Raw genomic sequence first — 57352 nt, forward strand, 5'->3', positions numbered from 1 at the left:
GTATATAAAAACACCTAATAACTTCGAGTCTGCCTCCCGGCCGTTTTTTAAATCGTCAATCAATCGAAATCAATCAACGGGTCGCACTATGCGATTACCTGTCTGTCTCATTACGAAAAAGAACAAATTTTGGTGCCCAAATGCTTCAAATTATTGAGCAAAAAATTGGGTTGAAATCAATTCGAAAATTGGCTTCAACCCATCTCCAAAACGGAAACAAAATATACGGCTTTACTCCCACCATTGTCAATCTTTTTTCGAACATTTTTTCCTCTTTTTTCCAGGAGCCTCAACTTTGTGTGGCGCCAGTCTTTTCATCAAGAAGACTAAATTCAGAAGGATCCTCATCATATTCCCTAAATAATTTAACCCCGATGTAAAATAGTGGAGTATCAAAAAGAGCGAAGAAAAATTTAAAGAGGTAAGAGTTGAGAATGAGGATAATTAAAGCTCCAATACTGTTTACATTATCCCCTAAATTACCCGCTATATATAGGATTGATAAAATAGCTGTGGAATCTACAAGTTGACTTACCGTGGTGGAGGCATTATTGCGAAGCCAGAGATGTTTTCCCTTTGTGAGCCGCTTCCAGAAATGGAATAGTCGTACATCTACTGTTTGGGCGGTTAGGTATGCGATTATACTAGCGATGGTATTGCCGACCATAAATTCATAGACTCCTTCAAAAAGATTTATTCCCCCACTAACTCCGTCCGTATTTGGAAGCCAGTGATTGACACTCATCAAAAAGAGCATAAACACATTCATAGCAAATCCCACCCATACGACCATTTGAGCCTTTTTCCTGCCAAACAGCTCCGAAATCAAGTCGGTTGCCAGAAATGTAAACGGGTAGGCAATAACTCCAACTGGAACGCTCATCGTGTAGATATTTTCGTCACGAACCAAGCTGGGAGTAATGGACTGCAGCCACCCAGGGAGTTCAACAGAAAAAATGGTGACAAATTTCGTCGTTCCTATAACATTTCCCAAGACCAGGGATGTCAAAAATATTCCTGAAAGTGACAGAAACAGGACATCTCTTTTAAAAGGAGTTCGTTCTGTAAAAAGCTTCATTAAAAATGCAGATTTAAATTACGCTATCAACTCAGGTTTTGAATACTGAAAGTGGGTTTAACAAATAGCGAAAAACAATTTCCAAGAGCAACAGTTCAGAAAATCTGACTGTACTTTTGTTGAGAGGGATAGCTGGTAAGTTGTGTTATCTATGACCACTCTTTGTACGTTTGATACAGGGTGTCGGCGATCAAAATCTGCACCTGTTCCCAGTCCCCAATATCGTTGCTTTGCGGGAACTTCTGGTTGACTTCTATCTCCAACCCCACATACTCGGTGACTTTGTACTTCGTTCGGAGATAAGTAGTAAAACCATCCATCACACCAGGATACGGAGTATTAAAAAGAATATTCAGATCGGTTTTCTTTTTGAGCAAAGATTTCCAAGCTTCACAAAATCTTTTTTCTTCAGGTCGCTCAGGGTCAAACAAAAGACCGATATCGGCTTCCCTGATCGCCCCGTTCAATTCGGGGGTAAACGTATGTACGCTCAGATGCAGAACTCTCTCACCTTCGGCGATGAGATCCCCAATTTTCTGTTCTACCCTGGTGCGATGGGGCTGATAATAAGTGTTCAGAACAGACTCTTTTGTTTCCTCATCAAGAGACCGGGTATATTCTGAAAAAAGTTCATTACTGTTCGGCGAGCGATTTAAATCGACCAGCAACCTTGTAATATGATGAACAAACGGGGTAACATTCAGCCTTTGCGCACACTTTTTAGCCAATCCAAAAGCGCCAATATCATACCCACGATGCGTGTTTAATATTCCGGGATTATTATCAAATAGTTTCCTGTATGGTGCGGGCACGCTGTTGCCGGCATGTTCACAGGTGATAATAATTTGGTTAGCCATGGCTATTGAACACCGTCCCTTCACTTAGTGTATTGGAAAGAGTTCGATAGACAGAAGATATTGTTGTTCTGTTCCAGTCCTGCTGCGACGTCAAAATTCGGCATGAAAGAGAGCCCAGTTCCAGTACCTGCTCGAGGGTTGTCAATTGCTCTTCAGATTTTACTTCTTCAGCACTGTAAAGAGTCTCAAAAATATGGGTCCAGAAATCCCCTACCTGAACTTTGCTATCGCTATTTATTCCAAAAGAACGGCAGTATTCCGGGGGTAATAAAGCTTTTTCTCCATGTTTTATAACCTGAAGTAAAATTTCGTACAAAGACTGTTCATCCCAATCCTTCAGTGCTTCGATTGGGCAAAACTGTTCCTGCACCAAGGCCCGTAGTGAATCCGCAATGAATCGGACCAAAGCAATATCTACCAACGGCGATTCCTGAATATCCAGCACCCGAATTTCAATGCTACCGCGGTCGAACCTAGCAATGGCTCCCCGGGAATTAAGCCATTCTTCCTGCAATAGGACTTCTGGATCATACGGGGCTATATCCTGGTACATTTTCTGGAATATGACATCATTGTATTCCGCTTGACTAAAGACGGCTTCGGGTACAATATACCCCATTACGGATGGTACTTTTTGCGAGTTTGTTCGATATACCTCCATGCGGTAATCCATAAATCCCGTAGGTGCTCCATCTGCGATAGGTGAGCTTGCTGCGATACCTGGCAAAACAGGCAGTAATATTCGTATGGCAGCATGTAATTTTCCGAACTCTTCATCCCCGGAAAACGGTAAATTGATGTGAGTACTTTGCAGGTTTGCCCAGCCATGTCCCCTACAGTCAAAAATTCGGTTATACGCTTCATAAATCGGGTTGTATTCATGAGGCCAGAGCTTCATCTCTTTGTAGGGGTCCATCAGTGGGTGCATTGCCGTGGGAAGCAGCATAGCATTGTGCGCTTCCAGCAATTGATTAATGTGATTGACCTCCTCCTGAAACGCACGGTGTAATCCTTCTAGTGAGCGGGCCGGGCCATTCGTTTTCAGCTCGATCACGTGGAGCACCAGCTCATTGGACCAGGATATGACTCCGCGTTCTATCTGATTTGTATACTCTCCGGCTACCTGGTGAAGCAGTTGGTCGGCAATTGGGCGCACGGCCAAGGTCTCGCGATCTACAATCATGTATTCAAGTTCCACACCAACCGCCTCAAAAAGATGTAACTTATCTTTACTCATGCTTGTTGTCCCTCATTTGGATTATTGCCAACCGTTTGTCAGATCATTTATCAGATTTTGCGGTGGAAACTTGCGTGCTCACTCCTTTTTTCTTTTCAATCCTTCCAAGGATTTCTCTCATGATACAGGTGTAAAGTTCATCTTTGAGTATTTCATCTTCAATACCCGCATCGATGCTCGGATTGTCATTGACTTCTATTACATACACCTTCCCATTGACCTGTTTTAAATCAACACCATAAAAACCATCACCGATCAGGTTAGCTGCTTTGAGTGCAGTCGTGACTACGGGATCGGGCGCATCTTCCAACTTTAACGTCTCAGCCCTGCCGGCATAGGTGCGGCCTGACTTTGCCTGCTCATAAATCTGCCAGTGTTTTCGAGCCATAAAATATTTGCACACATAGAGTGGCTTCCCGTTTAGTATCCCCACTCTCCAGTCGAATTCGGTGGGGATGAACTCCTGAGCAATTAGCAAGTCGGATGTTGAAAACAGCTTCCTCAGCGCTTCTTGCAGTTCTTCGGCAGTATCAGCTTTCACGACGCCCTGTGAAAATGAGCTGTCTGGCTGTTTTAGGATGCAGGGCATCCCGATCTCCTGTTGAATCCGCTCCGCATTTTCTTCGCTCACAATCATTGTCTTTGGCGCCGCGATTTTATTTCTCTCCAGCAGCTCGGCAAGGTATACTTTGTTGGTACACCGTAAAATGGATTCTGGATCGTCGATAACAACCAAGCCCTCAGCAGCTGCCTTCCGGGAAAACCGGTAGGTGTGATGGTTTACATTGGTCGTCTCACGAATAAACAGACCATCAAATTCTGCAAGGCGCCCGTAATCTTTCCAGGTTATCCGTTCCACATAAAAGCCAACTGATTCCGCCGCCTTGGTAAACTTTTGCAGGGCACGTTCATCGGAGGGAGGAAATTGTTCTTCCGGGTTGGCCAGAATTGCCAGGTCAAAACGGCTGCTGTTTCCTTTCTTCGCAAAGTAGCTGTGGCGTCTGTTGAAATACTCCCGGGCTTTTTCCACTACAAACGGACGATGATCCTCCGGGATGTCACTAGCTGCAATAGGACCTATAGACTGCAAATTCCATTTCTCTGATTTGACAAAATGTGCTCGCAGCAGCGGCGCCTGGAATTGCATAAAAAGCTGCTGGCTCAATTTGTCGTAGCGCTTCGCCAGGTTTCTCCCGAAATAGATACTCAATGTAAATCGGCTACTCTGTATCGGTTTGAGATTTTTCTGAATCATAGCATCCAGCTCATCCGAAACATACCGTACCATGGAGGATGATTTCAGGTCCTGTATAGTCAGGACATTGGGCATCGGTTTGTGGCCCCGGGCCATCGCCAGCAGGGAAACATAGTACCCAATGCTTTGATAGCGATAAGAACGGCACAGGTTGAAGAGTCGCACATTTTTCAAATTGCTGTATCGACTATCCGAAAGGTATAATTTAGCCGATACGATCTCGCCCTCGGGAATCTGCAATGGCCAGTTCCTGGGGTTATTCACTACAAACAAGTACTTCATAGCCCTGTTTTTTCCGGTCTTCTGATGATGATTAAATTGGCATCATAGGTAACAATACTGAGTAAAATAGCATTTATGACACGGTTTATCTCAATTTCGTATTGATGCCCTTTAGCCAAGGGGTTTTCCAGCAACGGATCTGCCACCATTACGGTCTTTGTTTCCCTGTCGTACCCATGCAACACAACAAAATGTCCTACAGGTTCCCCCCGCAGATCATCGTACTCATTATCGGTACCCAATTCGCGTTTGCTCCGATAAAGAAACGTAGCACTTAATCCAGTTAAAATCGGAATACCCTTGTTTAAAAAACTGCGAATCAACGATGGTTGTAATACCTCAAATTCCAACTCTCCCCCCGCATCCAGAAAAGCGATATAAGCCTCAGTAACCTGTTTTAGTTTAGGATCCCCTTTCAGCGCTGCTTGATTTACCAGCTTTTGTTTAATGAAAGCAGCTTCTTCCCCATACCAGGTTGGATCGAAAAGGTTAAGATTATAGGAATAGATCGTAGCCCGGTAGCCACGCTTGAGTGCATGCATTGCCAGCCATGCGCCCAACGTCCCACCATCCAGCAACGTCGGTACCTCATCAATTACCTGTTCCAAAGAGATATTATCATCATAAAAATTATAAATCGTCTTCAAACAAGTTGGACCGCAGGTAGTATTGTCGGGTTGTGCCGAAATTGAAACTGGAATGTCTGTTTTCATTTTTATCCTAAATGCCTCAAAAATCAACGTATATATCTGAATATATTACGGAGAAATTGGTTCTTCGCCATTAGTTATTTTGATTATTTTGCGGAAATAGGGTTGAAATCTTGCAGAGTTAAAGTTTTTGCGCTACATATTGTCACCGGGAAAAATTAAACCAATGTACATAAGGAAGAACGTAATTCTACCTTTTTAAAACATTAAAATTATTCTTTGAATATGCAGTATTTAAACGTATCCGCACATAAACCAGCTACTCACATTTTATCTATCATATTTGTATTTCTTTTTTTAGCCGTTACGGGATCATATGCGCAATCCGAGGGATTCAACGCCACATTCGAACATCAGGCGATAGTGGTAAGCGACCTCGATGAGTCCGCACAATTTTACAAGGAGGTGCTAGGGTTACAAGAGGTGGAAAACAAGACCGAAAAGCCCACCCGACGCTGGTTTTCACTCGGGGAAAACCTGGAGCTCCATCTGCTGCTGGAAGATGAGATGGTAAGCGTGAACAAGTACCTGCATATGGCTGTGGCGATCTCAAAGTTTGATGCTTTCATTGGAAATTTGCGCGATCGAAATATCACCTTCTATGATTGGGAGGGCAATCCAAACGAAATAAAACTCCGGCCTGATGGGGTTCGCCAGGTATATTTGCAAGATCCTGACGGCTACTGGATTGAGATCAACAGCAATGCCCGTTAGTATTAACAAATAATTTTAATCCCGGAACATTAGATTATAGTGTCATTACTGCTCCTGGCGCCGCACCGCAACAATATGCAGACCTGGAAAGAGGCCCTGTTGGAGGAAGATCCGAACCTCGATGTCGAAATCTGGTCGGATGTTGAAGACAAAGAGCGAGTTCAGTTCATTGTGAGCTGGAATCAACCTAAGCGAACGCTGAACCAATTCCCCAACCTCAAGGTAGTCTCTTCACTGGGAACCGGGGTCGATCACATCCTGCGTGATGAGCATCTTCCTGAGAATGTGAGTGTTTGCCGTGTAGTTTCCTCATCCCTGGTCCGGCAGATGCAGGAATACGTGCTGATGGCAGTTCTGGATTACCAGCGGAACCTGCACACTTATTTCCGGCAGCGAAGCGAACGCGAATGGAGGGAACATCCCAATAAAACCATTGATGAAATACCGGTGGGCGTTATGGGGCTCGGTAAACTGGGAGCACCGGTAGCCCAAATGCTGGCCAAAAATGGGTACCAGGTGGCTGGCTGGTCGTATTCAAAAAAGGAATTAGATGGAATCGAAACATTTGTTTACGATGAACTTGAGCAATTCCTAAAGACAACACGCATTTTGGTCTGCCTGCTGCCGTTGACTTCGGAGACGCACGGCATCCTGGATCTGGATCTGTTCAAGAAGCTGGAACATCCTGCTTACCTAATCAATGTGGCACGTGGTGAACATCTTGTTGATGAAGACCTGATCTATGCGTTGGAAACCGGCTGGATCGAGGGAGCCTGCCTGGATGTATTTTCCGAAGAACCGCTACCGGACCGGCACCCGTTTTGGAACCGCAAACAAATTATGATAACACCTCATGCCGCTAGTTTTACTCCTCCTCATGAAGTGGCTGAACAGGTGGTTGAAAATTACAAACGCGCGCTTTCGGGAATGGAACTGTTAAACGAGGTGGATCTTGAGAAGGGATACTGATCGGTTATCCTCCTACACACTAGGCTTCGGAGAGCGGGCAGTTATCCGCTTGCCCTAGGAGCTTTAGCGTAGTAGGGTTATCAGTTATCAGTTATCAGTTATCAGTTATCAGTTATCAGTTATCAGAGGCTGCTTATTTCTGAGGTCCGCTTCAAGGATTACTTTTGCGTAATGCGAAATACATGATGCGTAACTTTTTAATGCTTTCATCAATAATCCTATCCTTACGTATCACGCATTACGAATAACGTATCGGTCGGGAGTGCAACTCCCTCCCAACCCGGGAAAAATTCCCAATTGCTACCCACTGCTCACTGTTTACTGTCAACTGTGAACTGTTACAGGATATATCCAGCCGAATGGGTCTTCCTTTTTGCCGGTCTGGATACCATAAATCTCATCGTATAATCGCTGGCCAAGCGCCCCGCGCTCCTCTTCATGGATGGTAACGGTCTCACCGTTATAGGAGATTGTATTGACAGGAGCAACCACCGCAGCTGTGCCTGTGCCAAATGCTTCCCTGAGCTTTCCCTGCTTGCCAGCTTCCATCACTTCATCAATTGAGACTGCGCGTTCTTCTACTTCTACATCCCAATGCCTGGCCAGTTGAATCACGGAATCCCGCGTAACGCCTGGCAAAATCGTTCCACTTAGCTTGGGCGTAACCAGCAGGTCATCAATCAGAAAGAAGATATTCATCGTCCCAACCTCCTCTACATACTTATGCTCAATGGCGTCCAGCCAGAGAACCTGGTCAAATCCCTTATCTTTTGCCTGCTGAACAGGATATAAACTGGCGGCATAATTACCGGCCGTCTTGGTGGCACCGGTACCTCCTCTGGCAGCACGCACATGGTGTTGATCAGCTAATAGTTTTACCGGCTTCGAGTAATACGATCCCACCGGTGAAGTGATGATATAAAATCGGAATACATCGGCTGAACTAGCTGCAATGACTGGTTCGAACGCAGAGGCAAACGGACGAATGTACAGGGCGTTGCCCTCTTTTTGGGGAACCCAGCGGTGATCAAGCTTTATAAGCTGTTCAATAGCCTGCAGGAAGAGATCGGGGGGGACCGGGGGGATACAAATACGGCGGCAAGATTGGGTCATCCGCTCAATATTTTTTTCGGGCCGAAAAAGGTTTACTGTATCGTCTCCCACGTAATACGCCTTGGTTCCTTCAAAAACGGATTGCCCATAGTGAAACACTTTCAGGGCAGGTTCGACCTCTATTGTACCGTAAGGCTTAATGGTTGGGCTGTGCCAACTGCCATCCCGATACTCCATCTCAAACATATGATCGGCAAAAATGCGGCCAAAGCCGGGATTGTCAAGGTCGGCCTCAGCCAGTCGACTTTCGGATACCTGCTCAATCTCAATGTTAGCTTTTTCACTTATCATATCTGGCCTTTTTATTTTTTGAAATATTTCTCACGCAACCGCCGCTTTTATCTAAAGTAAGAAAAATGGAAATCCTACAGCAATAATATTGAAAACGGTCTCCACCTTTTTTTTCTTCTAACCGCTGTATCTTTGAATAATCACATAAATAAAATTGATAATAATATAACGGAGTTTCACATCCTGACCGGAATAAAGAGGATGATACGCTCCTAAAATTCTTGGAACGATATCTTGCAAAAGAAACTGGACAAACTTTTTACACTTCTCAAACAAACACCGAGGGGACCTTACTTTAATCCCTGGTACCATCAGGATGAAGCACATGACCTCAATTCTTCATCTCCCAATGTGCGCCGGAAACAGCTGCGAACCTATCTCTCAGATCGACTGGAATCAGCCAGGTATCTCTGCGTGGCAGAAGCACTGGGCTATCAAGGGGGACATTTTACCGGCATAGCCATGACCTCCGAACGCATTCTGCTCGGTCACCAGCAAAAACCGCACGGCATTCCGGCCGATGATGTATTCCGGGAACTCGAACCGCGCCGAACAAGCAAACCAGAGGTTATTCAAAAGGGATTCTCAGAGCCGACCGCCACGATCATGTGGAAGGCGTTATATAAACTGGGGCTGAATCCTTTTGAAGTGGTACTGTGGAATGGGCTGGCCTGGCACCCGTATAATCCGGAAGATGGGTTGCTAAGCAACCGAACCCCAACGGATACCGAATTGGAGGCCGGTATTCCTGCTCTCAAGACCTTTTTCGAGCTATATCCTGATGCAAAAGTGATTGCCGTTGGCCGCAAGTCGGAACATTGCCTGGATCTGCTGGATGTTGACTACATCCCGGTTCGCCACCCGGCTAACGGCGGCGCTCCCAAATTCCGTCGCCAAATGAAAGATTTGATTGAACACGGATGACACAGAGTATGCAGATTGGCTCAGAATTATAAAAAATTTGGTTCCGCTGCCTGGCAACGGAACCAAATGATTATTTAAATGTGATTATACTGAATCGTCAATTTTGAGTTGACCAATTCAACATTCATCATTCAAAATTAGAATTACTAACCCGTGCTCTGCATGGCGGCAGCAATTCCGTTAATGCTAAGGAACAGCGCTTCCCGAAGCTCCTCTTCTTCCGCTCCCCCGTTGGCATTCCACCGTTTAAGCAGATCGACCTGCATCAGGTTGAGAGGATACGTGAAAGGATTACGGAATCGGATCGATTTCTTAATCACCATACTATTATCCAGAATATCATTCAGGCCAGTAATAGAGGTGATCACCTCTTCGGCTTTTTTGAAATCATCGGAAATAATGCCGTAAAATTTTCCATCGGCATCGGTGGTATACGCGTCGGCTGTGGCAAGGTGTGTTCGAGCCATCTCTCGCTGGGCGTTGTCGAGGATGGTTTTGAAGAAGATCCACTCTTTGTACCATTTCCGGAAGAGTTTCAGATTCTCTTCATCCTTGTCGATCATCTCTTTCAGAGCAATGCCAATGCCATACCAACCTGGCACGTTGAAACGCACCTGCGTCCAGGCAAACACCCATGGTATAGCCCGCAGATTATCGAAATCAGCGGCATCCGGTCCTTTTCGGGAAACCGGTCGTGACGCTATCGGGAGGCGACTAATGTGCTCAATTGGTGTGATTTCGGTGTACCATGGCCAAAATTCCGGGTCATCAATAAGATCACGATACGCCTTCATGGAGCGCTGCGCCACCTGTTCCATCACCTCTTCCAGCTTGTCACGATTCTCCTGCGTCGGATCATTTTCTGAGACCGTAATGCGGAGCATCGCATTGACGATCTGCTCCAAGTGTCGGCGTGTGATGGAAGCGAGCGAATAGCGGAACGAGATTACCTCTCCCTGCTCAGTAAAACGGATACGCCCGTTGTTGCTAATCGGCGGGAGCGCCAGGATTGCCTGGTTTGAACGACCACCACCACGACCAACGGTACCACCGCGACCGTGGAATAACCGGAAATCAACATCATATTCGCGACATACTTTGCCAAGATCCTGCTGAGCTTTTTCGAGCGCCCAGTTGGCCATCCAGTAACCGCCATCTTTGTTACTATCGGAATATCCCAGCATAATTTCCTGGAAATCGTTCCGGGCTGCTACCTGCTTGGCGTAGAGCTCATTTTCGTAAATAGTACTCATGATATCGCCGCACTCTTCAAGGTCTTCGATTGTCTCAAAGAGCGGAACCAGGTCCAGTTGACTTGTGACCTCATCCTGCTCATTACTCCAGAGTCCTCGCTCTTTGGCAAGTATAAGCACCTCCATCATGTCGCTTATGCCATGGGTCATACTGATGATATAGCAGCCGAAACTGTTTTCATCCAGTTCCTGCATGTCGCCGATAAGCTGGAATACATCCAACAGTTCCTGTGTGTTGTCGGAAACACTGGCTTTTACCGGGCAGAGGGGTCGCGGGTTGGAAAGTTCCTGGGTTAAGATCTTTACTTTCTCCTCTTCCGAAAGGCCTTGATAATCGTCCGTAACTTTTGCCAGCGAGAGCAGTTCTGATACCGCATCTTCATGCAATTTACTATGCTGTCGGATATCAAGACTGGCCAGGTGGAAACCGAAAGTTCGGGCCCGTATCAACAGGTCATTGAGCTTTCCGTAGCTGCTGACCCCCTTGAGACCACCCTCGGCCAGGCTTTCCTTAATAAGCTGCAGATCGCTAATAAAGTCAGAGGCCTTGTACTTTTGCGCTTCTTCCAAGACTTCTCCTTTCCTACCTTCACGGATCGTCTTCAGCTGATGACGCAGCTTGTGCATAATCAGGGTTACTTTCTGCCGGTAAGGCTCATGCTGATACAAACGCTGGTACCGCTCGGAGAGTGAAAAATGCTTTTTATCCTCTTCAATAGAGGCTTCCAGCTCCTCGGTAATAGTGTATTTGTTATTGGAAACACTGAGATAGCGACGCATTTCGTCGAGCTCTTCCAGGTAAAGCTTCAATACGTTTTCCCGCTGCTCCAGGATGGTGTTCCAGGTTACATCCACCGTCACCTTGGGGTTCCCATCGCGGTCACTTCCAATCCAGGAACGGTATCTCAGAATTGTCGGAAGATCAGGCACGGTGTCATAATAGGTTTTAAACGCCTCCCGGAGATCATCATAAAGTACGGGAATCGTCTCCCAGATGGAGTTCATAAAATAGAACATGCCGTTTTCCACTTCATCCTCTACCGTCACGCGCGCCGAGCGTACCTCATCGGTGGCCAGCAGCAGGTGAATTTCGTTAAGGATCTCCAGCACCGCCGTTTTACGCTCATCGGGGGTATACTGTTCCTGCTCCAGCTTGGAAATCATGGAGGTAATATGCTGCTGTTTCACCAGGATACTGTGGCGCCGGGCTTCAGTCGGGTGTGCGGTAATGGTCGGCTGAATATCCAGCTTGCCGATCACTTCCATCGCCTCTTCCTTACTGTATCCCTTCTGACTCAGCTGGTAGACCGCTTCTGCAATACTTTCTGTGCGAGGCGAGTCCGCCGTAGTTTGAAACGAACGTTCCCGGTTGATCCGGGTAATCTCGTGCTGCTCAAGTGAGTTAATCAGGTGAAAATATACGGTATAGTACCGCAACAGCGAGCTAATCTTTTCAGTGGACAGGCCACCGATCTTTTCTTTTAGCTCTTCCATAGTCTCTTCGTCACCCTCATCAAACGCCTTGGCGGCCAGTTTTGGGAGCTCGGTAATATCCTCAATAAGATCGGCATCATCTTTATCAGTAATAACTTCTTCCAAGAACTGGGAGAGGCTTTTTATCTGATGCCCGAGATTTTCACTAATTTCACTTTTTTCGGCAAAATAATCAGTAGTTTTTTCCCACAGCATTCGTGTTGGTCTCGTTTTATTATCTTTAACTAGTTCCATATACAAACAAATTTATAAACCGACGGAGGCCTAATATATGAAAAATAGATGTCAGTGGTGTGAGGATACTTTTCCCGAATATGTACGCTATCACGACGAGGAGTGGGGTGTACCGGTTACAGACGATAAGGCACAGTTCGAGTTTTTGGTGCTTGAGAGCGCCCAGGCTGGCCTGAGTTGGGGTACTATTTTAAAAAAACGGGAGGGCTACAGGAAGGCTTTTGCCAATTTTGATGTCGAAGAAGTAGCCCGTTTTGACGAACAAAGAATCCAGCAATTAAAACAAAATCCGGAAATTATCCGGAATGAACAGAAAATCCGGGCAGCGGTAAATAACGCGCAAAAAGTGATTGAGTTGCAGGAACACTACGGCAGTTTTTCGAATTATATCTGGTCATTTGTGGATGGGAAACCGGTAAATAATCGCTGGACCAAGTTACAACAGGTACCGGCTACGTCAGAAGAATCGGATCATTTGGCAGCCGATCTTAAAAAACGGGGCTTCAAATTTATAGGCAGCACCATCATATATGCCCACATGCAGGCCACAGGAATGGTAAATGATCATACCACCTCTTGTTTCAGGCACAACGAGGTTGAAAAAATGCACCAAAATTTTACATTATAAGGTAGCTTTTTTACCTAGGTGTTTACAGGATCAGCATTAATAATTATCGGTATATCTTCCTTTAAACTCTATTAAGCTATAAAATGCCGATAATACAATGAGTTATTTGTATCAGGAGTTTTAACAGCAACTTTATATCACAAATTCGAAGTTTTTTCTATTTTATAACCCATTTTTAACCTAACAAATGATCTATTTCATCTAATTACTAAAGCATTTACCGCTATGCGCTCAAAGTTTACTATAGACGAAGTTAGTCAGATGCTGGACATGAAACCTTCGGAAGTCGAATCAGAACTCGAAGACGGATATCTGGGGTATACTTTTGATAATGGCGAAAAAAAGGTCACCCTTTATGATCTTGAAAAGTATATGGGAGCGGAACGTACCCGTGAAATTACCCAGGAATTTTTACAGCAAAACTCGTAATCTGTATCTGAGAGTTATCTCGGATAAGAATTCGACCACTTTTATAATTTGGGCTTTCTTCCCCCTTGGGAATTCGGAGTGGCTAATTACCTGACTTTAGCATATATCATCGGCATGCGCCCCCTTTATTAGGCCTAACAGGTATAGTAGTTTCAGGGTAGTGGGGATTTTGGGAATAAATTTTACGATTCACTCAAGGATACCCCAGATCTGTGTTATTCGTTTACTACAAATTCATATAAATTATGTAGGCACCCATTAAGGCCAAAAAGAGGGCAAATCCTTTTTTCAATCCTTCCTGGGAAACCTGGTCTCCAATTTTTTTGCCGGCCAAACTTCCGAGGATGCCAATTCCTGAGAAAATGACTAAGAGAGACCAGTTTACCGAAAGATCGAAGGATTGAAGTACATCAAGGTATTTATAAAACCCGCTGAAACTTTTCATCGATATGATAACCAGGCTGGTGCCCACAGCAAGGGTAATGGGTAAACCCTCCATCAACACCAGTGCCGGTACGATCAAAAATCCACCACCAACGCCTACAAAACCGGTCAACACCCCCACACCGATTCCTTCTAGAATTATTTTGTACCGCGGATAATCGCCGTAGGAACTTTCCAGTGTCGCGTGGTTTCTATACATCATGATGGCAGCAATGATCATCACAAAGGCAAACACAACAAGCTGCAGCGTGCCGGAAACATACTTTGCCAGGAAAGCGCCGCCGTAGGTCCCAGCCATGCCCGGAAGACCAAAGTAGAGTACGCTTCTCCAGTGCACCCTATTCTTAATGGCATAAGGAATAGCGCCTGCCAGACTTATGGTTCCTACAATACCAAGGGATTCCGCAATAGCTAGTTTTTCTGGTTCATCTACGAGGTAAACAAGCACAGGCACTGTCAGGATGGAGCCCCCGGATCCCAACAACCCCAGGGATATACCTACAAGTAGCGCTCCAAGCCAGGCCCAAAACATAAGTCCTCCTTTGAAAAATGATCGGCCAAAACGTCTCGACTCATTTACTTTTTAACGAGATCCGGCCAGTTATTAATATGATCATCCACTAATTTCACGCGGTAACCATTGCGTTGTAATAATGCCGCTGAGGCAGAAGCGCGCCCCCCCGACTGACAGTGAACCAGCAGGGTTTTGTCTTTTGGCAACTCCTCCAGGTGCTCCAATAACCTGGTATGAGCTATGTTGATCGCCCCCTCGATATGCTCTTCTTCATATTCTGTAGCCTTTCGGACATCCAGTACGGCGGAGTCTTCAGCATTTATCAGACCTTGCAGCTTCCCGAAATCAGTGCGCTCAATATGATCAAGGGGTTCCCCCTTCTCCTGGTAATCAGATAAATCTGCCGGCGTGATGTATCCTTCAACGTTATCGAGGCCGATCCTGATCAGCGCGCGTACCGCTTCCTCGAGGCGCTCCGGTTCTATAACGAGATATATCCGCTCCTCTTCCCTGATAAATGAGCCGCTCACAGTATCAAAATTTTTGTCCAGGGGACTCGACAATGAACCTGAAATATGTCCATCCACGAAGTCAGATCGATTCCGGGTATCCAGGATAACAGCTCCTTCGCCACAGCCCTCTTCTATAAAACCTTCCGTCTCCAGGTGTTGCGGTTGAGGAAGTTTACCCAGTAACTTGGGTCCCCTGCGGTTGTCGCGCTTCATACGGGCAAAATAGAGCGGGGGCTCCGGTTGGCCCTCAAGGATAAAATCAACAAAATTCTGCTCGCTGCTCGCTGCTTTTATGGAGGGATTAAAACGCAGCTCATATCCCACCGTGGATTCTGGAACCGCTCCCAATGCCTTTCCGCAGGCACTTCCGGCCCCGTGCCCCGGCCACACCTGCAGGTACTCTGGCTGCCGCATAAACTCGGTTACCGAGTCGTAAAGTGTTCGTGCCGATGATTCCATCACGCCCTTTTGACCGGCTGCTGTCTCAAGCAAATCCGGGCGACCGACGTCGCCGACAAAAATAAAATCTCCTGTTATCAGTCCCATCGGATCATCGGCGGCAGCACCATCGGTTACTTTGTAGGTGAGGTGCTCTGGCGTATGCCCCGGGGTATGCCACGCCTCAAAATGGATATTCCCGATGCTGAAGCGGTCGCCGTCTTTAAGCAGCTGGTAATTGTAATCACTGTTAATAAGCCATTCGTACCTCCAGTCATCACCTCCCTCATCAGAAGCATAAATCTTTACACCTTTCTCGGCGAATTCCCGCGCACCTGTCAAGTAATCGGCATGGATGTGGGTATCAGCTGCAGCTATAATCTCGAGTCCTTCTCTATTCGCAAATTCCTCGTACCGGTCGATATCTCTCATTGGATCAATAATAATGGCTTCTCCCGAAGCCTGACACCCAACCATATACGCATACTGCGCTAGCTTCTCTTCAAAAATTTGTTTAAAAAACATGACGCATATCTCTATAGTTTTGGCAAATTTCAAATAACGCTAACAACTCTCTCTACTTTGTTATTTGATGCATTATTGTTTAATAATTTTTACCTAATGGGGTAACTTGGGTCTGAGGTATCCATACACCCATGCTCCCACGATAGCACTTACCAGTGGAACCAGCATAATCAGCAGTCCGCTGCCACTCAGTACATACAATGGGCCCGGACACGCCCCAGTCAGCGCCCATCCCAATCCAAAAATTAATCCACCCAACACATAGCGTTTGTTAAGTGAATTGTCTTTGGATTTAACCTTCATCTCATTTCCATCCGCATCCTTCAATTCAAAGCGGTTGATAATCCAAACTGAAAGTGCCCCGATTGCAATCGCTGAACCGAGCACACCGTACATATGGATGGAATCGAAACGAAACATCTCTTGTATACGAAACCAAGAGACAACTTCTGATTTAATCAATACAAAACCGAAAAATATTCCTGCAAACAAGTACCTCATCGATACAAAATTTTACGCTTTAATTATAAACTTAGGATGAAGGGCAACAGTAAATAGGTTACAATAAGCCCCCCAATAAAAAAACCTACAGTGGAAATCAGTGATGCCTTTTGGAATGTAGCCATGCCCGTAATAGCGTGGCCGGATGTGCATCCCCCGGCGTAGCGGGCACCAAAGCCCACCAGGAACCCGCCCAGTATCATGACGATGAGTCCTTTTACAGAAAGCAGGTTTGTCAAGTTGAAAAGGTCATTCGGAATCATTCCGTCAAAATCACTGATTCCCAACGCGGCAAGATCCTGCCTGGTTTCAGTAGCGAGCTGAATTGGTTCAGGATTATCAAAGACAAAACCACCCAGGAAGCCCCCGATAATCATACCGGCTACCAACCAGAGGTTCCAACTGCTAGCTCTCCAGTTGTAGTTAAAATATTCGATTTTGGACGGTAACGTAGCGGAGCAGACATGCCGAAAACTCGATGACACGCCAAACGATCTGTTACCGATATACAGCAGAAGTGGCAGCATCAACCCAATTAACGGACCTGCAATGTACCAGGGCCACGGTTCTGTTAGCAACTCTGTAATCATATTCAAAATGTTTGATTACTGTTCTTAGTAGATCAATAAAAGTATAGTAAAATCCGCAATATGACACAACATGTAAATACATGTACTGTTAACACAGTGATATAACCCACTCAAAGGTGATAACTACTTTACAGACCGTAATCTTCTTGTTACAGCTTAACGCACAGCGCCAAAGATGGTATTCATACTAATGTATAGCGGCTTCTGTTTTTAAAGAGCTACCTGCATCTGCACCGTGAAGAGGTTTCCAAGATCAGGATTCAAGTGATCCTCAAGTAGTTCATAATTAAGAGAAAGGCGTGTATTTCCCTGAAGATAATAACTTGTCCCCAGCATAAGTGCAGTCAGATGGTCGTCATCTGCTGATGTATTTGGGATCGTAATATTCATATCGGGCAATAGCTTCCAGGTTTTCACTAAACTTATAGCCACCCAACAAATACCCTCCATGCATCTCCCTGCTGTTACCAGTGGACAACTCATCCTGGCGAAAAATATACTCGCTCCGCAGAAACACCGGGTTGCCCTTGTAGTTGACATCCGCACCTACCTTGTAGCGGGCTTCGTGATTATCCAAAGAGGAATTTGGCCGATACTGACCCAAGTGTCCTGATATCCCCAGCTCAAAATTATCGGCTAAATTCACCCCAACACGTCCCATCAGATCTTTGGGATCGAACTGTTCGGTTTGATTGGCCCCTTCACCGTTCACGAAAGCTACCGCATAATTCACGATGGAGTGGCGACCACTTACTCGAATGCCCACATCTCGGAACATTGTAAATGTGCTAAGTCGTCGTATGGCATTTGACCGTTCAATCGAGGGATTTAGAAAAATGGGCTGGGGACCCTCTAACCCGAAAGGAAGCAAAAACTGACCGGTACGAATCTGGAGTAGCGGATCAATATCAAAATCGATAAACGCATTAACCAAACGGGGCGTATTGTTGGGTGGTTCTGCATACCCGCCAACCAGGTTTATACTAATGCGGTCCGTGATGTCTCCCACAACCCCAACCCGTGCGCGGTGAATGGCAAAACGGGCGGGGGAATTGGGCGCATCATCTGCGATGAATTGCTGCTGAAGGAATCCACCAAATTTCAGTGAAGGAAAGGCTCGCTTCTGTTCATCAGTGACAGATTGCGCTACCACGCTCTCAAATTGAACTATGAGTATAAATACTAGCAAACTCGAAAAAACAATAAATATTGATACAGATCGGCTATTTGACATGATATGATAAATTTATGATTAAGCTTGCGGAGGTCGGTTTATCTCCTATTCCATCCCTTTCTCTGATCAGCGGTGCTGACCGCTCTGCCAAAAAATCCGAGAATAAAAACCATAAATAGAAAACCAGTAGCAAATATTTTTTTGACGTCACCCACTTGTTATTCTTTAGAAAGGGTTTTATAATCAGTGGACAGAAAAAAGGGCTTAAACTCTGTTAGAGGGGTACCTGGTTACCACCAACATTAAAATCGGTTAGGAAATGGCGCATAAAACAGCTACACACGAACAGGCTGCCCCTGTTCAACCCTCATGGCAATCTTCTTACAATTATTCTTACAATTATTGGGAGGAAAAACTTAATACGATATGGCATGAACGCGGGCTTCAAATTTTTATGGTTATTGTGATGGCCCATTGGGCGGAGCATCTTGCACAAGCCTATCAAGTATATGTTCTGGGTTGGCCTATTCCAGAATCGCTTGGGTTTTTAGGACTCTATTTCCCTTCTTTGATTGCATCAGAGATATTGCACTATGGGTATGCCATTGTCATGCTCGCTGCGCTATGGATCTTCAGAACAGGCTTTACCGGGAAGGCCTATACCTGGTGGATGATCTCTTTCTGGATACAATTCTGGCATCACATTGAACATGCCCTGCTACAGGGACAGGCGATCGTAGGTGAAAACCTGTTCAATTCCCCGGTCCCGATCAGCATCGTTCAGCTTTGGGTGCCCCGTGTTGAACTACACTTGATCTATAATACATTGGTGTTTATTCCCATGATTGTGGGTATGTATTTGCACATGTTTCCACCACCCGGCGAAGAACAGCACATTAAATGTTCCTGTGTTGTGCAGCCGAGATCATCAGCAAAATAATTATTGAGGCTACCGGCAAATATGCCTTTTTGGAGTTTTAGTATCAGTGGTGACCAATTTTCGTATTACCCTTTAGCAAAAAAATCGAAGCTTTTGTTCCTCCTGCTATGCTTCACAATTGCTGGATGTCAATCCTCTGTAGATGACCATTCTGATGTCAAGCTGAACTGGGAAATTGAACCCGATCCGCCGAGCGTAGGCATGGCCACCATCGACATTACACTGAGAGACAGTACTCAACAATTATTGACAGGGGCGAAAGTGAAGCTTGAAGGAACGATGTCTCACCCGGGCATGAAGCCGATTCAGGCCACGGCTGAAGAAGTAGAACCGGGTCATTACTCGGCCGAAATGGAATTCACCATGGGTGGAGACTGGATCCTTTTGGTCACGTCCACCCTTCCTGATGATCGCATTGTAGAAAGACAGATTAAGATACCCGGAGTTCGTTCAGAATAATAGAAGGACAGGTATGATATAATGAGTGCTAATAACAGTATACCGGGAATGGGCGGTGGTACAAACCTGCTGAAACTCCCGGTTATCGGAGATTTCCTGCGCTGGCGTCATTCACGCATGTTCCTGCAGAGTATCACGCTTGTCATTGCACTGGCCATGATTCTGCATGGTCTCTTTGGACCGGATTTGGCTCCACGAAACCTTTCAACCCTCTTTACCTGGGTGCATTACCGGGGTATTCTAGTGCTCATCCTTTTGGTGGCTGGTAATTTTTTCTGTATGGCGTGCCCGTTTATGTTGCCGCGCGAGCTGGCCCGTCGATTTACCAAGCCGGTACGTAACTGGCCTCGCTGGCTTCGCAACAAATGGCTTTCAATCGGTCTTTTTGTAGCGATCCTGTTTGCCTACGAATATTTTGACCTGTGGGGCTCACCATGGTGGACCGCCTGGCTCATCATAGGCTATTTTTCGGCGGCGCTTTTGGTAGATGCATTCTTCAAAAAGGCATCGTTCTGCAAATATGTATGCCCCATCGGTCAGTTTAATTTCATCTCCTCTACCGTCTCTCCGTTCGAAGTAAAGGTAGCCGATCCTGACATGTGCCTTACCTGCGAAACAAAGGACTGCATCAAAGGCACGCGGGATCCCAACGATCACGACAATGTTATCCAGCGGGGATGTGAGCTGGCTCTTTTCCAACCGAGGAAAACAGGCAACATGGATTGTACTTTTTGTATGGACTGCGTGCATGCGTGTCCCCACGACAATGTAGCCGTAGCAACCAAAGTACCGGGCAGTGAGCTCTGGGAAAAAACGCGCCGTTCCGGCATCGGGCGTTTTACCAACCGCAAGGACCTGTCCGTGCTTGCGCTCATTTTCACTTTCGGAGCTTTGCTTAATGCCTTTGGCATGGTGAGTCCGGTGTACGCTTTCCAAAACTGGCTGGCAGGTGTATTGCACACCACCTCTGAACTGCCCGTGCTGGCCACCCTCTTTTTCCTTATGCTGGTGGTTGAGCCGGTTGTGTTACTGGCGGCAGCAGCTTTTGGCACTAGCAAATGGACTGCGACTCATGAAAAGTTACTTCCCGTGGTCATGCGCTATTCCTATGCGCTGGTACCTTTTGGATTTGGCCTGTGGCTGGCTCATTACAGCTTCCATTTGTTTACCGGCATCTGGACGTTTGTGCCCGTTGTTCAAAGCGTCCTGGCCGACTTGGGAATACCCTTGTTGGGTGAGCCGATGTGGCGCCTTTCCGGGATGCAGCCGGGACTGGTCTACCCGCTTGAGCTGGGCTTCCTTAGCCTCGGCCTTTTGGGATCGCTGCTCGTTACCTATAAAATTTCATTCCGGGATTACAAAGCACGCCCCTGGCAAGCTTTCATCCCCTGGGCAATCCTCTGCGTGGTGCTTTTCTGCGCTGCCCTTTGGCTGCTCAATCAACCGATGGAGATGCGGGGTACTTTTCTTGGAGGCTGATTGTTAACTTAGTGAAGAATTGAAATTACTTTTATGGATTCAACACCCAACGAAGATAACCGATTTGCAATGAACAAATGGTGGCCTGCCCTCTTTTTTTGTTTGAGCCTGATCACCCTGGCACCTCGCTCAATAGCTCATGAAGGACCTCCGTTTCCTATCATCGTTGACAAAGAAGTGGGACCGTACCTGGTGTCGGTTTGGACAGACCCGGACATCGGGATCGGAACTTTCTTTGTGGTTATGGAGCCGAAAGACGAATCCGCCATCCAAGATGACATTAGATCTGTACAGGTCGGCGTTGTCCCTGCCTCAGGGAGGCTTGATGAAAAAGTGTATACCGCAGAATCTCAGCGAACCCGAAACGGGGCTCGTTATATGACTGAGGTGGAGTTTGACAAAGGTGAGATGTGGAAAGTACGAATCATTTTAGAGGGTAACGGCTGGGGCGATGAACTGCATTCTGAGGTCGAAGCAACACCGGATGGGTCAATCGGTCCCATTGCTGTTGTCATTTACGCACTCCCCTTTGTGGGAATCGGTATTCTCTGGATTCGAGCCATCATGCGCCGTCGTGAAACGGTAGATGAGGGAGAGGAAGAGTAGTTCTGCAGGTCAGCGAAAAGGATATATGAGCCAAGACCCATCTCATTTGCAACGAAACCAATCTATGTTTCTGTTGCTTGCCTACCTTCGGCTTCTGGAAACAGATACATCTCTATCAAAATCGAATAGTGGACAAAAGCATGTATCATATAGTCGAACGCCGTAATTTGAGAGGATGAATCTCATGGACTGCCTTCCACCCGGGTTCACGAGCGATACTTGAACCGACTTTCAAGCTGTACTGTCGAGATCGAAACAGGAAAAATGTAACATATACACCCGCCGGCTCTCTTATAGGGGGTAGTCAAATAAAAGGCAATCTTATTACTCCATAATATGACCTCGCTAGATAGAATCGCATTTCTACTCAGCTATGGATATGAAACGATCCGCACCTTTATTTCTGCCGAAGAGCTATTGGCGGAAATGGTGATTACACTGCTATTCATAGCCCTGGTGATTATTGCCCTGTAAACGATAGCATTTCAGGGCTATTTCATATTTTTTGCTCACAATTAATTTAGACTTGGGTCCCGCCAAAGAATGACGGAACCCAAGTAGCTTAATTCAACGGAATCCGGTCTTTATTCTTTGCAAGCCACTGATCAAAGGTCTGCAGAGATGGATTCAACGACCGTGCAATATCCAGGTTACGGGCGCCACTGTAACTCTCTTCAAAATCACGCTTAAACTGGAACATATTGCCAAGATCATCAGCACCCGGGAAACCCAATCCTCGATATGTTTCAGGGTTTATCGAGTTGTATGTCACCTTTTTCCCCAATGCTTTGCTCAGTGACTCCGCCATCTGTGATCCTGTCAAATTCTCACCGGAGATCGCAACGCTTTTACCAATAAATTCCCTCCCTTTCTCGAAAATCCCATAGGCACACCGGCCGATATCATCAGATGCGATGCCAGGAAGCTTTTTGTTGTCCATCGGCAGCGTAAAGGTTAGTGTTCCATCTGTTCCCACTTTGGGGGCCATACCGAAATAAATCAGGTTATCCCAGTAGAAGGAGGTGTGTAAAAAGGTCACAGGCAAATCAAGTTCAGTAAAGAAAGTGTTGGCTTCCCCTTTGGCATCAAAATGAGGCACTTTGTATTTACCCATCAGTGTGGGCATGCGGTTGTCGGTGAGTGGTACCCATTTTCGGGTGTCCTCAAGCGTGGACCAAATTACATGTTTCAATCCAGCTGCTTTTGCTGCCTGGGCCATATTCCGCGCCTGCTCCAGCTCTTTTTCCGGCGACATGTGATCCCAGAAAAAAGTTACGCAAAACGCCCCATAGGCCCCTTTAAATGCTTTTTCCAGGCTCTTGAGATCATCAACATCGGCCTGGACTACTTCAGCACCTAGTTTTTTCAGTTCCAGGGCCTTTTCGGAATTTACGTTTCTTGTCAACGCCCGTGCCTTGAACTCTCCGCTTTTGTCCTCATGAATAGCTTGAACCAATCCTCCACCCTGTGCTCCGGTGGCTCCTAACACAGCAATAATTTTACCCTTGTCCATAGTATCCTCACTATAAATGTTATAGTCATTTTAATATAACTTTTTGTGCCCTCCCAAAATTGTGTCTTCAGAAAATATTTTTAACTCGCTGAGGTGAAACTATTGCAGCTGACAACAAATAACCACTATACCAATCAACTAATAAAACACTGCCTTGATTAAACTTGGTTTATGAAACCTGAGGGACTTATCTTTGTGCGTTAATCAATTCAATATCCAAAAATTATTCATGTTCAACCTAGGTACCTACCAGACTCTCAACGTAGCACGAATCACAGATCACGGATACTTTCTTGTCAACACTTCCTCCAAGACAGACGAGACGGTTTTGCTACCCAATAAGCTGGCTGACCGCAAGCTTCAGAAGGGAGAAAATGTTCGCGTTTTTCTCTACAAAGATGGGGAAGAACGCATTACCGCCACCATGCAGGAACCAAGGATCACACTCAACAGTATTGCTCTATTGAGAGTCAACGACACCAATATATACGGTGCTTATCTCGACTGGGGACTCGACAAAGACCTGTTTGTACCCCACAGCGAACAAACCGAGAAGATGCAGGTGGGCCAAACCCGGCTGGTTTATATGTATCTCGACCGGGAGACTGATCGCCTGGTGGCGACCGCTAAAATCGATCGATACCTGGACAATGAGAATATAAAGCTTCAAGAGAAAGAGAAGGTTGACCTCTGGATCTGGGATGAAACCGAGCTTGGATACAATGTGATCATCAATGAGCAGTACAAAGGGCTTGTTTATCACAATGAGTTTTACCGCGATATATACTACGGGGATCAAACCACCGGCTATATCAAAAAAATCCGCGATGACAATAAGATTGACGTTACCCTACGGCCGATCGGCTACAAGAAGGTAGAGCCAAACGCGAAGCATATCCTGCAGCGGTTGAGACAGCTGGGTGGTTATCTTGACCTTCATGACAAAAGCGACCCCAAAGAGATTCACCAGCGCCTGGAGATGAGCAAGAAAACTTATAAGAAAGCGATCGGTCGCCTCTACAAGGAGAACATTATTACTATTGAGGATGATGGTATTTACCTGGTAGAGTGATTTTCAGCTTTTGAAAACAGAGTTTCACTAATCACCTCAAAGAAGCTATCAGCTCTTCATCCACATCCTCGTTGATTTCAGACAGCCCGGTAGTATCCAGAAAATCGTTGGAAAATACCTTCGCCATTTCAGGGGAGAGCAGAGCGCTCCTCAGTTCCTTCCATTTTTCTGCTTTGTTACCGTACATATAGTCAACCAACCCCGGATAGGCCCAATCCGCATTTTTACCCCAGTGCAGCGTAAACGGAATATCGTTGGCTTTCAGGGCATCGATCATCAGGTGAGAAAACTCGGTAAGGCTCGGCAGTCTATCCGATTTTTCCCACAGCACTCCATCGATCTCAATCATGCAGGTGATGGGAAATTTTGTAAAGGCCAGCGTCGCATCCGATTGCTTGACAAAACGCATTGCAAAGAGCCCGGGGAACGGCCCCTCCTCCCGTGCCACTTGTGAGAGGATCTCCCACGCTTTCGATGAGTCCCGGTGATCTACACCAAAAGAACAGGCAAAAGCCGGTCCCTGGTATTGAGAGTCCCAAAACAGTTCGGCGTGCGTACCGGTCGTACTCTGATCGACTGATGGTAGCACAACATCCGTAAGCTGGTCGATAAGCTTAGGTATGATATTCGGATGTTGTTCGGCTACTTTGATAAACAGGTTGATCAGCTCCCGGTAGGTCGTCTTCTGCACTGCCGGGAAGGGATCAGGATATGGCACTTCGTATGGCTTTTTGTAGAGCACTTCCACGACATACTGATCCTCATCATTATACGGATTCATAAACACTTTGTAGTGGAATGGGCGGAGTGGCTTGCCGTCCTCATCGGTCTCCCCATCAATCTTGAATTCTGAATTCTTGAAATCCAACGTATCGGCCAGCTTCAACGCTACTTCCTTGTCCACTTTCACTACATAGCGATTAAGCAAGAACAGGTCCTCGGCCTCAATAACGACCCCGTGAATAAACCCGAAAGCCCCGAGACCAACCAGCGCGGCATTAAAAAGGTCGTCATTCCGAATCACTCGCGCATTCAATTTCTCACCAAACGTATCGCTCAGTGCCGGGCGGGAGTGGCGTTCCAGGTAGACGATGTCGTCCGAATTGGGGCCAATAATCAAGTTGAGTCCGACCACGTAATCCGGTATGGCTCCCACATCGATGGCCGACCCGTGAACACCGGTTGAAATGCTGCCGGCAATCGTTTGGCCGTTACTGGCACCACTCGTTTTCAGGGATTTCCCGTGTGAACTCAGCGTCTGCGAAAGCTCCTTGATTGTGTTCCCGCACTCAAAGAAGAACAGGTCCTCCGGGTCATAGGCCGTATCCTCGTGATAATATTCATCCTTAAGCGGCAGGTGCAAATTCATATAACCATTGTAGTGCATCCGGTCCTTGTGATGAGCTATATTCGAGAGCGACCACCGGGATCCATAGGCCCGGAAGCCCTCACCGGCGTCGACCGTTTCCTTGAGAAGCCGCTGAATCTCACGAGCAGCGTCGTTATAGCGCTCAGTTTTGGAAGGGAATACCGCCTCTCCCTCCAATTCCGTAACATAAAGTCGTTTCAGCGGGAAGGGTCCATTTCGGTGCAACGTATCCCATTTATCTTTTTTGTGATGTTTTGTCCTGGCCATAATGATCTAGTTTGAAGGTTTCATGCAAACGTATTTAAGTCTCACCTGCCGTTTCCTGCCAAACGTAACGGCATTCAGCAAAATACCGCCGAATGTATTCCGATACTCCACGGTATGTAGGCCGTCGTCAGCGCAGTCATCTATCAGCATCGTAAAATCTTTATCAACCACTCCCATATTTATTACGGTGTCCTTTTCCACAACCATCATATCACGAAAATAATCGTTGCGTTCGCTAAAAGGATCGGGCTTGGGTACACCTTCCACAGTTTTAAATCGAACGCTGTAACAGGAGGTCAAAAAAAGCAACACTAATAGAATACCAAATGGTTTTGCGCGAAGAGCGTTTTTCGTTTTCATACAACCAGATTTTCTTTTAGAGATATGATTAATTGGAATTATTTTGAGCGGTGTATTCCCGCAGCGGGTACTCTCGGATTACCCCATACGCTTAGTGATCCCGATATAAGAAGAGGTTATCCCCTACCTGATGTTACAGTACCTTTGATTGGCAGCAGACTCCCCCATCTTTTTTCACAACACGTTATTAATCATAAAGTTATAAGAATCAACCAAATATCAAAGCTTAACGGCAACGGGCCCAAAAAGGAAGGGATTGAAGTAATCGGATACGCTCTGAAAGGAAAAGGAATCACGTCCAGTTGTTTCGTACTCTCTTTACAGCATCTATTGCCAAATTCAGGTAGTTCGTGCCGTTAACCTGGAAGTAACCAATATGCTGCTCTCCGTCGGCATCAAAAAATGAGCCGTTTCCCCATTTCACCCTGGTCCCCGCGTTGTCTCGAATCTCTCCATATTTCCATAGATCTTCCAAGAACTCAGCCTGGGCCTCGGCATTCAACAGTGACCAGTTTTCTTTTCCCCGTTCATTTACCTCCAGCTGCCAGTTGTATGCATCCTCCACGAACCACTGGGCTGTCAAGGCATCACTGGTATAACGCGGCCCGATTTGCTCGTACTGCCAAGCATGCGTAGCTTCATGGACCAGCAAATCATCGGAGAAATCAGCTCTTTTCATATAAATGGTATTGCCGAGCGTAAATGCCCGATCGCTCAACCCAAAAATGCCGGAACGCCCTTCTATGATGCCAATCACATAATAATTTAATGATCTGTTGAACACCTTTTTGAGCACGGCTTTTTCTCTTTCCGAGAGTGGTCGTTCGATATCCTGGAGATATAATACAGACTGCGCAAAGGCCAGCGACTTGCCAAGCACCACAATGATTGTGCCCGCAATGGGTGACCAAATTCCCGACAGGCTCTCTTTGACCATTGACAAGCGGCCGGTCAATATACCCGCCAAAAATTTAATTGTGCCCTCCGCAATACCGGCGGAAATACTCAACAGTCCCTTTATTACGGCAGCGATAAGCGAAAAAATTCCTCGAACCGAATTGCCTAGCCATGAAAAAAGCAATTGTATCCTGAGGCGCTCTCCTATCCAGTTAAACAAGCTGTGTATGCCTACACCGGTGCTTTCGGGGATGTTGGCAACGGCATCACTGGTGTCGTTGAGTCCTCCACCTATGGTATTGGCCAGATCTTCCAACCATCTTCTTACATTGTCCCATGAACCCATGCTATTCCGATCCGCATTTAGTGATTTATATATCGGTGCAGCTACGTTCTCATCACGTTTTAAAGCCATCGTAAAGTTGGTTAAATGAAATGTTCAAAGCAAGGGAAGGTTCAACTTCCCCAAATCTGCCCTAAACTAGGGATTGGTGCGGGAAAATGTAAGCTTGATTAATCAATTCTTACCCACACTTCACGCAATTCTAAATCATACTCTTCCAATCCCAGGGATTTCATGGGGAGTACCCCAGTTTGAATCCACTTGTCATTGCCTTCCATTTTATAAGTAAACTCAATAGAGGTTCCTGTAAAGTTGGGATTTAAAAAATAATCAACATGCTCAATGTACTTATTCCCCTCAATTGTATAAGCACCACCTCCGGCGCCAAAAGTTCTTGCAGCCGCGAGCAGTTCAGCATCAGTGCCTCCTTCCGTGAACTTGTCCCTGTTTGGGTTCTGCCCCATCCAAACATGGTAATCCCCGGTTATCACTTTGATCTGTTGCCACTCTTCCATGTCTGTGTAGAATGTGGTATCAGGATTGGTGTAACTTGCTGATTCCAGTTGCCACACTCCCTCAAGTGGACTCTCATTTCCAGTATTAATTGAACTTAAAAGGGCTAATAGTGCGGATATCAATATTATGGCTGAAGTTTTCATTTCTCTCCTCCGTTAGTAATTAAGAAGTGATAAGGGCAGGAGCAGCCTGTAGAAATGATTGTTGTAGTTTACAAATTTGTACTCTCTAATACTAGAAGAAAGCTTTGCAAAACCTTGGTATATAAAACTGTCATCGCGTCCACCAACAGGCGGATTGGGACTGTCTCAGGCCGTATTGTGTAGGGGATTGCCGCACTCCATTCACTTCGCACACCTTTGCCAAGGCTACGGTGCACTCCCGTTCATTCGCAATGACACCATAGTATTTCAAAGCCCTCTCATAGTAATATCATAGTAATAATAGATGAGTAAGCTAATGGAAGATGCAGAGATAAGGCTACCGTAACACTATCCGGCAATATTTACTATCCCGTCATACACAAACTGGATAGCAAGCGCCGCGAGAATGACTCCCAAGAATCGTCTCAAGATCTCATCGCCAGTTCTGCCAATCACTTTTTTCAAATATTTGGCGAGTAACATAAGAATCAGAGTAAGTGACAGGACAGTAAGTATTCCCACAGTGACCGCTATGTCGGCACTCATCTCCCCAGACTGCGAAAACATCAAAATAGACAGCGTCAATGCGCCGGGGCCGGCAAGCATGGGAATCGTCATCGGGAATACCGATATATCCTTTTTCTGTGTAGCGGATGAATATTCGACCTTTTCCGTAATCATATTAAATGCGGTATAAAACAGTAACAGTCCACCGGCAATCCGGAGAGAATTGATATTGATTCCGAGCTGATTTAGTAGTGGTTCTCCATAATTACCAAAGACGACCAGGAGGAAGATTGAAATGACAATCGTCTTAAATGCCATCTTCCTGCGATGCTGAATTTCTCCTTCAGGAACAAGCGAGTGAAAAACAAGCGCCGCCCCAATGGGATCGATAATGACAAAAAAGCCGGTAAGTGCGTTTAAGAAAACTGCTATATCCATATCTATATCTATTCGGCAAACAGGAAATTAGAACACCCAAGAATAGCAATTAAAATTACCGTGCTCAACAGACTGTTTTTCAGGGTGGGCTCAAAATTATGAAATTACAGCTATGACTTAACCTGCCTGTTTATCGATAGTTGTGGTAAGGCGCTTGTGTTACCATTCGGCATAACGCTTGAGCCCCCACCTTCCCGGCATAACGCCAACGCATACGAGACAGAACATTCACCTGCATATTATTTTGTGAGCTCACGGCATCAGAATAGTACAACAGATGATTGCCCCCGTGCTGAATGCCTGGCAGATCCCTAATTTGCCAGTTGTGTTGAAAGAATTGAGGAGTCTCTACAGTGTAATATTGATCATGATATTCCACCAAAATGGCATGTGTCCCACTCCCCAAACAGCGTTTTACAACCTCATACTCCTGTGCCTGGAGTGTGCCGGGCAGTAAAAACAGTATGACGATCATCCATCTCATTTCATTGTGGTAAGCAGACCGGTATCGCTGAGTATTTCTAACGATTAGTGTGACAAAATATTGACTGTTCATCCCGCTTTTTTGAATGCCCATGGCAATTTTTGAGGTTCTTTGGAAGAAAGCTGCTTTTTCCCTTATGAATTCCTTATTTTTTCATCGACATCCTTCGCTTCAAACAGATAAACTTTGAGCACGTCCGGCTCAATTTGCCTAATGGCGGTGAACGTTTTCGTACAGACCTCTTTTCGGTCTCCTTGTTCCAGGTACTGCATATCATCTCTTAGCATATGCCCCCTGCAAAATCCGATTGCCACTCCTTCTTTTATTCCGCCCCAAGGGACGGACGCTGGCCAGATGTAGCAAATTCTTGAGTGGCGGTAATAGAATGGAACATTATACGCCAGTTTTTCCTCGCATTCTGGTATGCATTCGAAAACCAAGGCGCGCAGGTATTCCACAATTTTCCGTTCTCGTCCTGGGATGAAGTCGAGCATCTCAGCCACACTCCTAAACTTCGTTGGCTGTAATTTACTCAAGGTCGTTTATTTTGTATTTAATTTTGCAACAACAATATAGCAGTCCGTTATGACAATCCTATGTCAATGGAAGAATACACTTAACCGGCTGCTCTGTCCCTCCCCTCCTATGTCAGTTCCGAATTATCAATCTTGGAATGTGCCCCCTGGTTTTGAACCTTAAACCTAATAACTATACCGAATCCGGTCTCATCTTCCAGCTTGTATCTTGCATTTAGCTGGTCCAGCAGCGTTTTAATCAGGGTAATTCCCATTGAATTCGACTGATCAAAGATTGCTCGATTGAATCCTCGGCCATTGTCCCGGAAAATAAATTCAATATTGCTGTCTTTTTCCTCTATTCGAACGATGATCTCTGGATTCACAACATCTTCAAAAGCGTGTTTAAAAGAGTTCGTTATCAATTCATTGAGAAGCAATCCCAACGGAATGGCTTGGTTAATGTTGACATTCAGGCTTTTCAGGTCCCGGGTTATATCTACCTTTTTGCCACTGGGTTGGTAGGTCTGCAAAATCCGGTTAATCAGCTTGTCGATATACTCATCAAAAGATATTTCCGAAAAATTATCCGACTCATACAGCATTTCATGGACTTCCGAAATGGAGTAGATACGATTTTGCGTATCATTCAGCAGGCTTACAACTTCCCGCTCTTTCCCGTCTTTGTGCAGTTCAATCAGGCCTATGATGATTGCCAAATTGTTTTTAACACGGTGATGGATCTCCTCAAGCAATACCTTCTTTTCTTTGAGTGATTTCTCCAGCTTCTGATCGTACTCCTTCATCTTCGTGATGTCCTCAACCAAAACAAGCATCTGCTCATCATCTCCGGTAATATCACCAAAGTGTAGTCGAAACCATCCCCGGTCACCATTCTTCCGGGTTCGTTGAACTTCGACATTACGAAATCCGCCATTTTCATTGCTCCTACCCAATAGTTCCCCAAATTCACTATTCTCCTCGTCTGAAACAAACGGCACTACATTCCCGATCACCTCCTCTTTTTTCCAGCCAAACATCTCTTCAGCTGACTGGTTCCAGAAGTCCAATAAAATGCCATTAGAATTCATGACCAAAATTGCCAGGGGTGAGGAATCGATGAGGGAACGAAGCTTTTGATTCGCCAGCTTATACGATTTTTCTGTTGATGATGCCTTGCGCATGAAAAAGAAGGTAATGGCAAACAGCGAACTCAACACCAGGGCCAGCACCAGGTTCAACGTATTCCCCGCCATAGAGTTTGTCTGGCGAAACAGGTAGTTGGGGGTCATCGAAAGCTCCCAGCTTTCCCTGTTGGCATCATAGGTGTTGATGGTATCGACCATTTGCATCCCCGTCCCCATAAAGGCGGCTGTACCCCGGGGATCACCAAAGGTGTAAAAGACTGTGCCTTGATCATCTTTCACCTGTAGATGATAGTGCTCAAGACCCTTCATTATATTATCAAACCGTTCCGTGAAATCCATGCCGGCAGTAATACTGCCACTAAAACGCCCATTGATGTACACCGGAGCATCGACAAGGAATGCAGAATCGCCCTGCACAAGTGCAAGCCAGTGGGTCATATTAAAGAGGGAGTCCCTTCTCGCTTTATTCCAGTCAGCATTGCGGTAATCCAGCTTGGTAATATCCAAACCTATCGCCTCTTTGTTTTCCTGGGCAGGTTCCACGCGCTGGATGACCCCTGCGCTGTCGATCCACTCTATAAACAAAAAAGACGGTTCCTGTCTTACAGTCCTTGAGGCGTCCTCGCTCCAATATTCAAAATAACCGCCCCCCGTTATCTCCAGTCGGTGTTTTAAATTTTCAAGGCGGGCTACATTATCGGTCAAGACCTCTTGGAATTGCTGGACCACCAGTTGCTTGGTATCTGAGATTTCGGCAACCATCGATTCCCGTAATCTCATTTCATTTACTTGCCATATGGAAACTACAAGTACACTCAGAAGCAGCCACAGAGTTACAGACAGTAGAATTCTTTTTTTCTGCGTTGTTTCCATGGCGCTCATTCCCAAGTTTGTTTCTCACTCAACAATCACACTCCTGCACTCGCCTTTGGCATTCTAAAAACTCCAAGTAACGTATTAATTTCAGTTTTTAAAAATTTAGCGCTTTCAAACTGGGAATAGTCATTTTAATTAAAAACGGTAACTAGCTGTTCTGCAAGGATGACCCGGAACTTTAACGAAGAGGTGGGGCGCCTCAACCAATCTCAATTTGATACTTGTCCAGCAAACCAACAGCCCCTGAAAGTGAAAATTTGGCTCCCTTCAGGCGGTTACGTTCCGGGTCAATGGAATAATTGTAGGAAGTTCGGAAATCACCCTCTTGGAGGTTATTATTATCAAAAGTAGCTTTTTCCAGATCGCAGTCATCAAAGAGAGATTTACTTAAATCACATTCTAAAAAAATTACTTCCTTCATTTTTGAGTTTTTAAAGGTCGTGTTCTGGAGCTTAACCTTATAGAAAGAAGCGTGATTTAGGGTACAGTTTTCGACCTTTAGTGCCAAACCAAAATAAGTGCCGTTTTCAAAGTTCAGCCCCAGCATCTTGCAATTCCGGAATATCACATCCTGGAGCCCGGTATTCCCCAAATTCACCATGCTCAGATTGCAACCGGAAAATTCACATTCCAGGAAACGTATATCCGAAAAGTCGGAGCCGGAAAAATCACATTTAATAAACTGGCAAAACTCGTACTCCCCTTTTGGTAGTGATTTTTGGGAGTAGTCTTGTTTCTCAAATGTTTTCTCTTCTACGAAAACCTTCTCCATGGAGCTGTAATATTTGGCACTGGGAATGTTCTATGGGATAAGTAACAAATTTTATTGATGAAAAAGAATTGCCCCCGACTTTCAAAGCACCTGGTCACAATATCACGTTTACAAGCATGATAGTGGCCAACAAATTAACGAGCTGCAATTCCCCCAATGTCAAACAAACCAAATATTTTGTAAAGTTTGCTTGACTCTCATTCTGAATAAGACTAAGTTAGGTCAAGCAACCTTTGCATTATGACAAACGAGGTATACATATGGAAAATAAAAATATCAACGCTGGAAACTGGACTAGTCGTACAAACAAAACCGTGCACCATCTGGCAATCTGGACTGGCGGCTGGGTTTTGACAATGGCACTGGCGACGTTTGGGCCGCAATTTTTGTGGGTAGACAACCAATTTCTAACCATTACAGCAATTGTGCTAAATCTTGCGATAGGTCTCGGAATGATACTGGCCAATATACGGCATTTGAAAGTTCTGGATGAAATGATGCAGAAAATACAGCTTGAAGCTATGGGACTTGCGCTAGGCCTAGGTGTCGTAGGTGGTCTAAGCTATTCCCTTTTGGACGTTACCAATATCATCTCTTCTGATGCGGAAATATCATATTTGGTCATATTGATAGCCCTCACCTATATCACAGCAGTTTTCATCAATCACAAGAGATACCAATGAAAAATCGCTTAAAAGTACTACGTGCCGAACGGGACTGGACGCAAGCCGACCTGGCCCAGGCGCTTGAAGTGTCCAGGCAAACAGTCAATGCTATTGAGAATGGAAAATATGATCCCAGCCTGCCTCTGGCCTTCAAAATTTCGCGTCTGTTTGGTATGCCGATTGAGGAAATTTTTGAGGATGGGGAAGGCTCTTGATATGCTGTAAACTCAACTCTGACTCTAAACTATCCTTTTATCAAGTTACTACTGCTATTGATTTTCAATAATATCCCCAAGCTTCTTCAGTCCCTGGTCCGTCTTTCCGCTATACGGACGCCCGAAACTGATCCGGATGTAATTCTGGAACTGATCGCCCGTAGAGAATATTTGGCCAGGGGCTATACTGATTTTTTCTTCAAATGCTGCCCGGTACAACTCAATGGCATTAATCCGTTCAGAAAGTTCAATCCACAGCACGAATCCCCCCTTCGGCTGGCTGATACGGGTTCCTTCAGGAAAATACTCTTTAATCGCCTGCGAATACTTTAGGCACTGGATATGCAGCTCTTTCCGAAGACGCTTCAGGTGCAGATCATAACGGCCTTTTTCCAGGAAATGGGCCATCGCCCGCTGGGTAAGTGTGGGAGAAGCCAGGCTATTTATGTACTTCTGGTAATAGACCTCCTTATTGAATCGGCCGGGAATACACCACCCGATGCGAAATCCCGGGGCCAGTGTCTTGGAAAATGAAGAGCAGTAGATCACCCATCCCTCCTTGTCGTATGTCTTGCACGTGTTGGGGCGGTGCTCCCCATAAAACATCTCACCATAAATATCGTCCTCAATCAATGGCACCTGGTGTTTCGTTATAATCTCCACAATTTGGCGTTTGGCCTCGTCCGGGATGCAGCTGCCCAGGGGATTATTAAAACTGGGAATCAGCACAACCGCCTGCACCTGGTTTTGTTGAAGAGCCTCCTCCAATCGCTCCGGGGATATGCCCGCACCCGGGCGTGCCGGTATTTCAAGGACATTCAGATCCATGCTGGCCAACAGCTGGAAGATGCCGTAATAGGTCGGACTTTCTATGACGACAGTGTCTCCAGGCTTGGTTACGGCCCGCAGGCTCACCGACAGCGCCTCCATGCATCCCGCCGTGATGACGATGTCATCCTCATGAAACGTCCGCTCCCAACTGAGGGCCAGCTTACTGATTAAACGCCTCAACCCAGGATTTCCGCGGTGGTGTTCATAACGAATGCCATTTGTGGGATCACTGCGATACGCCGCCTGAATACTTCGTTTTATTTTTTTGAGAGGCAAAAGTTCCGGGGCAGGCACCGCCGTGGAAAGCTCGAGGTATTCCTCCGTGACGGGCTGCTGGATTACCTCATCGATAAACTCACGGTTGGTAATTTCTGTGACATCAACCTTGTGGTCGGTGAAACTCGGGGCGCTCAGTTCTTTGTCCGGCACAAACCTCACGTAATAACCCGACCGCGGGCGGGATTCGATGAGTCCCTTGCCCTCCAGCTCATAATAGGCATTGTATACCGTGCTCATGCTGACATCCATCTTCTGGGAGAGCATCCGCACCGAATCGAGCTTGTCTCCCACCTTCAGGGTACCGTTGGCAATGCTGTCTTCAATGGTCCGCGCTATATTTTCGTACAGAAAGAGTTCTTCATCTCCAGCACTCATAATTCCTTATTCCCAAATCTGATGTGGTCAGTTTTTTAAAATCTGAATCTGTTTTCTCTATTGAATATGCTCCATATTCTTCCAACAAACAAATCCCGAACAAACCAAAATCACTCACAATGGATATCAAACAATTTGTTGTAGATGCGTTTACCAATGAACCGTTCAGTGGAAATCCTGCTGCCGTCTGCCTTTTGGGAGAACTTCTTCCGGCAGAAACAATGCAACAGATAGCAGCAGAAAATGCACTGCCAGAGACGGCTTTTCTCACCCGGAATAGTGATGCCCGCTACAACATCAGGTGGTTTACCCCAGACATCGAGATGGATCTCTGCGGACACGCTACCCTGGCTACGGCCCACGTGCTGTGGCATCACCTGGATCATCCTCAAAAACGGATTCAATTTAGTTCAAATAGTGGTGTATTAGAGGTTTCCCAAAAGGATGGTCGCTATATCCTGGATTTCCCAGCCCGGAAGCCTACTCCAGCTACATTGCCGGAAACGATCAAAAAGAGTCTTGATGTGCAACCGGTTGAGGTACTTAAAAGCCGGGACTATATCCTGATCTACGAGGATGAAGAACAGATCATCCAGCTTTCACCCGACCAAAAAGTTCTGGATGACATCAACCTGGATCCGGGTGGCTTCGCCATAACCGCACCGGGAATGGAGTGCGACTTTGTCTCGCGATTCTTTACTCCTGGTCGACAGATATTTGAAGATCCTGTAACAGGTTCTGCCCATTGCTCACTGGTGCCATACTGGGCGGAGATGCTGGGTAAAAACAAGCTGCATGCACGACAGCTTTCCGATCGGGGAGGTACGCTCTATTGCGAGAACCAGGGCGATCGGGTATTAATAGGCGGCAAGGCTCGAACCTACTCGGAAGGTACTATTTTTGTGGAAGTAGCCGCAAACGCCTGACCATCTTTCGACACGTTAATTTGCTCACCCCCAGCGGATGGGCGTAACCATCCGCTGGACTATATTTGACCATGAGTTAATAACTTTACACCGCGGCACCCGGCTTAAGTACTTCCACACCAAGCTGCTGCAGCATGACAGCAGTATCAAAATATTCACGTTCGGCATAAATTTTGTCGTCACGGAACTCCATAATACTGCAAACGGGAACCTTGGCTTTTTTGCCCGTGGGAGTAATGCCCATCAGTTCTCCCTTGTGGGTTCCACTTCCAACAAATTCAGCAACAACAATATTGCCGGCCACATGAATATACTTGACGTCCAACCGAAGATCGGGGAACGCGTTAGTGTACATCTCCCCCACTCCGATTCCTGCTTCGATACCTTCATGACGCTTACCATCTGCACCTGTATAGCTATATTTCGGGTGCATGAGCTTTCGTGCTTTGTCGAATTCTCGTTTCGGAATAGCCTTCAAGTATTCTTCCACGATTTTTTTGAGATTAGCCATAATAGCAGCTTTCTATTCCCCTCCATCCTGCACTGTCGGGGAGTGGTGATTTGATCACCCTTGCAGGCAGGTGTAACTGGATTGTTTTTGGTGGGATGAAAACTCAAATTACTGAGAAGTTTATTTATTTCAAATACTCTGAATGAGGATAAAACCACTTTGGGCTTATGAATGAATAGCATTATTTGGAATTCAGCTAGAAATACAAATAAATAAAAATACCTTACCTAAAAAATAAATTATGTAGCAGACTATACTAAACATCCATAGCTTCTCTGATTTAAGCACTAGCTTCCGATAAATACCAAATCAATTTAACCAGGATTATCTAAAAGCATTAGCCTGCCAAGAGTGGGAAAAGACTGAACCGTTACCACCCTACTCATTCATCCTATAACGCCGATTACGCTGCTCATATCAGCTACTATTAATCATTTTTGGAGAGACTGAACTGTCAATTAATCACTCTTACTAGCCCCTAACCTCACTAATCTCTAAAAGGTGTCCATCGGGATCGCGAAAGAAGCATCGAATTTCACCCCCGCGGTCATATGGAGACGTCAAAAACCGGGCACCTCTTTTTCGCAAGATCTCGTACGCCTCATGGCAGTTGGGTACTCGGATTGTAAGCTGGTGGCTTACCAGATCTGGATCGGTGGGCGGGGCAAATGTAACGGAGGGTTTGTCTGGCGTGGGGCCGCCGCCCGTGACAATAAGCAGCCATACTCCCTGGAATTGAAGCACGCAGGAGGTCCCGCCATACTCTCGGTAGATCTCTGCACCTAGTACTCCATGATAGAATTTCTTTGACCGATCGAGATCACTGACAACCAGCAATTGCGTTAGCTCTACACCTTCGGCAGGGAATACTTCCTTCGCTTTCCTTTTCTGCATGATCACCTCGCTGATTTAATGAAAACTGATAACTTATTAAAGCAATATTACGGTAATTTGATAATATCCTGGAAATTTCCCTACTATCTGAATCGCAAGCAGATAACTATCTTAATCGGATCGGGATTACTATCTGCCTATGACCAGATAGTAATCTTAATTGGATTTAGATAATAGGGAGATTTGGACTTTCCCGATTAGGTATCTTGAACTGGATCATCGGGGCACAAATTTGGACCTCAATACTGCGTATTTTGTTGTTCCTCTACAAGTCTTACGAGCATGGCCATCGAGCTTTTTGTCGAATAATATTCCCTGGCTGAATACACCAAAATTACGAGCAGGACTCCCCAGGCACTGAGACCTAAAACAAGATCAAACAAATTGGGGTTCTCTCCATACTCGATCAGGCTGATAATTCCATAAGCAGAGAAAAAGCAAACGTTTAAGAGTACCAATGAAAACACTTTTCTCGCTTTCCTGATCTGTATCCTGGCGAAATCCACATACTTACCCTGCTCTAATAGCTTCTTATCATTGTAAAGGAAAAATGTTGATGTCTTATTTAACTCCTCTTCAAAGAATTCTTTAATAATCTCTTGAGATATTATCATAATTCATGCTTTGAATTTCGAAAACGAAAGATTAGAACCAACGCAAATAGACCTAATTATTTCGAATTTTTCAGGAAATGACAAAATTGACCCAAACGTATACACTTCTTCAAAATGTTTATCTCTACAAAAAAACCTCCGCTTTAACAGCCTAAAGATTCTCCACTAAACAGAATCCACGTGTAAAAAAAGAGACAGATGTGAGTTTAAGCATCAATCATGAATAGCAAAATGTTATTAATTCTTGGGTGGTAATGATGCCACAAATCCGATACAAATGTCTATCCATTCCCTGAGTTCTGAATCCCTGGATATTCCTTCAGGGGTAACGTATATCATTCCTTTCATCGGTTTGCCGGTAAAATTCATTTCCTCTGCATACTTTTTTGCAAGATGGGATTTGTAGTTGTCAGGTCCAACCCGGGCCATCAGTTTGTCACCCACAATGCCACAACACATATGATTGGAGACCATAAAACATAGACCACCAAACATTTTCTTTTCCTCAACATCTGCCCGGTTTTGCAATTGCTCCCGAATTCTTTGAGCTAACCCTTCATCATACGGCATTTACCCCTCCTTAAATATTGGTTTATATTGCACTGAGTTATTATAAACAGCCTCTCGCAGAATAATGTTATTCAATAGAATTGTATTTTGCTAAAACATAATTTCAAGGAGATAAATCTTTTCGAGTGACCTCAATGTAAGCTTTAATAGCCTTTGCCTATGCCGGGAATGGGGAACTAAAAAACTATAAATACTAAATATAATGGGGTAGTAGTTACCATCCTGTGCAATACCATTGTAAGCATCGCCCAAAGTACCAGATCACAAAAAGGGGAATGATACAAGTTGATAGTTTTTGGCAGATATGTATTTTACTTGCCCTGTCATCTGAAACACTAGCTTTCAGAATTCGAACACGTTAATCGCGTTATTATTACAACTCAATTACAATTAATATTAATTTAAAATCAGGAGACGCATGAAGTTTAAATCATTATTCTTCACCGTCAGTCTTGTACTGTTATTCCTCGCATCGGGTTTTCAGGCGGAGGCGCAATCCCTTGAAGACTTCGAAGAAAAAGTAACCGAATTCACCCTTGATAACGGGCTTACATTCCTAGTCATTGAACGACCAATTGCCCCGGTCGTCAGCTTCGTTACCTACGTTGATGTTGGCGGAGCAAATGAGCCGGTTGGCCACACTGGTATTGCCCATATTTTTGAGCATATGGCATTTAAAGGCACCCAATACATCGGGACCAATAACTGGAAAAAGGAAAAAAAGGCCTTGGATAAACTGGACCAGGCATACCAAATGTGGCTGGAAGAGAAATACAGCCCAAATCCAGACTCAACCCAGCTTTCCAAGCTGTGGGAGAACTTCCAGCAGCAACAGGAAGAAGCCAAGCAGTATGTAGTTAATAACGAGTTTTCACAGATCATTGAACGGAATGGGGGCACTGGTCTGAACGCCGGAACGGGCGCCGACCAGACTGTTTATTTTTACAGCCTGCCAGAAAACCGCACGGAACTCTGGTTCAGCCTGGAATCGGATCGATTTAAGAACCCGGTATTCCGTGAATTTTATGTTGAAAAAGAGGTCGTACGCGAAGAGCGCCGCATGCGCACCGAATCGAGTCCCATCGGTCGGCTTGTTGAAGAGTTTTTATCGGTAGCGTACACCGCCCATCCATATGGACGTCCGGTGGTGGGTTGGGACTCCGACATCACGGCAACCACCATGGAAGATGCGCGTGAGTTCTACAACACATATTATGTCCCCAACAATATTACCATTGCTATTGCAGGTGATGTAAATCCCGACAACATCAAAAACCTGGCCAAAACCTACTTTGGGGGACTGAAGGAAGGTCCGGAGCCTCCCCCCGTCTACACCAAGGAGCCGGAACAACGGGGAGAACGACGTTTCGAGATGGTGGAACAAAATCAGCCTATATATCTGATGGGCTATCACACAGTACCGCAGGACCATCCCGACTTTGAAGCACTGCAGTTGTTAGGTAGTGTTATCTCGGGTGGACGCACCTCGCGGCTTTACAAACGGATGGTAGAAGAGGAACAGACCGCCCTGCAGGTTTCGGCCTTTAACGGTTTTCCCGGCACAAAGTTCGAGACGATGTTCATGACACTGGCCGTTCCGAACCGAGGCGTCAGCATTGATACGGTGGAGACTACAATCTACGAGGAGATTGAAAAGATTAAAGATGGTGATATCACGCAGGAGGAGTTGGAACGCGCCAAGACCAATGCCCGCGCCGGACTGATCCGCAGCCTCGATTCCAACAGTGGACTGGCACGTGCTTTTGCTTCAGCCGAAGCGCAGAAGGGCGACTGGCGCAGTGTATTCACTGACCTCGAAGATCTGCAGCAGGTCACACTTGACGACCTACAGCGCGTTGCTGAAACATATTTCACCCAAGACAACCGCACGGTCGGAATTATCAAGAATGCAGAAGAGACGCAGGAGGTTGCTGATGCGAATCAATAAGAAGAGAATAATCGATATTATGAATCGATCTGGAGAACGAATCATGAAACGAGTAACAAGCTTTGTAATCTTGGTTTTATGCCTGGGCATGATGAGTGCTCATGCCCAGAAACGGTATGATGAATTGACTTTCCCTGAGCTCAACGAATTTCAACGCCCGGATGTCGAGACTTTCACCCTCGACAACGGTATCAAATTCTTCCTTGTAGAAGATGATGAGCTCCCCCTTATCGATCTTTCAGTAAATATCCGAACCGGGGGAGTGCTGGTACCCAACGAAAAGGCAGGGTTGGCCTCTATAACGGGCTCGGTCATCCGTTCTGGCGGCTCTGTGAACTATCCCGCGGACACACTGAACCAGATACTGGAGAACCGTGCGGCGAGCATGGAGACCGGCATTGGCTTTACGTCGGGCGGTGCAAGCATGAATGTTCTGAAGGAGGATTTCAGCGAATTACTCCCCATATTTGTGGATCTGCTGAAGCATCCAGCCCTGCCGCAGGAAAAAATTGACCTGGAGAAGAAACAGGTTAAAAGTAGCATCTCACGCCGCAATGACAACCAGCGCCAGATCGGTTCCCGTGAGTTTGAACGTTTGATCTACGGCAAGAATTCGGTCTATGGAAGGCTGACGGAATACGAAACAGTCAACAATATTACGCGGGAGGATCTCGTCAACTTCCATGCAAACCACTTTGTCGGCAACAATATGATGGTTGGTATTGTTGGTGATTTTGATGCAGATCAAATTAAAGAGCAACTTACCGAGGCTTTCAGTGAGATTGCTCCTGGCAGCCGTACCGAACTCAATTTTCCAGAAATCGATTACGATTACCAAAGCACGATCAACTTTATCGACAAGCCAGATGTCAACCAGAGCTATGTACTAATGGGACATATCGGCGGGCTTCGCAGCAACCCCGACTATCCCAAAGTGCAGGTTATGAACGAAGTGCTCAGCGGTGGCTTCTCCGGTCGACTCTTCCAGGTGGTGCGCACTGACATGGGGCTGGCGTACGCGGTATTTGGCTCCTATGAGATGAACACCTTTTATCCCGGCCAGTTTTACACTGGTGTGATGACCAAAAGTGCTACAACGGCAGAAGCAATCGATGCCATCATCGAACAGATCAAACGCCTTCAAAATGAGCCCATTAAGAAGCAGGAGCTGAGCGACATCAAAGATCAGTTCCTGAATTCCATGGTCTTCCGTTATGATAGCTACGAGGAGGTACTCAGCCGACGTATGTCCAATGAGTATCGTGAGCTACCAGAAGATGCTTTTGAAAAATTTATCGAAGGCGTACGATCAACGACCATTAAAGATGTCCAGCAGATGGCGCAAAAGTACATGAAACCTGACAGTATGCAAATATTGGTAGTGGGAAATAAGGAGGAGATTGGCGATCAACTTCAAAAGTACGGAAACGTCAACGAGATCGATATCAGTATTCCGCAACCCGGGCAGGAAAAAGCTCAGGAAGAGGTGGCCGGTGATGCCACTAAAGGCCGCGCCCTGCTCGACAAGATGGCCAACGCCCTGATCGCCCCCGAACAGAAGCTGGACAGCATAAGCATTGAAGCGGAAGTTACGCAGTTTGGGTCCAACATTCCGGGCGGAAGCATGAGCCTCCAGGTGTCTCAGAATATCGATTATCCTGATGCCATAAAGCAGACGGTACAAACGCCCAATGGCACCATAACGCTCAACTATGAGGGTGGACAGGGAACCATGTCGATGATGGGGCAAGAGCGTCCCCTGCCGCCGCAACAGGCCAAGTCGTTGAAGGAGAGCCTCAACCGGAAGTACCTGGCTGTGGCGAAACAGAATGGCGAGCTCAAGCCTCAATTTATCGGTATGGAAGAGTTCGAGGGTTCACAATATGCGAAGGTGAGCATCAATATCAATGACAAGAACATCACCTATCTCATTGATCCAAACACCGGCTATCCCCGCGTAATGCGGTACCAGCAGTTTAACCCACAGCAGGGCAGCCAGGTACAGGTTGAAGAACGCTATTCTGACTGGCAGACGGTCGACGGCGTCTCGTATGCCTACCAGGAGATCACCTTCAGTGAGGGAGAAAAAGCCGCAGAGTCGGTGATAAAATCGCACGAGGTGAACTAGACAGAGTACAAATAATTTGTTTTTCAAAGGCCGGTGTAGAAGCCGGCCTTTTTTTATTAATACTACCTTACCTTAATATTATCTGCCCTCTCTTTTCCAGAGAAATTCACATCGCGCAGGATGTTGGTGCGATGTAATGTTAATGTTGAATTACAGATTCACCGGAAATAAAGTGGTCACCCTTTAGGCAAATCATTGGTGAAAGGCTGGAACTGATGTTCGAAGCCTGCACTCCGTAGTTTTAAACGAAGGAGTGGGGGCCTGGGGATGTTCAGATAGTTCTTTTCATCTTTAACATGTTCATTTTTTGTATGACCAAAAACTGCCCGTGGGCGGACTGAAGAACTGTCCACCAAAATGTAGTAGGTACACCAATCTCTTGTTAAGGAAAATTCAATTCCCATTAGTATGAGAATCCAATTCTCATACTAAGGAGGATCATCTTCCCGTACTAAGGAGAAGGGCCTTCTCATAGTAAGGAGACTTCAGACCATGCTTCAAGGGTTATTACATTCATAATTAATTAATTTTAAAAATGTTCCAGAACGGGCAGTAAAAGGAATAAAATGGCTCCCTTTTGGAAAAACCACTGTGAAAAGTATCGATTAGAGTCCGCAGGGGATTAGGAGACTTTTAGAATAGCCATTGCGGGGATTCTATGGATTCGGTATATCTTGCTTATTTCATATTCAAAAGCCCTAACGAGAAAAACTTTTGGTAGCAACATGATGAAAAACCGAAGCATTTCTGTTTGACGAGGGGCTGGCTATGGACTAAATCAGAGGCTGTTTTGGTATCAGCCGCGAGGAGTTAAATGCTTCTTGGGTTTTTGATTCGTTTTGGGCCAAGCCAAAATGAATACCTCTCAAGGTAACTTGGCTCCTAATTGGGCACTGGAAGTTTTCTCTCATTGGAATGTCCATTTTTTTATCGATAAAAATCCGCCGGTGGGCGGACTAGCAAACTGTCCACCACATCAGCCCCGTGGAGTTATCCCAAAAGTTTTCGGGAGGCCTTTTCGTCTCTTTTGTTCCGTGTCCGACTACTGGCGCGATCAAGACAAAAGGGACACCTGAAAAAGGGAGTCGGCTCCTAATTCACAACCAAAGACCTTCTCCCATTGTGGTATTCATTTTTTTATCGATAAAAAAACGAATCAAAAAAATCGCCGGCTGAGGAAAACCTTCCCTGAAGGGCACTGCGTTACGCTAAAAAAATCACAGATTTTTTCTTCACGCTTCCCTCCGTTTCCTTCCGGGCGGTCAGCTTTTCAAGGCCGGAGATGGGAAGCTCTCAATGGTTTTTTGCATATAGCAATAGTTATTACAGAATAAGGTAGCTAAAAGCTTTAACTCAAAACTCAATCAACGCGCCTCTCTCCCTGCTGGTAGGGAGCGAACAAGCTCGCTCTACGAAGCCTTGAGCGTAGTTGAGAGAGGATCACCAAAAGGCAATAATGCTTTCTTCACGCCTCCTTTCGTGCATAGTCGACCCATAAATCACAAGGCCGGAAGTTGGAAGTTAAAACCGACATTGATAGTTTAATCGCACGGCAGAATCCGAACAAATATGTTAGATCAATTATGAAATCAATTTGGGATACACGTCCTTCCAAAGGCGAATACGGCCCATTCTATCAGACATATATCGACAAGCTGAGACCAGGCAACATCATTGACATACTGGAGAGTCAAGGCGACGAGGTCAACAGGCTTATCATGTCACAGGATGAAGAACAGGCACTGCACCGTTATGAGGAAGAAAAGTGGAGTGTTAAGGAGGTATTTGGGCATATGATGGATACCGAGCGGGTATTTTGCCACCGGGCGCTTTCCATTAGTCGCAATGATCCGAATGACCTGCCCGGGTTTGAACAGGATGATTATGTGAATGCGGTAGACTTTGATACACGCAGTATTGAAAGCCTGGCCAGGGAACAAGTTGCTCTTCGGGAAAATACCATCCAACTGTTTAAAGGCTTTTCCAAACAGATGCTCGAACGAACAGGTATTGCCAACAATTACTCGCTCTCGGTTCGTGCTGTTCCATTTATTATTGCCGGACATGAACGCCATCATCTCCTCCTGCTTGAAAGCAGGTATGGACTGCAGCTGCCGTAACGCCGGTCACAATTTCTACTTTATTCTCGTAGCCGATCCATCGCTTCGGCAAAACGCTTTCCCAGCTGCAGGTAGGTTTCGCTGTCGTAATGCCAAGCGTCGAGCCAGCCGTGTCCTTCCGGGGGCTGTACAAGAGCGGCATTAGTGTCTTGTTCTACAAACGTCTGTTGTGCTTCCTGGACTATTTCAGCCCAGGGAAGTGCGGGTTTGCTTCCCTCCATACCGGTTCCCGAAATTTGGCCAATCACAACGGGCAGATTCTGTATTCCAGTCAATGACCGTATCCGGCGGATCACTTTTGCCAGGTTGACGCTATAGGCTCTTGCTATCTCCTCACTGTAGGCCGCATCACTTTCGCCCTGCATCCAGACGATACCACTCGGTTTTAACTCCATTTCAGTACCCTGTCCAAAACTGTCCTTCTTATTTGTTGCCCTCAGGTAATGATATTCAAAATGTGTCCACTGGTTTATCCCGTTGTTGATATCGAAATCCGGGTCCCAACATCCCCAGTCATCAGGGGTATCGGGATGTATGGAGGAACCGCCTTTTGCATATTTGAAGAGTGCTATATTTTGGTCGGGTTGCAGCTCCTTTAATCTCCTGGCAAAGGATAGCTCAGGACCAAATCGATCCGAAAGCACCTGCTCTACTTTATCGCCCTGGGTAAAACGATGCCCGTAGCCGTGGCCGGGCTGCAACGTTTCCCACTTGCCAAGATCCTGCACCGGCTGCTGATCATCTCTTCGAGTGGGATTATAGATGATCGTCCCCTCCTGTGGCGCGTTCAACTCTGATGGCAGATCAGATACGAAACCCATTCCATCCATGTTGGACTGACCGGCCAGGATGTACAGGTGATAGGTCACGGGATCTTCGTTGGTTCTTGACCGACTAGAACGTTCAGACATTTGAAGTCATTTTTTTCTACCAGGAACAGGAACCAGAGAGGGATTATAACCCGGGTCTCTGTAACTTTTCATCAATACGCACATAATCCAGTTGATCTATCTGCTTTGTGGTGTGATATCCATCGACACCGCTGATTGCCACGCTTCCCGCTTGTTCGATATCGATCGTGAAATCCTCCCGGATCGATGCTTCATGGACCCAAACTTCTTCTATAGCACCGACCAGCAGGCGCGTTTTGTTTGCTTTGACAACGTGTTCTTCCACAAGCCTGAGTCCAATCCTGATACGCGACTCTTCTACATAGGGTGCCGGACAGCCTTCGGAGTACCACGGGGTGAGACCGCTCGACTCAAACTCAGAAATATCCTCACGATAATTGCCAGAGGTCTGGTGTGCCTGTTGGTAGATATCACTGTTCACATGATTGATGGTGTAGCAACCGTCATTCTCCCTGATATTATCATAGGTATGGCGAGGCACCGTCGTGGGGCGGAGGATACACCCCAGCAGTGGCGGATTGGAACCAAGGTGCATGACCGAACTAAAGATGGCCAGGTTTTCTGTCCCCTCTTTGCTGCTCGTGCCTACCAGGTTAGCACTCTTAAAGCCGGGGAGTGAATTAATCAGCTTTAAGCGCGGTACTTTTGACATCGAATCAATATCGGCGCGAGTAATATGTTTAAGATCGCTCATAAACGAAGCATTTCATCTTGTTTGGATTCGCAGAACAAACAATTCACAACAGCTCGATCATTCCCTCATATGCCCAAATACCGACACATAAAGTCTTCAGTAATCACATACCTCACGATTCCCCTCTTCAATCCTTCAGCTTTTCCATCACTCAGCCTTCAATCCTCCATCATCCAATCCTTCACACCTTCATCCCTCAATCCTTCAAAAGTCCCCTGCTTCGCATCCAGCTCTCACACAGGTCCGGCCAGGTTGAAAGCTCGGGATCATCGGGTGCCAGACCAAAGCCGTGGGGGCCATCTTCAAAAAGGTGCATCTCCACAGGTATATCGTGATCTATCAGCGACTCATATAGCTGCAGGCTGTTTTGCACGGGCACAGCTGTGTCGTTGGTACCGTGAATAATAAATGCGGGTGGCGTTTGGTCGGTGACCTGCTTCTCATTGGAGAGATACTGTACGAGCCCTTCATCGGGATTTTCTCCAAGCAGATGGTGACGCGAGCCCCGGTGGGTGTAATCCAGCTCCAGGGTCACCACGGGATAAATAAGAACCATGAAATCAGGACGAGATGGTTGGCGATCGATGCTGTTTGCCGCACTGGGATCCCCAAAGTCGAAATGTGTGCCAGCGGTAGAAGCCAGGTGACCCCCGGCGGAAAAACCGAGTATCCCGATCTTATCTTTTTCTACGCCCCATTGGCTGGCGTTGGCGCGCACAGTTCGGATCGCACGCTGGGCGTCATTGATTTGTGAGGGGTGATTGTATCGCTCTCCGAGGCGATATTTTACTACAAAAGCAGCTACCCCCAGCTCGTTCAGCCAGCGAGCCACTTTGTATCCCTCCTTTTCCATTGCCAAGTGAACATACCCCCCGCCGGGATAGATAACGACTCCAGTCCCCGTAGCCTTCGATTTTTCCGGCAAAAAAACAGCCATTGTTGGTTTATCCACATCGGTATCTCCCTTGGCGTTCTGAACGCCATCAGGCCACAGCATCAAGGTTTCATCGGCACCCTCTTGCGCAGCGGCCGGTCCCGCCGAAATCAATATTCCAGTAAATATCACCAGTGCTAAGCTCAATAACAATTTTCGTGTATGCATCTTTCTCATTTTTTAAATCATCATTTTGAACAACAGTAAACAACTCTGCCAACTTCTACAAGTTTTACTATTCCATAGAATATTAACCGCTGTTTCCCTGATTATTTATTCATAATTATGGTAAAGAAATGCGACAATAGGTAATCAAACCAAGCCATCCAAAATAAAATAGGTATTGTAATCAATTAGATGTACCTTAATACGTTATAATTAATTACCCACCTAGAAAGTGAACTTTATTTGGAAAGACGCGTTAACCCAACTCCTTTCATTAGACGAAGCCTATAGGTGCATAAATAAAACACAGTACTAATGGCACAACAAGGCAAAATTAAATTTTTCGATTCAAAAAAAGGTTTTGGATTTATCGCTCCCGATGAAGGTGGCAAAGATGTTTTTGTTCACCGCAACAACGTTGAAAATCTTGGTTTTGACCAAGGCTTGGAAGACGATGAAGCTGTAGAATTTGATGTCGAAGAAACACCCAAAGGCTTAAGCGCGATCAACGTTCGGAGCCTTGATTATAAATAGTTTGAAGTGATTCAGACTTTTTCTGCAAAGCCTGCTCTCCACGGAGTGGGCTTTTTTATTTACCAGACAATTTCTCATCCCGAATTGAGTATCAAACCAAAGCAGGTAAATTAATAGAAATGATTCCAACGTCATTTTAGTTATTAACACTGCGACATCAGAATTGTAAGTTGAATATAATCAATTACTTCTTATGTCTAATTGTATTGCCCTGTTAGGATGGAGCCTTCCTGCTATTGAAAGCGTCGAAAAACTTGACAAACCCTACGTTGTAGTTAGCTTTCCCGATTTTGAAAATTATGCCAACGAACACGACATCCCGTTTGTGAGCTGGGATTTTAATCACTGGGACGAGTCTCAAAACTCCCTGCAACTTGCAGAAAAACTAAAGGCCTTTAATGCCGATTTGGCCGTTCCCCTCTTTGAGGAGACCGTAGAATGGGCGGGTGCATTAAACTCACTATTTCGTAATGATCCAAGGCTGTTAAACCGCGCCTATCTTTTCAGAAATAAAGCGATGATGAAACGCAAAGCCTTGCTGGCCGGCTTGCGGGTTGGTCTGTTTGATGAGGTTTACAATACTAATCAAGTCCACCAGTTTATGGATCGCCTCAATGAAGCGAACCTTCAATTGGAAGGTGAAGAGGATTCATGGGTTCATCTGAAACCGTTTTCTTCCGCAGGTACTGTGGGACACAAACTGCTGCGCTCTCGGGAGGATATCCAGGATAAGGTAATTGACAAAGACTTCCCCTGCATGGTAGAGAGTCACCTTCCCGGGCAAGAGTTCTCCTGCGAAGCCTTCATCCACAATGGAGAGATAAAGTTTATGAATATCACCGAGTATGTTCGCCTCGGGTATTCCAACTATGTGCCCGCCGGTCCTGAGCTGCAGGAAAAACGACCCAAGATCAAGGAGGCGATGCAAAAGCTTGTGGATGCTTTTGGTATCGAATACGGCATGATCCACCCCGAATGGTTTCTCACAGAGAATGATGAACTGAGTTTTGGGGAAGTCGCCTGTCGCATTCCGGGTGGTCACATCCTGGAGCTGGTGAGTAAATCCTACGGCTTTGATGCTATCCAGGCGCTGGTGCTCTGCAGCGATCCCGATACGACGTCAGAAGAGCTGGATGAGTTCTTCCCCGATGACACGCAAACCGACATCTATCACGGCAGCCTGATGGTGTATCCCAAAAGGGGACATATCACAAAACTGGAATTCCCCGAAGAACTGGAGGAAGATCCCTATTTTGAAGAGCACACCCTGTATCCGCCAAGTCCCCACAAGGTGAATGACCGTGAGGGATATGGCAATCACTATGGCACTGTATTTTTCCGGGGAGAAGATCCGGGCCGAATGAAGGAGTTGCTGCGCCACTATCGCGAAGTTGACTTCTATGTATAAATTTAATTCCAATCAAAATTTCACAGAACGGTCATTTAATGGAGGTATCTGTTGACGCTCCTAAAACAATTGTTGCACAGTTCAATCGCGCACTGGAACGTTTGCAGGGGGGGCAATCCTTCGCAATCGAACAGTATAAACCACGCCTGATGAGTGCCGTTCACCGGTTGCTGGAGGCCCCAGGTGGACTCAATTTTCTATACCATCGAATTGGAGAACTTCACGAAGTCCAGATCTTTAACGGGTCAGCATGGGATGATCCAAAATCCCTCGTTCCGTCACTTGTGGGAGGTACGCTTAAATCAGGTGGTGAAGCCACTGATTTCGAGATCCTGAGTGAACTTCGAATGCTGGCTATTGCCAGGGAGCAGATCCGGGATGATCGGATTTCTACAGAAGAATCGCGGACTTTCCTGCAAAAAACACTGGCAAATAATCTCGAATTCCTATTCCCTGATGGTTCGGAGCAGGCCCGTAAAATATCGGATGATCTGTGGGATAAAATCCAGAGATTGTTCGAATTAGTCTCGAGGGAAATTCCGCTGGAGGGAATAAAGCATAATCTGCTGGAAGAGGTCGAGATGATCTGTGCACAGCGACCAGTCGTGACGGATCGCGTTCACCAAATTATCCAGTTTGTTCGGCAAGAACTTACCCTGGACCCGGATTCCCCAACTGATCAGAGTCTGCAGGAGTATGTGGATTCCGTTTTTTTCCCGACACTATACCTGCGTAATAACAGGGAAATTTCGCTGGAGGCATACGGTGATTACCTTGAGTTGGCAGATAGTGAAACACTGAAATCGGAGTGCCTGCAGATGGGGCAGGCAATGAACGCCACCGGCCTGACGAGTCCCTGGCACAGCATTCTGCTAAGAAAAGTAGCAGATCAGCCGGTACGTATTCACCAAGCGCTGGCCCTGAATCAATCGGGCAAGGCTGAGCTGCTGGAGCACAAAGCTTTTGTCAAAGAGCTAATCATCAGTGTTATTTCCCCGGTTACTCATCGCTGTATTTATGGGCTGGGACGTCTGCTGGAACGAAATCTACTGTCCCACCAACCTGTGATGAGTGGGCTAAAACGGTTGCTGAACCTAAACATCCATCCTTCCATCAGGGACAACATTCTGCAGTCTACATTGGCAAAAAGATCGGAAAAGCCCGATCCCAGGATTCTGTTAACAGCTGATACGCTCAGCGTTCTTGGACAACCGTTGGGCATTGGGCAGGGCTGGAATCCGACCTGCCAGTCGGCACGGGGCATCAGCCTGTGGAGCCGACACGCCCCGGGGAAATTGCTGAATATGCTTATCACCGCAGCCACTGAAAACAATCTCTCCATGCGCTTTGAGGGCACAGAGCTTAACTCATCCGAACTCACGAAAGGACTTGCCAAAGAATTCGATTTTCATCTCGATATGGTTTCGATTGTCCTCGTTCCCCACCTGGATCGCATCTACAACGATATGATGCGCCGCTGTGCCATGCGTCCTGACGACGGCCACAAATGGGTAAACCCGGCGATGTACGGGCAGTGGGTGCCAAACGGTTTCATATCAGCGTACGATACCACCACGAACTCCATAAAAAACTATGAACAGTTTGTGCGTACGTTTTACGCCACCCATCACCCGCTGTATAACGGGGGACACGACCTTGCATATCCCAATCCCGTGGGAATTTTTATCACTTCCTCGACAGGCAAACTGCTGGGATTTCACGCCGTCTCGATACTGCGTGTCGCCGAACATGCCGGCCAAATGCGGGTTTACTTTTTGAACCCCAACAATGAGGGGCGGCAAAGCTGGGGACCGGGTCTGGAGCCCACGGTCGCCGGGCACGGTGAGCGATACGGGGAATCCTCTCTTCCCTTTTACCAATTTGCCTCCCGCATTTACGCATTTCATTACCTGAAGGCGGACCTTTCAGACCCTCAGTCCATACCGGCAGAAAAAATAGATCGGGTTATTAAAATTGCTCGTAACAGCTGGGGAGATTCATATACCTGGACTGATTAATCATTAAACAATATTCTGATATGCACCGTCACTCGTCACGAATTGAACTTAGTGAAGCAGCCTTAAAGAATAACCTGGACTTCATTCGTTCCAATATCGGGGGTGACACAATAATCTCTTCTGTTGTTAAAGCCAATGCCTACGGTCATGGGATACATGACTTTGTGCCTTTGGCGGAAGAATGTGGAATCAGGCATTTTGCCGTTGCTTCCAGTTACGAGGCAGAAGAGGTAGTTGAGGCCCGAACCACTGATGCGGATGTAATGATAATGGGCATTCTGTATCCCGAGGACCTGCCCTGGGTCATTAAACATGAGATTGAGTATTTCGTTTATGATTTTCACCGGCTGGAACGATCGGTTGACATTGCTAAACAAGTAGGGAAAAAGGCCCGCATCCACCTGGAATTGGAAACAGGGGGTAATCGTACGGGGCTGGAGCCGGAAAAACTGGATCAAACGATAGCGTTTATCAAAAAAAATCTTGACTACCTGGAGTTAGAAGGAGTCTGCACACACTATGCCGGCATAGAATCGCTTTCCAACCAGTTCCGGATTCAACAACAGGAACAGCTTTTTGAACAGATGTACGAGCGAATTACTGATGCCGGGATTGAACCAAACTTGAGACACACAGCCTGCTCAGCTGGTGCACTCGCCTTCCCGGAGACAGTGATGGATATGGTGCGGGTTGGTACAGCACAGTACGGCCTGTGGCCGAGCCCGGATATTTATAATCTCCACCTGATGCAGGAGAAGGACAATGCAGAACATACGCTTGAGCAGGTGCTGAGCTGGAAAACAAATATTATGCATCTCAAAGATGTAGCAGAAGGCCAGTATATCGGCTATGGTACCGCTTTCCAGGCATCCCGCGACATGAGGGTGGCCGTGATCCCAATTGGATACGGCAATGGCTACGCACGCAGCCTCTCCAACAATGGCGAAGTACTGATTCACGGCCAAAAGACCCCGATTGTAGGCTCTGTCAACATGAATGTTTTTATGGTTGATGTGACCGACCTGGATGGGGTAAATATTAGAGATAAGGTAGTACTGATCGGTCAACAAAACGGGGAGTCGATCTCCATAAAATCCTTCACGGAAGGAAATTATGCCATCAATAATGAGTTTATCAGTCGTCTACCGGCTGCCATACCGAGAAAAGTTGTGTCTTAAAGCTCTGTGGTTTAAGGGTGCCACAGATCCACACAGATAATTTTTGTTTGGGCACTCCTGTCCCCCCATCTAGTTTGTAATACTCATCTTTTGAGTGGAGAAAAACCGCCGATAGCTGAGCTGAAGAACTTCCAAAAAATCGAAGTTCCCTTTTTACCATTATTCCTCTATAGGAGCTGCAATTTCCTGTTTCTTTTCTTCTTTTTCCCGGGCTTCATTCTCTTTCACGGCCCGTGCCTGTTCTGCAGGACTGGCAAAAAGTATCCACAAATACTCCTTCCACCCGGAAGCTTTCTTCAAATCTTTCCAGATATCGATAAACTCATGAAATACCAGGTAGATCGGGTTGTAGGATTCCGGGGGTTTCGTGATACCGTAATTGGGGGTATTCAACTCAGGCTGGAACGTACCGAATATCCGGTCCCAGATAATAAATGTAGATCCGTAATTTTTATCCAGGTAGTGGTCGTCCTTGGCGTGATGCACCCGGTGGTGAGAAGGAGTCGTAAAAAAGAACTCGATGGGTCGCGGCAGCTTATCGATCATCTCGGTGTGGATCCAGAACTGGTAGAGAACTGCAATCTGGTGGCAAATAAAGAAGACAACCGGATGGAAACCCGCCATGGCTACCGGAAGAAAGAAGATCACTTTGAAACCCTGCACCCAGGACAAGCGAAATGAAACTGAAAAGTTGTACTGCTCGGAGGAGTGATGGGGGACATGCGTTGCCCACCAAATTCGCTGTTCGTGGGCAATACGATGCGCCCAATACCTGCAAAAGTCTAGGAAGATAAAACACAGTGGATACGACCACCACGTGTGCGGCACGCGCCAGGGCATCATGTTATAGAAAAACAAAATTAGCCCAAATATACTAATCTTGGTTGCTGAGCTTACGATTATATTACCAACGCCGATGGCTGTAGATGCCCAAAAATCCTTGGCATCATACCGGTCTTTCTTTTGATAATAACTTATGCCCCATTCCAGAAAAACAAGGGCAAACATTACAGGAGCAGCGTAAATAATGATGGGAGGAAGCCCCATATTCATCAGTTCATCAACGGTGATAAGTTCTGGCATATAAAGGTCGAAAGTTGTCGAAAATTAAGTAGCCCTAAAGCTATCGTATATAATGATCAATAAAAAAAATTAAAACTTTTGGGATTGGCAAAATGGATGGACTTGTTAATAAAACCAATTAATTCGAATAATACATGACTAATGAGAAAATTTTTACACGTTACTTTCACACTTATTTGGTTTGTCCCACTGGTTGGTATCGCCCAAAATGCCGCACAAGACGAAAATGCACGCCAAATATTTGAAGAAGTGGACCGCCGCCGGGAGAGCATCACATTTGAAACTGCTGATATGCAGATGATCATCTATGACAGCCGTGGAAGAACTCGCAACCGGCAAATTCAATCTTTCAGTTACAACAAAGGAGAAACCAGCAAGACCCTGCTTATTTTTGAGGAGCCCGGTAATGTTCGGGGAACGGGGTTCCTGACACTCAGTGAGAATAGTGACGAAGTGCAGAAGCTTTTCCTGCCTGCCTTGGGACGGATAAAAATTATTTCAGCCTCTGAGAAAAGCGACCGATTTATGGGGAGTGATTTTACCTACGAAGATCTCGGAGACCGAGAGCCTGAAGACTATAACTTCCAGATGGAAGCGGAGACTGACACTTCGTACGTACTGCGGGCTGAGAAGAAGGGACAAAGCCAGTATGCGTGGATCCATTTTTATATTCATCCTGAACGATACCTAGTTCAACAAATTGAATACTTCAACGAGCAGGGAGAAATGATAAAACGTCTCGAGACCGCGAATTACGAGGAGGTCAAAGAGGACGTATGGCAAGCCAATTTTATGGTGATGCACGACTTGGTAGAGAATCGCAAAACAGAACTAAAATGGAGCAATCGCCAAATTGACGAACCAATAGCGGACTGGCGCTTTACCGATCGCGGCCTGCGGCGGGGTACCGACTAGGTGAAATTTATGCATAGAATGGCAATATTGGGGAGAATCAAAAAGGACCTAATCCACTGGCTGGTGAACACATTCGAAAATACAATCTTCGCGACCGCACTGTTAGTTATCGCAATACTGTTTGAATCGGGGTGCAAACATCACCAGGATCGCTATATTTCGCAACAGTCTGCTGTAGGAAATGACTCTACATTTGGCCACCCTGTCAGTGTGGGCAAAATTCAGTCTGGTGAGATGGATGAAGTGTCCGGTATTGCAGTAAGTCGCCACAATTCCAACTATATCTGGGCACACAATGACAGTGGTGATGACCCGCGGCTTTTCCTGGTTGACAAAGAGGGAAAACTTGTTCGTTCTTATCATCTGGCGGGGGCTGAAAATCGAGACTGGGAGGACATGGCGATAGGCCCCGGCCCTAACAGCAACAGAACCTACCTTTATGTGGCAGACATTGGTGATAACTCACCGTCAGAGGAGATTCTGCAGATCTACCGCCTGCCGGAGCCGGAATTTATCCCTAACACAAGTCAACCTGTTGATACCCTCGAGAATGTCGAAAAGCTGGAGTTCCGCTACCCGGAAAACAGATCATACAACGCGGAGACCCTTCTTATAGACCCATTGACTCGTGATCTCTATATTGTGACCAAATATGAAGGTCAGGAAAAACTTTTCCGCCTCTCCTATCCCCAGGCAACCTCCAATGTGGATACAGCCGAACTCACCGGAACTATCCCGTTCTTCGGAATGCTGGGCGGGGATATCTCAGCAGATGGCCGTATGATCATATTGAAGACACAGACACAAGTTTTGATCTGGCATCTCAATGAGGAAGAGACTCCGACATCAATTACTGATAAAATTCCGGGCAGGCTGCCATACAATGAAGAACCCCAGGGAGAAGCCCTCGGTATCGCCCCCGATGGTTCCGGATACTACACGATCAGCGAATACGTTGGCGGAAAAAGCCCTGTGATTTACTACTATCCCCGTATCACGAAGTAGCTTGCTCAAGCTCCTCTTTTGGAGGCTTAAAAGTCAGCACCGGCATGTCCACGTGTAATGCCACTTTCTCGGTAGTAGAACCCAGGAAGAAGTGAGCAAGTCCACTGTGCCCGTGGGTGGTCATTACAATGAGATCCGAATGGCTGGGGGCGTAATTTTCAATCTCATAATGCGCAGAAAGTCCCTTTTCAATCACCGTATGTAACGGGAAGTTTTTGGAAGATGAATTCCCCGTGACAACAAGCTCATCTTCCATTTTTCGATCTCCCCTCTTTATCTCAATATTCTGCAGCTTATTCGATTTGAGATGTGCTCCCAGTTTTTCGATTATCGACTCATAAATATCAGATTCATCGGTGTTTCCCGGGCGGCGCTTCATACTCTCCGACAGCGAACCGTAGAGTCCCCGAACGTGGAAAAGCGTAATTTCAGCGTCATAGATATTCGCAAGCGTCAGCACCATTGGCAGACATTTGAAGGAGAGCAGAGAGGCATCAGTGGGCAGCAGAATTCGTTTTATACCTCCTGCTTTGAGGCGGTTGTCGACCGTAAAAACCGGCACCGAAGAATGGCGAATAACTTTTTCCGTAATACTTCCCCGAAGCAGATCTGAACTGTGTTCACCCCGCGCCGCCATAACAATGAGATCATAGCCGTTTTCAGCTGCATAGTCGGTAATTGCCTTTGATGGTTTCCGCTCAATCCGAACAATTGCCTCCCCTTTATTGTCCTCCTTGAGGTAGTCATCCATCAGTGACTTCAGCCGATGACTCGCCCCATCCTTCACGTGTGGATACAGGTCTTCATCCATATCCAACGGTACCCCAAGCTTGCTTATGCTTTCACTGAAGTACCTGAGGGTTGGAACAATGTGTATCAAGTCAACTTTAGCCCCGAAATGTGATGCCAAATCCTGGGCATGAGTGTAAGCAAAAATAGCCTCCTCAGAAAAGTCGGTCGGAACGAGTATCTTTTTAATCTCCATCATGGCAAGCTTCCCTTCTTGATTCAAAAAATGTGAACCAGCAACCACTTTTATGATTGTTGGCAGTTATTCTTGTAAGAGGAATGTAAAACCTGAATGTGAATTTTTAGTCAATTTTTGGGATTTAGCCCGGATTTCTCACCAAGAATTTTTTTCGTCAGCAAGGCGAAGGTAAAATGGTGACGGAAACGTACCGAGGTACGTTGAGTAAGCCCATTTTAACCTTCAATGCAGCTTACGGAGAAATTTCGCAGGAAAAACACTCTGTCATCTTTATATTGAATTGGAAAATAAGTGTAAGTTATTGCCTGTCAATAGGTTATGGTATTCTTCACAAAATACTTGTGAGAAATACGGGCTAGTTGCAGTTCGCTAGTCGCGATCTACGAAGCTCATGTAGTCAAGCGCCCCCACCATAAGCAACCCGATCAGGATTCCCACAACTCCACTCCAAAAATTCTCAGTGCCCGGTCCTTCTTTCGTCATATATGGCACATAGGGATCAGTTTCAATTAGCTTCTGTTTAACGGTCTGAATCTCCACCTGTTTGGTATTTTCGGAGACTACCACCTCTCC

At 46.1% G+C, this 57352-nt stretch carries 57 protein-coding genes (1 of these 57 cut by a window edge); 23 read left to right on the plus strand and 34 right to left on the minus strand.

Going from position 1 to position 57352, the window contains the following annotated elements:
* Nucleotides 1–289 precede the first annotated feature (289 nt).
* The 5 genes from NC796_RS11015 to NC796_RS11035 all read right to left on the minus strand — a co-directional run bounded on the left by NC796_RS11015 (nucleotide 290) and on the right by NC796_RS11035 (nucleotide 5422).
* The gene (locus tag NC796_RS11015) at nucleotides 290–1078 is read right to left on the minus strand and encodes a queuosine precursor transporter (protein ID WP_310684455.1); all 789 of its coding nucleotides are present in this window, start codon (nucleotides 1076–1078) and stop codon (nucleotides 290–292) included.
* A 149-nt stretch (nucleotides 1079–1227) separates the two neighbouring features.
* On the minus strand, nucleotides 1228–1935 hold the full coding sequence (locus NC796_RS11020; protein ID WP_310684456.1) for an N-formylglutamate amidohydrolase: 708 nt from the start codon (nucleotides 1933–1935) through the stop codon (nucleotides 1228–1230).
* The gene (locus tag NC796_RS11025; RefSeq protein ID WP_310684457.1) at nucleotides 1928–3172 is read right to left on the minus strand and encodes a glutamate-cysteine ligase family protein; all 1245 of its coding nucleotides are present in this window, start codon (nucleotides 3170–3172) and stop codon (nucleotides 1928–1930) included. The genes NC796_RS11020 and NC796_RS11025 overlap by 8 nt, the downstream gene beginning before the upstream one ends.
* 43 nt (nucleotides 3173–3215) lie before the next feature.
* Nucleotides 3216–4709: a RimK family protein gene (locus NC796_RS11030; protein WP_310684458.1), complete on the minus strand. Its 1494-nt coding sequence runs from the start codon at nucleotides 4707–4709 to the stop codon at nucleotides 3216–3218.
* Complete coding sequence (locus NC796_RS11035; protein ID WP_310684459.1) at nucleotides 4706–5422, minus strand: C39 family peptidase; 717 nt, start codon at nucleotides 5420–5422, stop codon at nucleotides 4706–4708. Before NC796_RS11035 ends, NC796_RS11030 begins: the two co-directional genes overlap by 4 nt.
* 222 nt (nucleotides 5423–5644) lie before the next feature.
* On the opposite strand from NC796_RS11035, the gene NC796_RS11040 reads away from it, so the two are divergent.
* Nucleotides 5645–6133, plus strand: a complete 489-nt coding sequence (locus NC796_RS11040; protein WP_310684460.1) for a VOC family protein — start codon at nucleotides 5645–5647, stop codon at nucleotides 6131–6133.
* A 39-nt stretch (nucleotides 6134–6172) separates the two neighbouring features.
* Nucleotides 6173–7102: a glyoxylate/hydroxypyruvate reductase A gene (locus NC796_RS11045; protein ID WP_310684461.1), complete on the plus strand. Its 930-nt coding sequence runs from the start codon at nucleotides 6173–6175 to the stop codon at nucleotides 7100–7102.
* A gap of 324 nt (nucleotides 7103–7426) precedes the next feature.
* On the opposite strand, the gene NC796_RS11050 is transcribed toward NC796_RS11045, so the two are convergent.
* Nucleotides 7427–8506, minus strand: coding sequence for a branched-chain amino acid aminotransferase (locus NC796_RS11050; RefSeq protein ID WP_310684462.1), 1080 nt, complete (start codon nucleotides 8504–8506; stop codon nucleotides 7427–7429).
* A 234-nt stretch (nucleotides 8507–8740) separates the two neighbouring features.
* Between NC796_RS11050 and NC796_RS11055 the strand changes: the two genes are divergently transcribed.
* A complete protein-coding gene (locus tag NC796_RS11055; protein ID WP_310684463.1) occupies nucleotides 8741–9430 on the plus strand; it encodes a uracil-DNA glycosylase in 690 nt (229 codons plus the stop codon).
* Between the two features lie 146 nt (nucleotides 9431–9576).
* On the opposite strand, the gene ppc is transcribed toward NC796_RS11055, so the two are convergent.
* Entirely contained in the window at nucleotides 9577–12411 is a 2835-nt protein-coding gene (gene ppc / locus NC796_RS11060) for a phosphoenolpyruvate carboxylase (RefSeq protein WP_310684464.1), read from the minus strand.
* A 37-nt stretch (nucleotides 12412–12448) separates the two neighbouring features.
* Between ppc and NC796_RS11065 the strand changes: the two genes are divergently transcribed.
* Nucleotides 12449–13039, plus strand: coding sequence for a DNA-3-methyladenine glycosylase I (locus NC796_RS11065; protein WP_310684465.1), 591 nt, complete (start codon nucleotides 12449–12451; stop codon nucleotides 13037–13039).
* A gap of 225 nt (nucleotides 13040–13264) precedes the next feature.
* Entirely contained in the window at nucleotides 13265–13468 is a 204-nt protein-coding gene (locus NC796_RS11070) for a hypothetical protein (protein ID WP_310684466.1), read from the plus strand.
* 226 nt (nucleotides 13469–13694) lie between these two features.
* Here NC796_RS11070 and NC796_RS11075 read toward each other — a convergent pair whose 3' ends face one another.
* The 6 genes from NC796_RS11075 to NC796_RS11100 form a co-directional block, all read right to left on the minus strand.
* The gene (locus NC796_RS11075; protein WP_310684467.1) at nucleotides 13695–14444 is read right to left on the minus strand and encodes a sulfite exporter TauE/SafE family protein; all 750 of its coding nucleotides are present in this window, start codon (nucleotides 14442–14444) and stop codon (nucleotides 13695–13697) included.
* A gap of 44 nt (nucleotides 14445–14488) precedes the next feature.
* A complete protein-coding gene (locus NC796_RS11080; protein ID WP_310684468.1) occupies nucleotides 14489–15901 on the minus strand; it encodes a rhodanese-like domain-containing protein in 1413 nt (470 codons plus the stop codon).
* Nucleotides 15902–15994: 93 nt separating this feature from the next.
* Complete coding sequence (locus NC796_RS11085) at nucleotides 15995–16402, minus strand: DUF6691 family protein (protein WP_310684469.1); 408 nt, start codon at nucleotides 16400–16402, stop codon at nucleotides 15995–15997.
* Nucleotides 16403–16425: 23 nt separating this feature from the next.
* Complete coding sequence (locus NC796_RS11090) at nucleotides 16426–16992, minus strand: YeeE/YedE thiosulfate transporter family protein (RefSeq protein WP_310684574.1); 567 nt, start codon at nucleotides 16990–16992, stop codon at nucleotides 16426–16428.
* Nucleotides 16993–17202: 210 nt separating this feature from the next.
* A complete protein-coding gene (locus NC796_RS11095) occupies nucleotides 17203–17382 on the minus strand; it encodes a hypothetical protein (RefSeq protein ID WP_310684470.1) in 180 nt (59 codons plus the stop codon).
* Nucleotides 17348–18226 (minus strand): porin, encoded by an 879-nt coding sequence (locus NC796_RS11100; protein ID WP_310684471.1) that lies wholly within the window; start codon nucleotides 18224–18226, stop codon nucleotides 17348–17350. Before NC796_RS11100 ends, NC796_RS11095 begins: the two co-directional genes overlap by 35 nt.
* Before the next feature lie 259 nt (nucleotides 18227–18485).
* On the opposite strand from NC796_RS11100, the gene NC796_RS11105 reads away from it, so the two are divergent.
* From NC796_RS11105 to NC796_RS11125, 5 genes are all read left to right on the plus strand, one after another.
* Nucleotides 18486–19106 (plus strand): hypothetical protein, encoded by a 621-nt coding sequence (locus tag NC796_RS11105; RefSeq protein ID WP_310684472.1) that lies wholly within the window; start codon nucleotides 18486–18488, stop codon nucleotides 19104–19106.
* A 93-nt stretch (nucleotides 19107–19199) separates the two neighbouring features.
* Nucleotides 19200–19565, plus strand: coding sequence for a FixH family protein (locus tag NC796_RS11110; protein ID WP_310684473.1), 366 nt, complete (start codon nucleotides 19200–19202; stop codon nucleotides 19563–19565).
* 21 nt (nucleotides 19566–19586) lie between these two features.
* Entirely contained in the window at nucleotides 19587–21044 is a 1458-nt protein-coding gene (locus NC796_RS11115; protein WP_310684474.1) for a hypothetical protein, read from the plus strand.
* Between the two features lie 33 nt (nucleotides 21045–21077).
* Nucleotides 21078–21650 carry a hypothetical protein gene (locus tag NC796_RS11120; protein ID WP_310684475.1) on the plus strand — a complete coding sequence of 191 codons (573 nt, stop codon included), beginning with the start codon at nucleotides 21078–21080 and terminating at the stop codon, nucleotides 21648–21650.
* A gap of 336 nt (nucleotides 21651–21986) precedes the next feature.
* Entirely contained in the window at nucleotides 21987–22124 is a 138-nt protein-coding gene (locus NC796_RS11125; protein WP_310684476.1) for a hypothetical protein, read from the plus strand.
* 88 nt (nucleotides 22125–22212) lie between these two features.
* On the opposite strand, the gene NC796_RS11130 is transcribed toward NC796_RS11125, so the two are convergent.
* A complete protein-coding gene (locus NC796_RS11130) occupies nucleotides 22213–23163 on the minus strand; it encodes an NmrA/HSCARG family protein (RefSeq protein WP_310684477.1) in 951 nt (316 codons plus the stop codon).
* A gap of 229 nt (nucleotides 23164–23392) precedes the next feature.
* On the opposite strand from NC796_RS11130, the gene NC796_RS11135 reads away from it, so the two are divergent.
* Nucleotides 23393–24235, plus strand: a complete 843-nt coding sequence (locus NC796_RS11135) for a S1-like domain-containing RNA-binding protein (protein ID WP_310684478.1) — start codon at nucleotides 23393–23395, stop codon at nucleotides 24233–24235.
* Between the two features lie 31 nt (nucleotides 24236–24266).
* Here the strand turns inward: NC796_RS11135 and NC796_RS11140 are convergent, their stop codons facing one another.
* The 9 genes from NC796_RS11140 to NC796_RS11180 form a co-directional block, all read right to left on the minus strand.
* Nucleotides 24267–25871: a hypothetical protein gene (locus NC796_RS11140; protein WP_310684479.1), complete on the minus strand. Its 1605-nt coding sequence runs from the start codon at nucleotides 25869–25871 to the stop codon at nucleotides 24267–24269.
* Between the two features lie 6 nt (nucleotides 25872–25877).
* Nucleotides 25878–26231, minus strand: coding sequence for a hypothetical protein (locus NC796_RS11145; protein ID WP_310684480.1), 354 nt, complete (start codon nucleotides 26229–26231; stop codon nucleotides 25878–25880).
* Between the two features lie 292 nt (nucleotides 26232–26523).
* Nucleotides 26524–27543, minus strand: a complete 1020-nt coding sequence (locus NC796_RS11150) for a hypothetical protein (protein WP_310684481.1) — start codon at nucleotides 27541–27543, stop codon at nucleotides 26524–26526.
* 98 nt (nucleotides 27544–27641) lie between these two features.
* Nucleotides 27642–28130 carry a lipocalin-like domain-containing protein gene (locus NC796_RS11155; RefSeq protein ID WP_310684482.1) on the minus strand — a complete coding sequence of 163 codons (489 nt, stop codon included), beginning with the start codon at nucleotides 28128–28130 and terminating at the stop codon, nucleotides 27642–27644.
* A gap of 348 nt (nucleotides 28131–28478) precedes the next feature.
* Entirely contained in the window at nucleotides 28479–29075 is a 597-nt protein-coding gene (locus tag NC796_RS11160; protein ID WP_310684483.1) for a MarC family protein, read from the minus strand.
* Between the two features lie 130 nt (nucleotides 29076–29205).
* A complete protein-coding gene (locus tag NC796_RS11165) occupies nucleotides 29206–29652 on the minus strand; it encodes a hypothetical protein (protein ID WP_310684484.1) in 447 nt (148 codons plus the stop codon).
* Nucleotides 29653–29693: 41 nt separating this feature from the next.
* A complete protein-coding gene (locus NC796_RS11170; RefSeq protein ID WP_310684485.1) occupies nucleotides 29694–30095 on the minus strand; it encodes a DUF1801 domain-containing protein in 402 nt (133 codons plus the stop codon).
* A 107-nt stretch (nucleotides 30096–30202) separates the two neighbouring features.
* Complete coding sequence (locus NC796_RS11175; protein WP_310684486.1) at nucleotides 30203–32002, minus strand: histidine kinase dimerization/phosphoacceptor domain -containing protein; 1800 nt, start codon at nucleotides 32000–32002, stop codon at nucleotides 30203–30205.
* A gap of 295 nt (nucleotides 32003–32297) precedes the next feature.
* Complete coding sequence (locus NC796_RS11180) at nucleotides 32298–32870, minus strand: pentapeptide repeat-containing protein (RefSeq protein WP_310684487.1); 573 nt, start codon at nucleotides 32868–32870, stop codon at nucleotides 32298–32300.
* Nucleotides 32871–33130: 260 nt separating this feature from the next.
* Here NC796_RS11180 and NC796_RS11185 point away from each other — a divergent pair, with 260 nt between their 5' ends.
* Complete coding sequence (locus NC796_RS11185; protein WP_310684488.1) at nucleotides 33131–33553, plus strand: hypothetical protein; 423 nt, start codon at nucleotides 33131–33133, stop codon at nucleotides 33551–33553.
* Nucleotides 33550–33750 carry a helix-turn-helix transcriptional regulator gene (locus NC796_RS11190; RefSeq protein ID WP_310684489.1) on the plus strand — a complete coding sequence of 67 codons (201 nt, stop codon included), beginning with the start codon at nucleotides 33550–33552 and terminating at the stop codon, nucleotides 33748–33750. Before NC796_RS11185 ends, NC796_RS11190 begins: the two co-directional genes overlap by 4 nt.
* A 54-nt stretch (nucleotides 33751–33804) precedes the next feature.
* Here the strand turns inward: NC796_RS11190 and NC796_RS11195 are convergent, their stop codons facing one another.
* Nucleotides 33805–35235: a PLP-dependent aminotransferase family protein gene (locus NC796_RS11195; RefSeq protein WP_310684491.1), complete on the minus strand. Its 1431-nt coding sequence runs from the start codon at nucleotides 35233–35235 to the stop codon at nucleotides 33805–33807.
* Between the two features lie 119 nt (nucleotides 35236–35354).
* Between NC796_RS11195 and NC796_RS11200 the strand changes: the two genes are divergently transcribed.
* On the plus strand, nucleotides 35355–36161 hold the full coding sequence (locus tag NC796_RS11200; protein WP_310684492.1) for a PhzF family phenazine biosynthesis protein: 807 nt from the start codon (nucleotides 35355–35357) through the stop codon (nucleotides 36159–36161).
* A gap of 85 nt (nucleotides 36162–36246) precedes the next feature.
* On the opposite strand, the gene NC796_RS11205 is transcribed toward NC796_RS11200, so the two are convergent.
* The 4 genes from NC796_RS11205 to NC796_RS11220 all read right to left on the minus strand — a co-directional run bounded on the left by NC796_RS11205 (nucleotide 36247) and on the right by NC796_RS11220 (nucleotide 38750).
* Nucleotides 36247–36672 (minus strand): ester cyclase, encoded by a 426-nt coding sequence (locus NC796_RS11205; protein ID WP_310684493.1) that lies wholly within the window; start codon nucleotides 36670–36672, stop codon nucleotides 36247–36249.
* A gap of 471 nt (nucleotides 36673–37143) precedes the next feature.
* Complete coding sequence (locus NC796_RS11210) at nucleotides 37144–37566, minus strand: VOC family protein (RefSeq protein WP_310684494.1); 423 nt, start codon at nucleotides 37564–37566, stop codon at nucleotides 37144–37146.
* Between the two features lie 239 nt (nucleotides 37567–37805).
* A complete protein-coding gene (locus NC796_RS11215) occupies nucleotides 37806–38180 on the minus strand; it encodes a hypothetical protein (protein WP_310684495.1) in 375 nt (124 codons plus the stop codon).
* 237 nt (nucleotides 38181–38417) lie between these two features.
* On the minus strand, nucleotides 38418–38750 hold the full coding sequence (locus tag NC796_RS11220; RefSeq protein ID WP_310684496.1) for a TfoX/Sxy family protein: 333 nt from the start codon (nucleotides 38748–38750) through the stop codon (nucleotides 38418–38420).
* A 418-nt stretch (nucleotides 38751–39168) separates the two neighbouring features.
* On the opposite strand from NC796_RS11220, the gene NC796_RS11225 reads away from it, so the two are divergent.
* The 3 genes from NC796_RS11225 to NC796_RS11235 all read left to right on the plus strand — a co-directional run bounded on the left by NC796_RS11225 (nucleotide 39169) and on the right by NC796_RS11235 (nucleotide 44946).
* Nucleotides 39169–40698: a pitrilysin family protein gene (locus tag NC796_RS11225; RefSeq protein WP_310684497.1), complete on the plus strand. Its 1530-nt coding sequence runs from the start codon at nucleotides 39169–39171 to the stop codon at nucleotides 40696–40698.
* Nucleotides 40699–40717: 19 nt separating this feature from the next.
* Complete coding sequence (locus tag NC796_RS11230; RefSeq protein WP_310684498.1) at nucleotides 40718–42826, plus strand: pitrilysin family protein; 2109 nt, start codon at nucleotides 40718–40720, stop codon at nucleotides 42824–42826.
* A gap of 1583 nt (nucleotides 42827–44409) precedes the next feature.
* On the plus strand, nucleotides 44410–44946 hold the full coding sequence (locus tag NC796_RS11235; protein WP_310684499.1) for a DinB family protein: 537 nt from the start codon (nucleotides 44410–44412) through the stop codon (nucleotides 44944–44946).
* Nucleotides 44947–44966: 20 nt separating this feature from the next.
* On the opposite strand, the gene NC796_RS11240 is transcribed toward NC796_RS11235, so the two are convergent.
* The 3 genes from NC796_RS11240 to NC796_RS11250 form a co-directional block, all read right to left on the minus strand.
* Entirely contained in the window at nucleotides 44967–45857 is an 891-nt protein-coding gene (locus NC796_RS11240; RefSeq protein ID WP_310684500.1) for a sialate O-acetylesterase, read from the minus strand.
* Nucleotides 45858–45900: 43 nt separating this feature from the next.
* A complete protein-coding gene (locus tag NC796_RS11245) occupies nucleotides 45901–46551 on the minus strand; it encodes a flavin reductase family protein (RefSeq protein WP_310684501.1) in 651 nt (216 codons plus the stop codon).
* 196 nt (nucleotides 46552–46747) lie between these two features.
* Nucleotides 46748–47653, minus strand: a complete 906-nt coding sequence (locus NC796_RS11250) for an alpha/beta hydrolase (protein WP_310684502.1) — start codon at nucleotides 47651–47653, stop codon at nucleotides 46748–46750.
* Between the two features lie 312 nt (nucleotides 47654–47965).
* Here NC796_RS11250 and NC796_RS11255 point away from each other — a divergent pair, with 312 nt between their 5' ends.
* The 4 genes from NC796_RS11255 (at nucleotide 47966) to alr (ending at nucleotide 52788) form a co-directional block, all read left to right on the plus strand.
* On the plus strand, nucleotides 47966–48184 hold the full coding sequence (locus NC796_RS11255) for a cold shock domain-containing protein (RefSeq protein WP_310684503.1): 219 nt from the start codon (nucleotides 47966–47968) through the stop codon (nucleotides 48182–48184).
* A 193-nt stretch (nucleotides 48185–48377) separates the two neighbouring features.
* Nucleotides 48378–49592, plus strand: coding sequence for an ATP-grasp domain-containing protein (locus NC796_RS11260; protein WP_310684504.1), 1215 nt, complete (start codon nucleotides 48378–48380; stop codon nucleotides 49590–49592).
* A 38-nt stretch (nucleotides 49593–49630) separates the two neighbouring features.
* Nucleotides 49631–51610 carry a hypothetical protein gene (locus tag NC796_RS11265; protein WP_310684505.1) on the plus strand — a complete coding sequence of 660 codons (1980 nt, stop codon included), beginning with the start codon at nucleotides 49631–49633 and terminating at the stop codon, nucleotides 51608–51610.
* Nucleotides 51611–51630: 20 nt separating this feature from the next.
* Nucleotides 51631–52788: an alanine racemase gene (gene alr, locus NC796_RS11270; protein ID WP_310684506.1), complete on the plus strand. Its 1158-nt coding sequence runs from the start codon at nucleotides 51631–51633 to the stop codon at nucleotides 52786–52788.
* Between the two features lie 159 nt (nucleotides 52789–52947).
* Here the strand turns inward: alr and NC796_RS11275 are convergent, their stop codons facing one another.
* Nucleotides 52948–53871 carry a sterol desaturase family protein gene (locus tag NC796_RS11275; RefSeq protein ID WP_310684507.1) on the minus strand — a complete coding sequence of 308 codons (924 nt, stop codon included), beginning with the start codon at nucleotides 53869–53871 and terminating at the stop codon, nucleotides 52948–52950.
* Between the two features lie 141 nt (nucleotides 53872–54012).
* On the opposite strand from NC796_RS11275, the gene NC796_RS11280 reads away from it, so the two are divergent.
* Both NC796_RS11280 and NC796_RS11285 read left to right on the plus strand, forming a co-directional pair.
* Entirely contained in the window at nucleotides 54013–54786 is a 774-nt protein-coding gene (locus tag NC796_RS11280; protein WP_310684508.1) for an outer membrane lipoprotein-sorting protein, read from the plus strand.
* Between the two features lie 9 nt (nucleotides 54787–54795).
* Nucleotides 54796–55791, plus strand: coding sequence for a hypothetical protein (locus tag NC796_RS11285; RefSeq protein WP_310684509.1), 996 nt, complete (start codon nucleotides 54796–54798; stop codon nucleotides 55789–55791).
* Here the strand turns inward: NC796_RS11285 and NC796_RS11290 are convergent.
* Nucleotides 55781–56779 carry a universal stress protein gene (locus NC796_RS11290; RefSeq protein ID WP_310684510.1) on the minus strand — a complete coding sequence of 333 codons (999 nt, stop codon included), beginning with the start codon at nucleotides 56777–56779 and terminating at the stop codon, nucleotides 55781–55783. The genes NC796_RS11285 and NC796_RS11290 overlap by 11 nt on opposite strands.
* 369 nt (nucleotides 56780–57148) lie before the next feature.
* A protein-coding gene (locus NC796_RS11295) for a DUF368 domain-containing protein (RefSeq protein WP_310684511.1) crosses the window boundary here: on the minus strand, nucleotides 57149–57352 show its end. 957 nt of this gene lie beyond the right edge of the window; 204 of the gene's 1161 nt are visible here — the last part of the coding sequence; its start codon lies off the right edge, out of view; its stop codon occupies nucleotides 57149–57151.

The sequence above is a fragment of the Aliifodinibius sp. S!AR15-10 genome (assembly GCF_031569985.1).
Classification (GTDB): Bacteria; Bacteroidota; Rhodothermia; order Balneolales; family Balneolaceae; genus JAMQKA01.

Excerpts from the sequence above, each read along its gene's own strand:
- NC796_RS11070 (WP_310684466.1), top strand. The coding sequence starts at position 13,265 with ATGCGCTCAAAGTTTACTATAGACGAAGTTAGTCAGATGCTGGACATG.
- NC796_RS11035 (WP_310684459.1), bottom strand. The coding sequence starts at position 5,422 with ATGAAAACAGACATTCCAGTTTCAATTTCGGCACAACCCGACAATACT.
- NC796_RS11225 (WP_310684497.1), top strand. The coding sequence starts at position 39,169 with ATGAAGTTTAAATCATTATTCTTCACCGTCAGTCTTGTACTGTTATTC.
- NC796_RS11210 (WP_310684494.1), bottom strand. The coding sequence starts at position 37,566 with ATGCAGAAAAGGAAAGCGAAGGAAGTATTCCCTGCCGAAGGTGTAGAG.
- NC796_RS11240 (WP_310684500.1), bottom strand. The coding sequence starts at position 45,857 with ATGTCTGAACGTTCTAGTCGGTCAAGAACCAACGAAGATCCCGTGACC.
- NC796_RS11160 (WP_310684483.1), bottom strand. The coding sequence starts at position 29,075 with ATGGATATAGCAGTTTTCTTAAACGCACTTACCGGCTTTTTTGTCATT.
- NC796_RS11190 (WP_310684489.1), top strand. The coding sequence starts at position 33,550 with ATGAAAAATCGCTTAAAAGTACTACGTGCCGAACGGGACTGGACGCAA.
- NC796_RS11200 (WP_310684492.1), top strand. The coding sequence starts at position 35,355 with ATGGATATCAAACAATTTGTTGTAGATGCGTTTACCAATGAACCGTTC.
- NC796_RS11040 (WP_310684460.1), top strand. The coding sequence starts at position 5,645 with ATGCAGTATTTAAACGTATCCGCACATAAACCAGCTACTCACATTTTA.
- NC796_RS11155 (WP_310684482.1), bottom strand. The coding sequence starts at position 28,130 with ATGAAAACTTCAGCCATAATATTGATATCCGCACTATTAGCCCTTTTA.
- NC796_RS11205 (WP_310684493.1), bottom strand. The coding sequence starts at position 36,672 with ATGGCTAATCTCAAAAAAATCGTGGAAGAATACTTGAAGGCTATTCCG.
- NC796_RS11130 (WP_310684477.1), bottom strand. The coding sequence starts at position 23,163 with ATGGACAAGGGTAAAATTATTGCTGTGTTAGGAGCCACCGGAGCACAG.
- NC796_RS11115 (WP_310684474.1), top strand. The coding sequence starts at position 19,587 with ATGAGTGCTAATAACAGTATACCGGGAATGGGCGGTGGTACAAACCTG.
- NC796_RS11230 (WP_310684498.1), top strand. The coding sequence starts at position 40,718 with ATGAATCGATCTGGAGAACGAATCATGAAACGAGTAACAAGCTTTGTA.
- NC796_RS11285 (WP_310684509.1), top strand. The coding sequence starts at position 54,796 with ATGCATAGAATGGCAATATTGGGGAGAATCAAAAAGGACCTAATCCAC.
- NC796_RS11105 (WP_310684472.1), top strand. The coding sequence starts at position 18,486 with ATGGCGCATAAAACAGCTACACACGAACAGGCTGCCCCTGTTCAACCC.
- NC796_RS11195 (WP_310684491.1), bottom strand. The coding sequence starts at position 35,235 with ATGAGTGCTGGAGATGAAGAACTCTTTCTGTACGAAAATATAGCGCGG.
- NC796_RS11255 (WP_310684503.1), top strand. The coding sequence starts at position 47,966 with ATGGCACAACAAGGCAAAATTAAATTTTTCGATTCAAAAAAAGGTTTT.
- NC796_RS11165 (WP_310684484.1), bottom strand. The coding sequence starts at position 29,652 with ATGGGCATTCAAAAAAGCGGGATGAACAGTCAATATTTTGTCACACTA.
- NC796_RS11215 (WP_310684495.1), bottom strand. The coding sequence starts at position 38,180 with ATGATAATATCTCAAGAGATTATTAAAGAATTCTTTGAAGAGGAGTTA.
- NC796_RS11260 (WP_310684504.1), top strand. The coding sequence starts at position 48,378 with ATGTCTAATTGTATTGCCCTGTTAGGATGGAGCCTTCCTGCTATTGAA.
- NC796_RS11140 (WP_310684479.1), bottom strand. The coding sequence starts at position 25,871 with ATGGCCAGGACAAAACATCACAAAAAAGATAAATGGGATACGTTGCAC.
- NC796_RS11090 (WP_310684574.1), bottom strand. The coding sequence starts at position 16,992 with ATGATTACAGAGTTGCTAACAGAACCGTGGCCCTGGTACATTGCAGGT.
- NC796_RS11185 (WP_310684488.1), top strand. The coding sequence starts at position 33,131 with ATGGAAAATAAAAATATCAACGCTGGAAACTGGACTAGTCGTACAAAC.
- NC796_RS11145 (WP_310684480.1), bottom strand. The coding sequence starts at position 26,231 with ATGAAAACGAAAAACGCTCTTCGCGCAAAACCATTTGGTATTCTATTA.
- NC796_RS11015 (WP_310684455.1), bottom strand. The coding sequence starts at position 1,078 with ATGAAGCTTTTTACAGAACGAACTCCTTTTAAAAGAGATGTCCTGTTT.
- NC796_RS11245 (WP_310684501.1), bottom strand. The coding sequence starts at position 46,551 with ATGAGCGATCTTAAACATATTACTCGCGCCGATATTGATTCGATGTCA.
- NC796_RS11275 (WP_310684507.1), bottom strand. The coding sequence starts at position 53,871 with ATGCCAGAACTTATCACCGTTGATGAACTGATGAATATGGGGCTTCCT.
- NC796_RS11120 (WP_310684475.1), top strand. The coding sequence starts at position 21,078 with ATGGATTCAACACCCAACGAAGATAACCGATTTGCAATGAACAAATGG.
- NC796_RS11235 (WP_310684499.1), top strand. The coding sequence starts at position 44,410 with ATGAAATCAATTTGGGATACACGTCCTTCCAAAGGCGAATACGGCCCA.
- NC796_RS11180 (WP_310684487.1), bottom strand. The coding sequence starts at position 32,870 with ATGGAGAAGGTTTTCGTAGAAGAGAAAACATTTGAGAAACAAGACTAC.
- NC796_RS11150 (WP_310684481.1), bottom strand. The coding sequence starts at position 27,543 with ATGGCTTTAAAACGTGATGAGAACGTAGCTGCACCGATATATAAATCA.
- NC796_RS11290 (WP_310684510.1), bottom strand. The coding sequence starts at position 56,779 with ATGATGGAGATTAAAAAGATACTCGTTCCGACCGACTTTTCTGAGGAG.
- NC796_RS11220 (WP_310684496.1), bottom strand. The coding sequence starts at position 38,750 with ATGCCGTATGATGAAGGGTTAGCTCAAAGAATTCGGGAGCAATTGCAA.
- NC796_RS11030 (WP_310684458.1), bottom strand. The coding sequence starts at position 4,709 with ATGAAGTACTTGTTTGTAGTGAATAACCCCAGGAACTGGCCATTGCAG.
- NC796_RS11280 (WP_310684508.1), top strand. The coding sequence starts at position 54,013 with ATGAGAAAATTTTTACACGTTACTTTCACACTTATTTGGTTTGTCCCA.
- NC796_RS11020 (WP_310684456.1), bottom strand. The coding sequence starts at position 1,935 with ATGGCTAACCAAATTATTATCACCTGTGAACATGCCGGCAACAGCGTG.
- alr (WP_310684506.1), top strand. The coding sequence starts at position 51,631 with ATGCACCGTCACTCGTCACGAATTGAACTTAGTGAAGCAGCCTTAAAG.
- NC796_RS11135 (WP_310684478.1), top strand. The coding sequence starts at position 23,393 with ATGTTCAACCTAGGTACCTACCAGACTCTCAACGTAGCACGAATCACA.
- NC796_RS11085 (WP_310684469.1), bottom strand. The coding sequence starts at position 16,402 with ATGAGGTACTTGTTTGCAGGAATATTTTTCGGTTTTGTATTGATTAAA.
- NC796_RS11095 (WP_310684470.1), bottom strand. The coding sequence starts at position 17,382 with ATGAATATTACGATCCCAAATACATCAGCAGATGACGACCATCTGACT.
- NC796_RS11125 (WP_310684476.1), top strand. The coding sequence starts at position 21,987 with ATGACCTCGCTAGATAGAATCGCATTTCTACTCAGCTATGGATATGAA.
- ppc (WP_310684464.1), bottom strand. The coding sequence starts at position 12,411 with ATGGAACTAGTTAAAGATAATAAAACGAGACCAACACGAATGCTGTGG.
- NC796_RS11265 (WP_310684505.1), top strand. The coding sequence starts at position 49,631 with ATGGAGGTATCTGTTGACGCTCCTAAAACAATTGTTGCACAGTTCAAT.
- NC796_RS11250 (WP_310684502.1), bottom strand. The coding sequence starts at position 47,653 with ATGCATACACGAAAATTGTTATTGAGCTTAGCACTGGTGATATTTACT.
- NC796_RS11100 (WP_310684471.1), bottom strand. The coding sequence starts at position 18,226 with ATGTCAAATAGCCGATCTGTATCAATATTTATTGTTTTTTCGAGTTTG.
- NC796_RS11175 (WP_310684486.1), bottom strand. The coding sequence starts at position 32,002 with ATGAGATTACGGGAATCGATGGTTGCCGAAATCTCAGATACCAAGCAA.
- NC796_RS11080 (WP_310684468.1), bottom strand. The coding sequence starts at position 15,901 with ATGTTTTTTAAACAAATTTTTGAAGAGAAGCTAGCGCAGTATGCGTAT.
- NC796_RS11050 (WP_310684462.1), bottom strand. The coding sequence starts at position 8,506 with ATGATAAGTGAAAAAGCTAACATTGAGATTGAGCAGGTATCCGAAAGT.
- NC796_RS11025 (WP_310684457.1), bottom strand. The coding sequence starts at position 3,172 with ATGAGTAAAGATAAGTTACATCTTTTTGAGGCGGTTGGTGTGGAACTT.
- NC796_RS11075 (WP_310684467.1), bottom strand. The coding sequence starts at position 14,444 with ATGTTTTGGGCCTGGCTTGGAGCGCTACTTGTAGGTATATCCCTGGGG.
- NC796_RS11065 (WP_310684465.1), top strand. The coding sequence starts at position 12,449 with ATGAAAAATAGATGTCAGTGGTGTGAGGATACTTTTCCCGAATATGTA.